The sequence below is a fragment of the Paenibacillus sp. Mc5Re-14 genome, from assembly GCF_001049835.1.
Classification (GTDB): Bacteria; Bacillota; Bacilli; order Paenibacillales; family Paenibacillaceae; genus Paenibacillus; species Paenibacillus polymyxa_C.
This window is the reverse complement of sequence record NZ_CVPD01000002.1, coordinates 120,001-177,671: the sequence shown is the minus strand read 5'-3', so window position 1 is coordinate 177,671 and position 57,671 is coordinate 120,001. Positions and strand designations below refer to the sequence as shown.

Sequence of the window (57,671 nt, the reverse complement as noted above, 5' to 3'; positions counted from 1 at the left end):
TTGTGCTTTTGTATATTACGCTGTTCGCTAGTGAGGGATTACTATCGCCTATTATTCTTCCAGGGCTGGCTTTTGCAGGCGGACTAACGGCAGCTTTCTTGATTTTTATGTTTGCTTTCAGGCGGGAAAGAGACATTTCGCCTACAGGCATAATTTTAACGGGTGTTGCTATGGGGAGTGGCTACAGCGCATTGTCGCTGATACTGACGCTCCGACTAGACAAGCAACAGTATGATTTTGCTCTGCGTTGGCAGGCTGGAGACCTGTGGGGGGACGACTGGAGCTATATAATGGTGTTGCTCCCCTGGGTGCTGATTATCTGCCTTTACGTTTTTTACAGGTCTAACACACTCAATACGCTCAATTTGGGAAATCAGACAGCATCGGGGCTCGGCGTAGCCATTAAAAGAGAATTTATCGGCTTGACGATCGCAGCAGTGGCTCTGGCTTCTGGTAGCGTGGCACTTGGTGGAAATTTCTTTTTTGTGGGAATGGTTAGTCCCCATCTGGCTCGCAGGCTGGTAGGTCCCAATCATAAGCTACTATTACCTACCACTGCATTGGTTGGTGCACTGGTCATATTAATTGCTGACACACTTACACGGACAATCAGTTTTGGTGCTGATATTCCAACCGGAATCATAATTACTATCCTGGTTACCCCTTATTTCCTCTATTTGTTGTCAAAGGCCAATTAAATGTAGATCAATGAAAGACCCTAACCCATGTCCATGGAAAATATGGCTGGGTTAGCGTCTTGTAATTAAACCTAATCTTTGGCATAATTTAAACCCAAGCGATAAGCTTGGTCCAGCAGTATTTCATAATGACCGGAATTTGAACCCAGTGTCTCATCTAAGAATTCAACCTTGGAATTGGAAACACCGCAATAATCTGCAATACCCACATTCAGCAAATGAGTAATCATTTCATCATAGTTGCGCTTTTTCAGCTGTTCTTTCGAAACGCCGGCCAAGCCAATCCATAAGATATGCTGATGATGAAGGTTATTCGAACCGTACGCAAACCCATTGTTCCATACACGATCAATATAACCCTTCAGCATAGCTGGCAAATGCCACCACCAAAGTGGAAAAATAAATGCCAACGCGTCATGCTCCTTCATCCGCTTTATTTCCATTTCTACTTCAGGGGAAAAGGACTGTTCCTCAACGGACCAATCCGGTTCATCTACTCCTTTTAAAACAGGATCAAAACCGATCCCATGCAAATCCAATATCTCATAATCGTGGCCTGCATCGGCAAGACCTTGTACGAAACGACCGGCAACCTTAAAGGTCAAGGAATCTTTTCTCGGATGTGAAACAACGACGAGTACTTTCATGTTTTCACTACCTTTCTTAATAGGCTAACTTCTAGGCATGCTCAATGCTTGCTGCTATTATAAACAGTAGGAAAATAATCTGGAAGTACGCACTTTTACGTTCTATAGGATGATACAGGTGCCATAGGAACATGGAAGTGCCCTAGGTAGATTACCTAAACTGACCTGGGTCACGAATTGAAGTGATGGGTTGTTCTGAGCAAACGTAGCCTTCTAAAGGAGGATTAAGGAATGAATGAACCGACCAAAAATAGGGTTCAAAAGAAGTATCAAGTTGGAGTGGAAGCAGCTTTAGAGGTAATGGGAGGAAAATGGAAGCCTTTAATTATCTACCATCTGATGACAGGACGGAAACGATCGTCTGAGTTTCGTAGGTTAATGCCCGGTATTACTCAAAAAATGCTGACCACTCAGCTCAGAAGTCTGGAAAAGGATGGGGTTGTTACACGAAAGGTTTTTAATGAAATCCCACCTAAAGTGGAGTATGAGTTAACGCACTACGGCTGGGGATTAAAACCCGCGCTAGATCATTTATGCTATTGGGGAGAGGATCACCTGGATAAGATCCATGGAGACAAATTCAAGGTTTTAGAAGAATTCCAAGGCTGCGACTGATATTAAGCCCTCACAAAGTATTCAATCAGATAGCTTGTGAGGGCTTAACTGTCCGTAAGACAATATAAAAGGCTAACTGTCGGTCATTCCGTTGTCATAACTTAATTGCCATTCAATTCCGAACCTATCCTTGAGGCTGCCGTAACATTTGCTCCAGAATGTTTCTTGAAGTTCCATGTTTACGGTCCCGCCTTCTTTTAACTTATGAAAGTACGATCGAATTTTCTCTTCGTCCTTATTGACGATGGCGAGGCTGATGTTGTTTCCCGCAACAAAAGGCATACCAGGAAAAACGTCTGAAAACATCACATTACTACCATCAATTTGAAGCCGCGTATGCATGACCAAATTTTTGGCTTCTTCTGGTAGAGGATAATCGGGGTTGGGCGGTGCTTCACCGAACGTCATGATCTTTGGTTTCTCAGTCCCAAATGCCTCTGCGTAAAATTCTGCTGCCTCGCGACAGTTTCCATTAAAGTTAAGATAAACATCAACTGACATGTGTTTCACTCCTTTAAGGATCATTATTTTTCCATACTATACAATCTCATTTCATTATTTACCTGCAAACAAACAAAAATACAATAAGATCCATTTTACAAAAGTATTTGCGGCTTAACATGTTCAATTTTTAAAACAAATGGGCATTATGATCAAAGTAATGGTATGATAGCTTAGTTAAATCTGAACGACTAGTCATGGAGTGATTATATGGGTGGAAAAAGTAAGGGTGGCGGAACCGGCAGAGGTACGGGAAGTAAAGGCTGGACACGCTGGAACAAAACGGCGAAGCCTGTAAAGAGAAAAAGCGCTGCTACCGGTGCACCAGGAAATACAGCGGCAGGAGCTGCAAAAGGCGGCGCTGCCAAGCCAATTGGTAACAGAGGCGGCAGAAGTAAGTAGGCCGAGCATGTATAGGGTTGTTTTTAAAAGGCTAACATCTGATTACGTACGCATAATCAGATGTTTTTTTAGTGGATTAAAGACGTACCGCCTGTATTGATCCATATTTCTCATACTACAACGTAAAATAGGTGAATCATGCGAATTAACAAGTACATTAGTGAGACAGGATTCTGCTCACGTCGGGAAACGAACAGGCTGATTGCAGCAGGGCGAATTACAATTAATGGCAGCGTATGTGAAGCGGGCGCGGAAGTAGAGCCACTGGATATCGTGTTGATTGATGGGAAGCCTATTCCGATTAATCATAGTGAACCCGTATATTTGGCATTAAATAAGCCTATCGGCATTGTATGTACGGCAGCGGAGCAAGTGGAGGGCAATATTATTCGTTATGTCAATTATCCTTCACGTATTTTTGCCATTGGCAGGCTGGATAAGGCGTCAGAAGGGCTCATTTTATTAACGAACGATGGAAGCATTGTTAATCAAATGATGCGTTCCGAGCATGGTCATGAGAAGGAATATGTGGTGACTGTAGACAAACCTGTTACAGATGAATTTACACAGACCATGTCTCGTGGCGTTGAAATATTGAACGTCATTACCAAACCGTGCAAGGTTGATCGTATAAGCGAATACGAGTTCCGTATTATTTTGACACAGGGTCTAAACCTGCAAATTCGTAGAATGTGCAAGGCTTTGGGCTACAGGGTGCTTAAGCTGGAGCGTGTTCGAATTATGAATATTACATTGGATCATCTGGAGCGTGGACAATGGAGACATCTTGAGAAGGAGGAACTGGAGCTACTTCTCGCTAAATTGCAATAATGAGTACAACAAAAGTTTATTTGAAGGCAATATGTTCATACGGCCTACGCAACTTAGTGATACTTTTTACGTAATTTCAACGAGCCGCCTAACTTACCCACCAGCCATAGCACAATAGGAAACACAATACCGAAAATCATGGCGTAAAAAGGCCATACTGAAAAAAACTTGTTTATAAATTGCATGTTTGGCCAAATAGAATGAACCATTGCTATTGCGATTAGGATCAAAGGAACTAAGAGAGAGTTAGCGTTTCGAAGGCGAAAAGCATCTGCAAGCCCTTGTGCTGAAACATATAAAAGCAGTGCGAGTCGGAAAAAAATAGTGACAAACCAGAACACTGCAACGAAAATTTCAAACCGTTGAAGAAACTCTCCGCTACTGATTGTTCGGTTAATAAAAAAAGTAGGAAATGTCAAATTAGATACAACACCTTCACTCATCACGGCGATTATTTGTAGAACCATGAGAAAATACATGCCGCCGCTAATCAAAGCAGATGTTATCACTGTCTTTCTCCACTTTTTTGGATCAGGGATGTACTGTGCAAAAAAAAGATACAGAAATGCCTCAAGATAGGGAAAGGCAAACAAATTGAACGAAGCGAGAACGATAGGGTTCAAACCATACTCAAAAATAGGGAGCACATTATCTATTTTGCTCTCAGGAAGAAGGGTAATCCTGACTAAAAGATACAGAACAAGAAGGAAAAAAAACAGGATTTCCGCACAACGGCCAATTACAGCTGGGCCTGATCGAACGGCGAAATAAATGACTATAAGCATGATGAAATATATGGCGTCGGGGGAGTTTCAGGCATAATAGCTATCGTGATAAAGTCGCCTAGATTTCGAAGCGTCATGATGAACACAAGAAAGGGAAAGAAAAAAATGAAAACGATACTGATCGTTCCGCCCAAGGGACCGAAGAGGCAACGGAGATGCTCTACGAAAGATTTCCCCTGTATTTGCCTAGCGATGGAGGTATATAAAGGTATCAATAACAGATGAAACCCTAAGGAGACTGGGATGGAGAGCCAGGCATCTTGTTTAGCGGCAGCGGTAATTGCCGCTGGGAGTACCAGATATGCGCTTCCTATTTGATATAATGCAAACCACATAATAGCTTGCCGAACGGTCAAGTTGGAATTCACCCTAATACCTCCTTAAGATAACATTTCTGTAAGTAACCGACTTATCGGTTGAAATAGGATTTGAATGCCCGTTAGTGGAGTCGGCAGTTTAATGCTGACGATCCGTAGGATAATCAATATAACGCCTATAATCAACAATATTGAGCTGAATACAATTTCACGTACATATTGTTTCTCTTTAAATTTTTTAAACTCATACAACGATGTTAAAATGGAAGTTACGAGAATCACATAAAGCATATGCATTCACTCCTGATTGTGTATTCCCATATCAATTGGACTAGTAATGTCTCCGAACCGAACTAAACGATAATTGAGCTGAATATCCACTTTAAGTGTTTGGAATTTTTGTGGCCAATCCTCTTTCCATCTATGCCATTCACGCGGGAATTTGCGGTGAAAAGCTTCTCCAAACCCGAATATATCGGAACCGATTTGTTGTGCGTGCGAAATGCCTTTCTTCAAAGACTGTTGCAGATGCTCTTTAGCTGATTCTTGAAGATCTCTAAATGTCTCTTCATTCTTAGGGTTGGCATTGCACGAGATTGTTCCGATATTGGATTCTGTATCCACAATAAGAGAAATACGCGGCTCATGGTCTATTATTTCTGGATGTATTTTTACTTTGGAACGGATTACTTCAACAACAAATTTTCCTTTGGAATTCGGACAATCGATGGAAGCTACGGTACTGGAAACACGGTTGGATATATAGGTAAATGCTTTACTTTGTGAATCATCCATCCAATCGATAAGTCGATCGCCCTTGAAAACACCAATTCCAGTGAAAAAATATTTAACATGTTGAGGCGACTTTGTCACATTATCAATAGTCAGACCTTTTTCTACGTTTGTCAGTCGAATACCGGTGAGAACTGGTTCAATGCCATCCTCCGTAAATTTCTGCAAAAGATCTTTTACATTGACCGCGGAAGTTGGAGCCCATGCTTTTTCAGAAATCTTTAATGCTTTATACATATCCATTGCAGGCAAAACCTCGGTTGGAGCTACAAAAGTAACGGCTTCCTTTGCCGAGTTTTCTCTGACAACGGCCAAATAGAAATCAGGCCGAACTTCATGATCACGGAATAGAAAGTCCAGCGGCTCCTTGATTCCTTTTTTTGCGGTTTTCTCATCAAAAATGACAAACTTTAAGTGAGACATATACATTTTGCGGGACGATTCCGTTGTTAATTTTCGAATAGCCTCAAATATGGTATCGGCGCGTTTGGAAAAAACGATCGTTGGCGTCCGTTCCGTGGGGGAATTCTGAGACATTTTCGATGGGTCAACCACCTGTAAACTGACTTCATATTGGTCATCAACAGCATCAATGCCCAGAGCCATCACGACGGAAATTGCGCTCAATTCCTTACTATTCCAACAACCCGTAAGAAACACCATTAGCCAGATGCACATAAACAGTAATAAAATGGTGGATCGATACGAATTCATGATGGTCTACTCCTTTAGTTTTTGCGATGTTTTTTTGTCCTATATGGAAAACGCAATATTGCGTCCCTCTGCTCCGACGATTTGTAATTGGCAAAGGGGCTCAAATACGGTACACCGAATGAATGAAGCCCATTCAGATGTACAAAGAGCATAAGAATACCAACAGTCAACCCGTACACACCAAACATAGCGGCTATGCCTATGAAGGCGAAACGTAATATCCGGATTGGAATGGCAAAGGTGTACGAGGGAATGACAAAGCTGGAAATGGCCGTTATTGCAACAACAATGACCATAACAGCCGAAACGATGTTTGCTTCTACAGCTGCCTGACCGATCACGATGGACCCGACAATAGAAACGGCTTGACCAACCGTCCGTGGCATACGAAGACCTGCCTCCCTCAGAATTTCAAAAACCACTTCCATGATCATCGCCTCAACAAATGCGGGAAACGGTACTCCTTCACGTTGCGCGGATAAGCTTAATAATAAAACGGTTGGAATCATATCCTGATGGAATGTCGTTAATGCGACATAAATGGCCGGAGCCAACATACAGATTGCCAGGCAGATGTACCTTAATATTCGAATGATACTGCTGTAAACAAAGGATTGATAATAATCTTCTGCCGATTGAAGGAAATCTGCAAACACCGCAGGTGCAAGAATGGCGAAGGGAGATCCATCCACAAATATCGCTATTTTCCCCTCCATAATTCCTGCTGCAATAGAGTCTGGGCGATCTGAATTGTAAAAGAGCGGAAATATCGTGAGTTGTTTATCATGGAGACATTCTTTCCAAATATTCGCTTTCAAGCACGCCTTCTACATGCATGTTCTTTAACTTGGATATCATGTCCTGCACCTTTTTTGGGTCAGCGACCCCATGTAAATACATGACGGATATATCGGTCCTAGTTTTTTCACCAACTTTCATGGTAGTTAGACGTACTCTTGTATCCTTCACCCTTCGGCGAACCATAGTCGTATTCGTACGTAAAGTTTCTGTAAACGCTTCTTGCGGACCACTGGCTGCGTCTTCGAGTCCGAAATGCTGCGTTCTTCCCATCCAGGCAAAGAAATGACCAATCCTTCATCCATATCGTCTAGGAGGAGGAGAAGACCACCTGAGAGGATCTGTTCCAAGGCATCTTCAAAGTTTTGAGTAAAGCTTGCTTCACCAATGTCCAAAATTGCGTTTTTCAATAACGGTAAAGTGATCTCGTCAGAGGAGACACGATCATGCAACGGACGGATCACATTGTCCTGTACCTTTTGCATGTCAGTCATTCCGTCCAAATAAAAAAGAGCGGCGTGTTTATGACCAGCTGTGATTTCACGAACAACAAAATCCGAACTATTACCCATGAAGTCACAAATGAGCTCGATATTCCGGCATAATTGTCTTGAAAATTTGGTATGTAACTTCATTGCTACCCTCCTCAGATTCGTAGTATTAACAATAATCCGAAATAATACCACAATAATCCATGATTAATTATTCAAACAGGCTACAGATGACTATCCTTTTTTGGAATAGTTTACTTGTGTAGTATAATATTTTTGACGGATATTCTTTACTGTCAATTCATTTAAACATCCAAATAGAGAGGTATTTGATCATGCTATTCATTACAAAAAAATTGATCGACAAGCTAGCAGAACCTCATAGAGAATCTGACATGCTCATCTGCTATTCAACTCCACAGAGCTTTTCGGCTTATACAAGTCGAGCCATATTACTCTTAAATAATGATAGGATTATTATCCTTTTCCTCAATCTATTTTCCACAAAAGTAGTACAAAAAGTTGAATATGAAATAGCTGATTTACAAGAACAAAAATATCATTCTGGACACCTGTCTTCTGCAATATGGTCATTTAAAATCAAAGGCCAGCACAGTAGGTTCAGGATAATCAAAAAAATTCTTACGCTTGGCTCTATGCAAAGAGATTTTCTAAATTTCTTGCAACAAAATATCTTAAACTAGCGACCGATTAGATCGGTAATTCCTGTCTGTCTAAGGCAGAGACACTGGAAGTACTTAATGAGGATAAGTGATGAAGGTAATATTCGGTGTTTTTTTGTTATATATCATTGAAGGGAGGAATTCTACATGAATGAACTACTTATAAAAAGCGATGGAATAGAAATCTGTAGTGAGAGTTTCGGCGAGCGAGTTCACCCAGCAATATTATTGATTATGGGCGCTCAATCCTCACTGATCTGGTGGGAGGAAGAATTTTGCCGGCGTTTAGCTGATACAGGTCGGTTTGTCGTTCGTTATGATAACCGAGATGTCGGACGTTCTACAACTTATGAACCGGGTCAACCAGACTATACTTTTGAAGACATGGCAGATGATGCGATTCGAGTTTTGGATGCTTATAAGATTGAACAAGCGCATATCGTAGGGATGTCTATGGGCGGAATGCTGACTCAGATGATAGCTCTACGACATCCAGACAGAGTATTAACGGTGACTCTTTTAGCCACGTCCAATTTTGCTTTCGATCTTCCACCGATGGAGGAAAAGGTTATGGACTATTTCTCGAATATGGAAGCAATAGATTGGACGAACGAACAATCGGTGGTTGATTTTGTGGTAGGTAGATCAAGAATTCTAGTAGGTTCAAAGCATTCCTTCGATGAGAATAAGGTGTATCAACTGGCAAAAGAAGAATGGAAAAGAAGCAATAATATGGCTAGTATGAATAATCACGCAATGCTGTCAGGTGGAGAATCCTATTTGGCCAGGACAGGGGAAATAAACGTTCCTACACTGGTTATACACGGTACTGAAGATCCGATTATCCCTTATGAACATGGAATACATCTTGCTAACGAAATTCCGCGTGCGTTTTTACTGGCATTGGAAGGTGCCGGACATGAGATTCACTATGACGACTGGGATTTGATTATCGATTCAATTTCAAAACACACTTCGATGCCAAATTAGTCTAATCAGCGAACAATTAGATCAGATAAATTAGAGTAGAAAATGCAACTTTTCAAAGTTGTCATTAGAAACGTAGAGCTCTATCCTACGGGATAGGGTTTTTTAATGGTTTCTAGTGAAATATTCGCTAAAAAATCATTAGTGACATTACAATGGGATATTCTATTTTCAGGGAACAAAATGCATCTACGATTCTGAAATTTACACAAAATCTTATTTAAAAGGGAGAAGAAGATGAATATATGAGTATCTTGGAGGATTTATACTATGGAAAATGGTACCTAAGCCAACGGACCAAGCCTAAAAACCCTGAGCTTGAGCTAGTCCATCAGAAAATATCTGCTTCTATTGAGAGTGAGATTGTCGGAACAGGACTACGAATTAATTGAAGAACTATCCGATTTATATGATGTTTTGGTTTCTATATTATCTGTCTCAGTTTATATTTCAGGGTACAAAGCAGGGCTTTGACGATAATTGAAATAATTGATGGGATAAACTATCGAAACTAGGAGATCGAGCTTTCAATGTATCGGCTTATTTTTATAAGGTGAATCATATAACTTAAGTAAGATGTATTTTAGGAGTGGACAGTATAAGAGAAGCATTTATAAATATAAGTCAGAGGTCATAGGGATTCAGTCTTATAATTTGATTCTTTCTGGAGCTTCATGGATTACATGACGTACGGTATACCCAAAGGAATGTATCAAGGGTATATGGAACGAGCAGCCAAACAAAACGATTCATGGAATGACATGCTCAATTTCGGTACATTTGGAGTAACGGGCATGATTCAGGGTGCATTCAATCCTACCAATGCATGGTCAAAGGAACATATGGCAAATTTGTTTGGTACAGCAGGATTGATGATAGGTTCTACGTCGACCAAAGCGCTAATCAAGCCCAAAAATATTTTGGAGGGTTCTGTTAAGTATGAATCAACTCTTAGTAAAGTCAATATTTTAAAAGAAAGCGAACAGCGCTCTTCTAATATAAAATCAAACGATTTTAATTATGCTGAAACTGGTGCTCGTAATATTCCTCCAGAGCAATTTTTTAGAGAAGAAGCTATTGCAGAGGAGTTATATGGAAAATTTAGGAACTTAGGAAATCAAGACGTAGAAGCCATTGCTAAAAATACTGGTTTTTCAGAAAGAATTCAGAGAATTAAAGACCATGTTTTTAACAATACCCACACTAAGGATCATGGAGTCGGGAAATTTGACCCTGACTTTGAATTATCACAAGCTTGGGAGAGGTTAGTAGATGGGAAATACGTGGATTCTGATGTACAATTACTACATCATGAGCTTTTTGAATCGAGGTTTGAAGGCATATTCCATACGAATTATAGAACAGCACATGATAAAACTATAGAATCTGGAAGACCATGGAATTGGGGAAAGATCTATGAGGAGAGAGAATAATGGCCGTATATATAATCATGCTAAAAGAATATGAAGATGAAGAAAGAGTTGTATATAATTATGGACCAAGTGAAGAGGCAATGGGGAAAATAGAATATGACAAAAAAATGGGGTCATAAATCAAATTGCTCCGATAGTTTCAGATAACTATGCAGATGAATTTTTCTTTAAGAGAGCGGGACGAAGGTTGGCAAAGATGATTATTAAAGAGAAGAGAATGGAAACTTCGTAGAAAAAACGACTATTGAATCGTAAGTGAATTATATAAACTATCTTTACAAGAATCGTAGAAACAAATGGCGATGCCATTTAAGCTTTTTAAAGTAGCTCTCACATTAGGAGTTACTTTTTTTATTACAAGAGGTGCAGTACGAGGCTTGAGAAATACGTGTAAGACAGAGGGCTTTCTTTATAGATGAGAAAGTTTGCTAGTGAAATCGAAGGTATTGAAAATGAAATCACAGTTCTTAGTGAAAGCAAACAACAGTCATGGATCGGATTAACAAAAAGATTATTTCTATTAATGAGAAAATTCATACAGATAAACGGAGAGCACCTTAACTGGGAAAGCATATACAAATTTATTTATTTTAGATATATGTATATTTGACTTAACACCACTACCTATTTTGATACATGATTCAGTATTATTCAAAAATGTTGAAAATAGTGTGGTTGACAATATTATTGAATTATATGATGAGCAACGAAAACAAACATTCATTTCAATTGATGAATTAAATAAATATTCAAGTACTACACAAGAAATTTTGTTTACACATTCTGTAATCCAACTTTCAAAGGATAAACTTTTATTTGATAAAGATTGGAGGGCGTGATAGTAATATTTAGCTATGAAATCTATTTAAAGTAGATGTTTAGTATGCTAATAACAACTCAAATCATTTGTGTAACTAGCATAACTACGCCCTTCATCACTATTACCATAAAGTTCTTGTTAAATACATATTGTTAGGAGGATCGGTTAATGTGAGAGATGGATTCAGCATAAATACAAAAAATACATTATCTAAAAGAGTAGGTGGTTGTTGTTGCAACGTTTAAAATGAAAAAAATAATGGATGTTAGTTTGGCTTTTGAGTCAAAAGATGAAGGAACAATCATAGTAGGAACAAACAAAGAATTGGATCATTTAACCTACCCAGAGATAAAAAAAATCATAGGAAATAAAATTCTTATTAAAAATACAGATCAAAATGAGACGGTATTAAACGTTAGCTCTATTCAAATTTCAACTTCAATGGCTGAAAGGAAAAATATTGGCATATGTATTGGTAAGTTAGTATCTCCTGATCTTGTTCAAGTGGGGGCAAGTATTTATAGTTTGGAAGATTAATAGAGAAATTAACACTATGCATGTTTTGGTCAATACTTTCGTAAAAAGGCGGTCTCCCCTTTTGGGGAAACCATACATTATACATAATTGATTTAAATATTTATGCAATATCAGCATTAACAATACTCTGAATTTTTTTATGTGAAATACTTTTAGTGTTTATCCATCTTTGTTATATGAACTTCTTCGTTTCATTAAATGCTAACTCCCTGTGGCCTGCTTGGCAGTGTTGCTCACCCTCCGTTTCTTTAGTAAATACTGTTAAACTGTAACTTTATAATTCTTGGGTAAGACCTAATATCTGATCATGTATATCTACATTACTTAATCCTCCGTGATAACAAACCACCGATGCAATGTCGAGATCTAAGTACTTTTTCAATGAGAGACAAGCTGCATTCATATCCGGTGTGGTCGGAGCATGAATTCCTCTGAGAATCCCGTTTTCACTGTACATCGAATCCCCGGCAATGAGAATCTTACTTTGCTTTAAATAAAGGCTGATATGACCAGGGGTATGTCCAGGAGTATGGATGACTCGAATTGTTCCGCAAAACGGCAGCTCCTGACCGTCTATTAAGGTAGCATCCACTTGGCCCTTTGGAGGATTCTCAAGGTGACTATCTTTGAAAAGAGGGATCTCCCCCTGAATATATGGCTTATCCAGCTCATGTGCATATGCTTTAATATTGTTGCCACACTCCTGCAAAATCTCAGGAAGACAACCTATATGATCCACATCCTGATGTGTCAAAATCACAGCTTTTAGTTTGTCGAACGATACGCCTACCTTTTCCATAGCCACGCGTAAATCTTCCATTTGTCCAGGGAATCCTGTATCTATTAAAACAGCCATTTCTTGATCCCATAAAAGAATGGGGTGAATCCTATGCCCACGAAAATCTAGCTGAAGCATTTCTACTCCCTGTGAAATTTCCATAATATCGGGCCTCCGTAAAACGAAATTACCACCCATGAAAATAGGTTCAAGGGGCGAATCCAACTCTGTGGCGTTGCCGTTCCTTAATGTCAATAGATACGGTGCGAATAGATGTAATAGGAATAACAAATGTCTGATATTGCGTAAGGTATTTTACGAACTTGTCGTCAATCTGATCCAATATTCCGTCGCATACATTTGTCCCATCTATAAAATGAATAGTTACTTCCTTACCTTGTAAGCTTGCTAACATGATATCACCTCGTTTGTTTTCTTGAAGTTTCTTGCCGGATCATTGAAATCTTGAACATACTCTACAAAGAAGTTATCACTTGATCAATAACACCATATTCGAGTGCCTCCTGTGCGGACATGTAAAAATCCCGGTCCATATCTTTTTCGACTTTTTCAAAAGATTGCCCGGTCCGTTCAGCTGTGATACGGGTTGCCTTTTCACGAGTCCATAAAATTCGTTTTGCGCTGATCGCAATATCGCTGGCCTGGCCTTGTGCGCCGCCGTGCGGCTGATGGATCATAATTTCACTGTTCGGCAGTGCAGAACGTTTTCCTTTGGCACCAGCCAGCAAGAGGATCGCGCCAAACGAAGCAGCAAATCCCGTACATATCGTATGCACCTCGGGTTTGATGTACTGCATCGTATCATAAATGGCAAATCCTGCGGAAGTAGAGCCACCTGGGCTGTTGATATACATGTAAATATCTTTTTCCGGATCTTCTGCCGCCAGGAACAACAATTGAGCAATAATACTGTTAGCCAATTGATCATCGATGGTTGCCCCTACAAACACAATACGATCCTTTAACAATCTGGAATAGATATCGTACGATCTTTCACCTTGAGCAGTTTGCTCCACAACATAAGGAACATAAACACTCATTTTTCATACCCCCATTTTCTTGGTTCAGTTGATTTCTTCTTGTAAACGAACCCAGACCGTAAAAAGATACGGAGTTTTAATGGGAAAAATGATTTGCATATATGGTGTAACTTCTATAACCCCTTGTTCGTTTACAATGAAGGTAGCAAATGGCTTTGCTTTAGCAGAGGGCAGAAGATGACCGTAGAGGAGAAGGCCTATGAACATAGAAGATTCTGTACAGATGACAGACAATACACTAGACATCCAGAACTTTGATGAATTACAGGCGGTCCTGAAAAGTTACTGTCTGTCGCTTACGAAATCAAATTGGGATGCGGAAGAATTGGCGCAGGACACTTGGGTAAAAGCATTAGGAAAGTTAAATAAATTCGAGCATACAAATCCCAAGGCACTGTTGATGCGGATTGCTAAAAACACCTGGATTGATGATATACGGAGAAAAGCAGTCTACACTCGAATATTGAATAGGGAACAAGCGAAGGTAACTGTACCGGATCATGGATCTTTTGAAATCGAGATCGCGTTGCAATCCTTAATGAATCATTTATCTGCGCTTCAGAGAACTGTTTTTTTTGCTGCGAGATGTGTTTGGATATTCGATTCGTGAGACATCCGACATGCTTGAAACAACGGAGGGAGCGGTAAAAGTTGCACTTCATCGGGCACGAAAATCGCTAGGAGCAGTTCAGGAGGAACTCTTAAAAGGCGAATTATCCTTACCAGAAAGTGAAAAATCGAAAACTTTTCTAAGGGCATTGACGGCTGCATATCAGATGGGAGATATTGCAACTTTGGTTATGCTTTCCTACCAGGATGTACTAGAACCAGAAGTTATGATCAGTATCGTCAATAATAAGTTGCTCTGGAGTCACGTCTCAGCAAAACAAGCGAATTTCGATACCATAAGTATGATGGCGGCGTAGTTTTTCTTACCATCGTAGTATCATAGGATAGAATCACAAAGAATATTTTGATAAGGAAGACAACAACAAGCTGTTTTAAGCGAGGATAAAGTAATGATAAAGCAAAAATTGAAAATCGAGGGCATCCCGGCAATTTTGTGGGGTGGTGAATCAGATAAGATATTTATAGCTATCCACGGTAATATGTCAAACAAGGCAGATGATGTGATCATTATATTTGCAGAAGAAGCAACGGCACAAGGGTATCAAGTCATTAGTTTTGATTTGCCTGAACATGGTGACCGCAAAGAAGAAACCTACGTCTGTAAAGTTCAAAATTGTGTTCATGATCTTGACATCATCATGCGTTACACACAAAAGCAATGGCATGAAATTAGTATTTTCGCTTATAGCATGGGTGCGTATTTTAGTTTACTTGCTTATCATCATCTCCCACTAAAACAATGTCTGTTTCTTTCTCCAGTGCTAGATATGGAGAGAATAATCAAAAATATGATGACATGGTTCAGTGTAAGTGAGGATAGATTAAAAGTTGAAAAAGAAATATCTACACCCATTGGGCAAACACTTTATTGGGATTATTACTGCTATGTTAAATCGCATCCAATTGATACATGGAATAAGCCAACTGCCATACTTTATGGCTCTGAAGATGACTTGTGTGAATATGACGTCATATCTACGTTTGCAAGCCGATTTCATTGCCAGCTAAAAGTGATGGAACGTGGAAAACATTATTTTCACACCAAAGAGCAACTACAGTTTTATAGACAGTGGTTGAAAGAACATGTAACCGCAAAATAAGCATATGGGAAGCAAGGAGTTGATCTCACTGCTTCCCATTTAACGTATCTTCCAGCGCCGTATTTATCTTCAAAAGGTTACAAATAAGTAGCTGGTAAGTGAGTGTTTGAGATTGAAAAAAAGTTGAACCATGTGAAAGAGAATGATTTAGTATTATTGATAACGATGCAAGAAGCCATCAACTAATTTGGCATTTGTCATCTGAATTACAGACTGATCTTCCAGTTCCTCGGCCATATCATCATCTGTCATGGACACGAAAAAAATAATATCTTCTTTGGATTGACCGAATTGAGTAAAAAATACATCGTCGGTTTCTTTAACTACCTTGGCCATAATTTTTATCATTTCATCTTTATAGTCCAACACATTGTCGGTTGCATACAGAAATTTGCTAATATGATTGAGGTGTGCTGTATCGCCATATTGATATTCGCTTAATCCCCATCTGTAATAAATTTCATCTTCCTTGCTGTTGCACAGGTCTTGGGCTTTCATGTTTGTGATATGTCTAACAAGTGATTCCTCCGTATTAACAGCTAGAAACAAGGTGACAAAATCGCTGTCTGTGCCAAACGCGCAAGCGTAAACTTTTTCATCCTTCACTTCTTCCAGTATGCTTTTGAGATCTTCCAAAAATCCTGCTCTAAATCTTTCCTCAAATTCACTCAGAAAATTGCTCATGTGGTTCATATACTCCTTTATGAGTTTTATGCTTGATTATACTTTACTATTATTAGCACGACTCGTGTAGCCTACCACAATTATAGGAACTTGGATTGGTACGAAGCAAATAAGCCTAGAACCTTTTCAGAACTTCTTTCATAGTTGGTTTAGAAATTTTGGTGTAGCATTTTGGATTGAGCTATTGGTTGCTCAGCCAATAGCAAGATTTACAATGAAAAAAATACATGCAAGATAGGCTAGCCAAGAGAGAGTGTAAATCCGTGACATGATACCAAAGTCATAATAAAAAACCGCATAACAATGTGGTTTCTCGTAAATCGGTAAAGATACAGACCATGTAAAAAAGCGCTGGTTCCAGTCTGGGACCAGCGCCTTTTCGCGTTTCTCATTATGAACTTTCGTCAGGCCAAGCAGGCCGGGTCGGCGACTTATTTCCTAAAATGACGCATTGCCGACTGTTCGTCTTTATTCTTACTGGGCCGTTAAAATCAGTGGACCGTCCTGCGTAACTGCAATCGTATGCTCATATTGCGCCGACAACTTGCCGTCGGCCGTTCTCGCCGTCCACTGATCGTCGTCGATCGTGATACGGAACGTACCTTCGTTGATCATCGGTTCAATCGTAAACACCATGCCTTCCTTTAACCGAGTGCCTTTGCCAGCTACGCCGATATGCTCGTAGCTCGGTTCCTCGTGCAGGCTCCGCCCGATCCCGTGCGCGAGCAGATCGCGTACGACCGAAAAACCGTTTGCTTCCGCATGCTGTTGAATCGCCGACGTTATGTCGCCGAGCCGTCCTCCGGGGAGTGCTCGGGCGATCCCCAGATCCAAGCATTCCTTTGTCACCCTCATTAATTTTTGCGCCTCCGGTCGGATATTGCCCACCGCATAGCACCAGCACGAATCGCCGAACCATCCGCCGTATTCCACGACGATATCGAGCTTCAGCAAGTCGCCGTCCATAAGCACCTGGTTCGAAGGAATGCCGTGGGCCACCACATCGTTGACAGAAATGCAGGTTTCGGCAGGGAAACCGTTGTATCCTTTTGTAAACTGCTTGCCGCCCAGCTTGGTGATATGTCTGGCAACAAAGTCATTGATTTCCCGGGTGGTGATCCCAGGCTCGATCAGTTTAACCACCTCGCGGTAGCAGTCCGCAACGATTTGGCTCGCCGGTTTCATCTCTTCGATTTCCCTGGGTGATTTTAAAATGATCATCTTTGTCTATTCGCTCCTTATTAATTCTATAATTTTAAAAACCGGACGATATCTCTGGCCTCCTCGTGCAGCTTTCCGCGGCGAAGCGAAAGCGAGGCGCAGCCGACCAAGGCGGCCAGTAGCATTTCCGTGCGCTGTAGCCGATACGGCGGCTCCGCCGCGTTTCCGCCGGAAGCGGCAGTCCCGTCCGCCGCACGATCGGTTTCCAGCAGCGCGGCAAGCGGCGCGAGCACTTCCTGGCGAAAGGCGGCCGAGAGCGGGGCCGAGCGCCCTTCAGGCAGCGAGGCAAAGCCCTCACCGGCCAACTTATGCAGCAGGTACAGGGCGTGGTCCTCCGCCCAAAGCTGCAGCAGCCGGACGCTGGCGGCGGCGACGGGGCCAAGCTCTGCGGCAGCGGCCGTTTCGTGGCTTCCGCTTTGGGAATCCGCGGCAGCCGAGTTCCCGGTGTCCGCCGCCGCAGCCAAGCCGAAATGCCCGCCTGCCGGCGTCTTCTCCGAAGCCGAAGCGGGCGGGGCTTCCTGTTGAGCCTCAAGCGGGGTCTCCAGCCATCCCCCGGCCCGCTCCAATGCGTCCCATAGCAGATCGTGGAGCAAATCGCCCTTATTGCTGTAATAATGGTATACCGTGCCATAGCCGAGTCCTGCCTGCACGGCGACATCGCGGATTTCCAGTAAAGGCCCTTTATTCAAAAACACATCGGCAGCGGCTTTCCGGATTTGCGCCAGACGCCGCAGCCGGATCTCTTCGTTTTGTTCCTTTGTTCGTGGAGACATCTTGTCCGTTCACCTCTTTTATTTTTGACCTACTCTTATGTCAATATAAAACATTAGCTTGCGAATAACAAGAGTGAGCAAACAAACATCCCGGCAACACCTCGTAAACGAATGAAGATCAGGTGAGCAGAGTTATGCTATACTTGCGAAGTAAAAGGGGGTGCCTACTGATGGAGAATCTATTGGGATTGTCTGTGACTTCTTACACTCATGCAAAGCCAATTATTAGGAAAGCGTTACTTTGTATGGGGCGAAACAATTTTTTAACGCTAAATAAGCTTTTTTAATATTTTTGGCTTTGCACCTTATTTTAAAGAATCAAAATAAGGAGCGAGCAAAATTGAGATATACGAATGCTACAAAAGTTTTACCTCAAAAACTAATTACGGAAATTCAAAAATATGTTCAAGGAGAGACTCTGTACATTCCTAAACCAAAAACGGAGTATATGAATTGGGGCAGTTTGAGTGGCGGGAGAAGGTTGCTTGAACAGCGAAATACCGAAATCAGAAATGCTTTTCAAAATCGCAGCAGTATCGAGCAATTAGCTAAGGAGTTTTTCCTTTCTACCGAAACCATTAAGAAAATTGTGTATTCACATAAAAAGTAGGGGATACACTGGTGAATTCGATCGATATTCAATTAAGTGAACATAAATAATACCTAATTTACAAAGTGGCGTGGTACTATACTCGCGTCAATGAATTTAATTTTGGCCTCATCTAGATTCCCAAATACTTTTTTGCATTTCAATTTCTATTTCAAAGGCTGTACTTCATTTTTACATTTATTATTTTTATGTCAAAAATGATTCTAACTCGTTGTTTTCATTTATAGAGCTTATTTTAATCTTTAAAATATGAATATAAACGACAGCAACAACGGATTTGGAACGGTGCCGATTCTGAATAAAATGAAGGGAAACATGTGTTGATTCATTATCGTTGAAACAAGAAAGTGGGGAAGATTTATGGGGGAGCAAAAAAGTAGAAGCATACATCTGATTGATCCAGAAATTATCAGTGCAGTTGATTTAATACCAACAACCGACCTTACCAAATCTACACTAATGGAATCACGTAAAAACCAATCTCAAATGATGCAACAATTAGATGTAACGCAGATGTTCCCTGTTACATTGGAAAAAAGGGTTGTGCCAAGTTATTTTAATGGTCAAGATATTCAAATAGAAATCATTAAGCCCAAACAATCAAAGCATAATAAGATGCCTCTATATTATTCGATACATGGAGGCGGGATGGTCTTAGGAAGTCCAGTCGTGGATCGTCCTGCTAATGCAGCTCTTGCTGCAGAACATGGCTTCTGTTGTGTATCTGTGTACTATCGCCTAGCGCCAGAGCATGTACAGCCAAGTCAGTTACAGGATTGTTATTCGGGCCTAAAATGGTGTATTGAACATGCGGAAGAGTTAGGGATAGATACTGAGAAAGTTGCCGTCGGGGGCAGTAGCGCTGGTGGCGGTTTGGCGGCTGGCTTAGCTTTGTACATTCGTGATCAGAAGGAATTCGAAATCCATCATCTAAGATTAATGAGGCCAATGCTAGATGACCGCACAAGTATCGCACCGGAGCATCCATACGCAGGAGAGTTTATTTGGACAAAACAAAGCAATTATTTTGGCTGGAAATCTGTATTGGGGGTTGAACCGGGTTCCGAGGAGGTAAGTGAATATTATGTGCCGGCCCGTGCCAAGTCTTTGGCCGGGTTGCCACCGACTTATATAAATATAGGTACCATTGATTTATTCATTGATGAAGCCTTATTTTTTGCTAAACAACTGGTATTTGATGGTGTCTTAGTGGAATTACATGTCTATCCCGGGTACCATCATATGTCTCCCGCTTTTCCAAATGCGCATTTTTCAAAAGAAGGGGCTATAACAAGTGAATACGCCTTACTGAAAGCTCTGAAGATATTTGATATAAATTCTAATGAGTATAATACTAAACGCTAATAAGGTACGATTGCAGTAAACAAAGCACTGTTGGAGAATATCCATCAGTGCTTTTTCATACCTACTTATGACCTGAACAAATAATTTATTGATAGATTCGGTTGAGAGTCATTATATTTTTTCTACTCTTCCGACTTTTACCACCCATTTAGGGTAAAATAATACCAAGCATAAAATCCAACTATGGAAGTGGTGATGCCCCATGTCAACGAGCAGCAAACCGAATAGATTAGCCAAGGAAAAATCACCGTACCTATTACAACATGCTTACAATCCGGTAAACTGGTTCCCTTGGTCAGATGAGGCTTTTGAAATTGCTAAGAGTGATAACAAGCCAATTTTCTTGTCGATTGGCTATTCGACTTGTCATTGGTGTCATGTGATGGAGAGAGAATCTTTTGAGGATCAAGAGGTAGCTGAGGTATTAAATCAGGATTACGTATCCATTAAAGTGGATCGAGAGGAACGTCCGGACGTAGATCATATTTATATGTCCATCTGTGAGACGATGACGGGGCATGGGGGCTGGCCGCTGACGATTATGATGACGCCGGATCAGAAGCCTTTTTTTGCGGGTACGTATTTGCCCAAGGAGCAGAAGTTAGGGCGTGTCGGACTTTTGGAGTTGCTGGATAAGGTGGGAATCCGATGGAAAGAACAGCCGGATGAGCTGATGGAGCTGAGTGAGCAGGTACTTACCGAGCATGAACGACAGGACTTGCTTGCTGGTTATCGCGGAGAACTGGATGATCAGTGCTTGAATAAAGCTTTTCATGAATACAGTCACACCTTCGATCATGAATATGGTGGCTTCGGAGAAGCACCGAAGTTTCCTTCTCCACATAACTTGTCTTTTCTGCTGCGATATGCACAACATACGGGGAACCAGCAGGCACTGGAAATGGTAGAGAAGACGCTGGATGCGATGTCACGGGGCGGAATCTACGACCATGTAGGCATGGGATTCTCAAGGTACTCAGTGGACGAGAAATGGTTGGTGCCACATTTTGAAAAAATGCTGTATGATAACGCTTTGTTGGCCATCACGTATACAGAAGCTTGGCAGGTGACAGGCAAAAGACTGTACCGACAGATCACTGAACAAATTTTTACATATATCGCAAGAGACATGACGGATGCAGGAGGTGCCTTTTATTCGGCAGAGGACGCGGATTCTGAAGGAGAAGAGGGTAGATTTTACGTCTGGAGCGACTCTGAGATAAAGGCTGTACTGGGCGATGAGGATGCCTCTTTTTTCAACGACTTGTACGGAATCACACCTTACGGTAATTTTGAAGGTCACAACATTCCAAACCTGATTGATATCAATTTAGAAGCCTACGGGAACAAGCATGACTTGACCGAGCCAGAACTGGAGCAGCGGGTCAGTGAGCTAAAGGCCAAGCTGTTTACTGCCAGGGAGCAGCGGGTTCATCCTCAGAAGGATGACAAGATTTTGATCTCGTGGAACGGGTTGATGATTGCTGCTTTGGCCAAGGCAGGGCAAGCTTTTGGAGATACCAGATATACAGAGCAAGCTCGAAAGGCAGAGACGTTCTTGTGGAACCATTTGAGACGGGAAGACGGACGCCTATTGGCACGGTATCGGGATGGTCAGGCAGCTTACCTCGGCTACGTAGATGATTATGCTTTTTATGTGTGGGGTTTGATTGAGTTGTACCAGGCGACCTTCGATGTACAATATCTGCAGCGGGCACTGACGCTTAATCAGAATATGATTGATCTGTTTTGGGATGAAGAACGGGACGGGTTATTCTTTACCGGATCAGATAGCGAACAATTGATATCCAGACCCAAAGAAATTTATGATGGTGCGATTCCGTCGGGTAACAGCATTGCGGCCCATAATTTTGTGCGACTTGCGCGGCTAACGGGGGAAACTCGATTGGAAGACTATGCTGCCAAGCAGTTTAAGGCTTTTGGCGGGATGGTTGCTCATTACCCCTCAGGCCACTCAGCGCTGCTCAGCGCGTTGTTGTATGCGACGGGAAAGACGAGTGAGATTGTCATTGTAGGTCAAAGGAATGATCCGCAGACTGCCCAGTTCGTTCAGGAGGTTCAAGCTGGTTTTAGGCCAAATATGGTTGTTATTTTTAAGGATAAAGGACAGCCGGAGATTGCAGAAATAGCTCCTTATATCCATGATTACGATCTTGTGGATGGCAAACCAGCCGTATATGTGTGTGAACATTTTGCCTGTCAGGCACCTGTCACCCATATCGACGACCTTAAGGCTATGCTGGATAGAATAGAATAAAGCGAATTTAATCCCCTTGCGGGTGGAGCATATGGTGATTTTCGATCAATGACCTTATGTGTGCCACCTTCAAGGGGATATTTTATGTAAAGAGGTAGGTATAGTGTAGTGAAACTAACATTTTCTTAACATCTACATTACATTTTTTTTAATAATTTTTAGGTATATTATATCAAAGAACCGGTTCCGTTTAGCCTTGTGGTGTTCGAAAATAAGTACATATACCTATTCAACTAGCGTGTTTATATCTTTTTATATCCAAGCATTTCAGCAGGAGATGTGAAAAAACGTGAAAGGGAATCTGTCGGGTGACTGCCATCATAGACAAGACGAAGCGGCTCACCATAGGTTACGAAATTCAGGCGATGAAATGGAGATGCTAAGTAATGAAGAAGTTTTCAGGGGAAAAATGGAAGATAATAAGGGTACTCAGCAAAAATTTTAAAACAAAGCTAATGGTGGCCTTTATTGCCTTTCTGATCATACCATCCATGATTGTGGGGGCTCTTTCGTTTGAGAGCGCTAGTCAGCAGATTCGAAACCAGATCGAAGAAAGTGCCGAGCAGGCTATAATTCGTACTAATTTTATTATTGATAGTACTATTGAACCCAAGCTACATGATGCAGAATATTTTGCAGAAAGACTAAAAGGCAATCGGGTAGAGACCGAGGAACAAGCGGCTAAACTGAAAGAGTTGTTTAAGCAATATGCTGCACTTCACCCAGAAGCAGAATCCATCTATTATGGTACGAAAGACGCTAAACTTACAACCTATCCACCAAAGCAATTACCAGATAATTATGATCCACGTATTAGACCTTGGTATGATGAAGCGATAAAGGGAAATACAAAGACAGCGATTAGTTCACCTTATCTTTCGGCAGACTCAAAGCAGATGACGGTTACGGTGTCGAGAGCAACGACAGATGGATCCGGTGTTATTGGTATTGACCTGAAAATTAGTGGTATTAAAGAGACATTGAACAATATTAAAGTAGGTCATGAAGGTTATGCCATATTGCTGGATAGCAACCATACTTACATTGTTCATCCAACGAAGGTAGCAGGCGCCAAAATTACAGATATTGAATCACGCATGTTTCAGAGCGACACAGGTGAATACGAATATGAATATGAAGGTCAGCCCAAGTATATGAATTATGCGACCAATAAGCTGACAGGCTGGAAGATAGGCGGAACGCTATATTTATCTGAAGTTGATGAAGCAGCTCAGCCGATTTTGTTCAGCACTTTGCTTACTATTGTCGGTTGTCTTGTGATTGGTGTTATTATTGTTTATTTCCTAATCCGTTCCATCATCAAACCGATTTTAAAGCTTAAAGAACAGGCGGTAAATGTGAGCGCAGGAGATCTGACACAGGACATTCAAGTCATGAGCAAGGATGAGATTGGAGAATTAGGAGCAGCTTTTCAGAATATGCAGCACAACTTGCGATCCGTTATTCAGAACGTAGGAAACAGTGCGGATCACGTCGCTCTTTCTTCGAATGAGCTGACGATAAGTGCGGAACAAACCAGCGCTGCAAGTGAGCAGGTATCCCAGGCTGTGCAAGAAATTGCTAGCGGTGCGGAGAAGCAGACTACGGGGCTGGAAAATAATTCGGTTGCACTGGATGAAATAGCACAAGGAATCACCCGAATTGCTGAACGCTCGACTTCAGTAGCGGAATTGGCCAGACGTTCTGCCTTGCAAGCTGAGGAAGGACGAAAATCTGTGGAGCAGACAGGCGAGCAGATGAATTCCATTCACCAGTCAGTAGAGCGTTCCAACCGGATGATTCAGACCTTGCAAGCCCGCTCTCATGAAATTGGAGAAATTACGAAGGTCATTGGCGATATCTCCAATCAGACGAACCTGTTGGCCTTGAATGCAGCTATTGAGGCTGCCAGAGCAGGTGATCATGGTAAAGGCTTTGCCATCGTTGCGGATGAGGTGCGCAAGCTGGCAGAACAGTCTCAGAGTTCTGCCACCCAGATTGCCAACTTGATTGGCGAAATTCAGCATGAAACCGAAACTACGGTGGAAACGATGGATAGGGTCACGACTGAGGTGAAGGACGGACTACAGATTTCCAAAGAGACCATTGTGAAGCTGAATCATGCGATGGAAGGCATTCGGGAGACTACGCCTCAGATAGATGATGTTGCCTCGATTGCCCAGCAAATATCAGCTAGTGTACAAGAGATTGCAGCAACAGCCAGTGAGCTAGCGACGATTGCAACCGGTAATGCCGCCACATCTGAAGAAGTTGCCGCCTCCTCACAAGAGCAATTGGCTTCTATGGAGGAAATTTCGGCTTCTGCTCAGTTGCTTTCCAATATGGCTGCTGATTTGAAGGTGATGGTCAGTCGTTTCAAATATTAAATACGAGCTTGAACCTTATGGAATCTATAGTACAATGAATGCTCGGGACAGTTCTTTAAGCCTTATGGCATAAGGAATCTGTCCTGAGTTTTTTTTATATTTCCGATACAGCTTCTGGCAACATATGAGAGATTACAAGGAGGACGAACACTTGGTTCGAGATTTATTGCTATATACGATCGTGATATTATTGTTAGTTTTGATTTTTCAGCGTCAGCTCATTCGTCAGGCGATCACATATGGACTGGCAGGAATTCTGTTCTTTTATTTTGGCATAAGTGATAGAACACTGCTGACCTGTGTGTTGGAAATAGGGATTGGTCTATTGTTCATGACTCTGTTTGGGCAGGCCCTAACCCCCACCAATTATACATATGGACAGCGATTGTTGGACAAAAATCATGATCTGCTAACTTTACTTCGAGTTCAACCTGGCTTTACCTTCAGGCTGGAGAAAAGGGGTGATGAATTTTATTATATGCTGCTTGATGGTGAATTGCTGGAGCGTATGGATCTGAATCTGCAAGTCAATTTCAATAAATGGGAGCATGTGAAGCGTATTGGGGATATTTTGGAGCTTTCCTCTGAAACACTGGAGCAGCTTACCGAATACTACAAACAGGCTTGGTTCGGGGATCGGACCGTATTTGAATTGGAGTTTTGGGAATATTCAGCTTTAATTACCTTGCATCCTGTCAGGGTCGACGGGTTCACCAGATATGTCATCGGTCATGTATTGGATATTACGGAGTATAAAGCTTCCGAGCAGAAAAGAAAGGAGATGAGTGAATCTAACCATGCAAAAAGCATTTTTCTAGCTCATATGAGCCACGAAATTCGAACGCCGCTGAATGGCATCATCGGGCTCTCAAAGCTGTTGAGTAAGACTCAACTGACTGACGTTCAAAAAGATTACCTCCACAAGCTGCTCGCCTCCTCGCGTACTCTTTTAGACATGCTCAATAATGTATTGGATTTTTCCAAGATAGAGGCTTGTAAGCTGGAACTGGAAAGGGTCGAATTTGAGTTGGAAAACATGCTTCGGCATCTCGCAGATACTATTGGGACTTTGCTGGAACATAAAGAAATAGAGGTCGTTTTTATAACAGACCCGGAATTGCCGAAAAGCTTCAAGGGAGACCCGCTTCGAATGGAGCAAGTACTTTTAAATCTTATGACCAACGCCATTAAATTCACAGATCAAGGGCATGTTTTGTTACAGGTAAAAATGGTAGGCCAGCAGGACGGACGAGTGAGTGTCACTTTTATGGTAGAAGATACGGGCATAGGCATTTCCAAGACGGGAATGGACAAGCTATTTGTCCCTTTTACCCAAGTGAGCACATCAACCCATAGATATGGGGGTTCCGGGCTGGGTTTGGCTATTAGCAAGCAATTGGCTGAAGCTATGGGTGGTAGCATAGAAGTGAAGAGCTGTTTAGGAGAGTATAGTCAATTTTACTTTAATGTGGAGTTGGATATCGGGGATTTAAATGCAAGAAATACGCAGTTAGAAAAACCAATCAACGGCAAAGCCTTAATCATTGCACAGCATAAACTGGTGAGCCACAGCCTAAACGAATTACTGCAAGATTTGGGACTACAAACACTCACCGTTTCATCATTTCAGGAATATGCAGATGCATTTCAAAAGGGTGAACATTTTGATTTTGTTATGATTGATATGGGGATGGAAGGCTTTAGAGAACTTGAATCATGGAGGCATTGGTTTCATATACTGGATAAGCAAATGACTCAGGTCATTGGGCTTACAACCGTGTTCCAGTTGGAAGAAGTAGCCGCTGAAGCTACAGAACATGGGGTGGATGCCTTTTTGTCTAAGCCAGTAACTCGGAACGCTCTTCTGGAGGTGCTCCGCTTTAGCCACGAGCAGGAAAAGTCAGTGTCGGTAGATCATCATAGTCTGGAAGTTGTTGCAACCATGAATTTGCAATATGAAGTAGGGGTCTCAACACAAAAGTATCAAATCCTCATAGCGGAGGATAACGAGATTAGCCAAGTAGTGATAACCGAGTTTTTGGCAGAACGCGGTTTTGAGGTAACGATAGTCACAAATGGAAGAGAAGTAATAGAGTTACTGGAGCGATGTTCCTGGGATATGGTGCTGCTTGATCTACATATGCCGGAAATGGATGGTTTTGAGACGGCCAGACATATTCGAAGAAACAGGGCTTTTAACAGACTCCCCGTTATCGCTTTTACCGCGGATGCTGTGCAGACTCAACAGGAAATTTGTCTTCGTGCAGGCATTAATGACGTACTACTCAAGCCTGTACATAAATTGACCGCAACAAGAATATTAAATAGCTGGATCCATTTAGCGTGGCTGCAAGAATTACATGGCATTCACGCGGAGAAGGCGATAGCCAGTATGGATGGCAAGGTGTATATTTTTCAATTTGCCCTACATAAATGGATACAGGAATACCAGTATCTTGATAAGAGAGTTGTGAGAAAAATGGATAATGGTCAGTTATCCTCTGCTCTTCGATTAATTCACTCGCTGAAGGGAGGAACGGGGAATCTGTGTGCGACTGAGCTGCTGGCAAAGGTGATAAAGTTGGAGAAAGCATTGAAGCGCAGCAATGAAACCTCAGGGGGAGAACTGTATCCAGACTGGAGAGAGCAACTGAGTATAGTTCAAAAGGAGATTAATCAAATTAAATCATCCATTCCCTGGATCTAACTGTGTTATTGCATAAATTTGTAGCCGATTCCCCAGATGGTCTTAATCAATTGTGGTTTCTTGGGGTCTTTTTCGATTTTTCTGCGTAAATGGTTAATATGTACGTCCACTGCCCTCTCATTAATAAAGGAGTCTGTGCCACGGAGAGCCTGAATCAAGGCATATCTACTAAATACAATTCCTCGGTTCGAATAAAAAAGCTTCATCAGCTCAAATTCCGAATAGGTCATCTCTACCATCTGGCCATTAACGATAACCATTCTTCTCGCCAGATCCAAAGAAATGCCGTTTTCAGGTTCAGCTTCAGGTGAAATTTTTCTTCCTTGCAAGCGTGTGATTTTAATCCGACGGAAAAGAGCCTCGATCCTTGCTTTGAGCTCCTGCATACTAAAAGGCTTGCAAATATAATCATCTGCTCCCAACGTAAGTGTACGAATGCGCTCTGAAATGTTGTTTTCTGTCGAAATCACGATGATTGGCACGTCCGTATGCTTGCGTATCAGCGGGCAGGGATTCACGCCATCCAAATCTGGAAGCAACAGATCTAGCAGAATAATATCGGGCTGTTCTTTATCGAGTAGGGCAATTCCCTCAGTTGCTAGTTCCACTCGAGTAACGTTGTAGCCTTCCCCTGTTAAATATAAGGAGAGAGTGTCACCCAGCATATTATCATCTTCAATAATCAAAACATTAGACATGATATGTTTCCTTATCTATTTTTAAATTTTAGCAAGTTCTTTTGATAGAGTAAACTCCTTTGGACAGTCTGTCAAAAACTCAGTTTTACTCTGGAAACCCAGTAGCCAGACAGTTTTGATATATATCTATTTGATATGAAAATGTACTTTTTTTGAGATTTATCACTATAATACGACATTTTTCATATCTATTTAACAATATACTGCAAGAACATAACCTTAAATTACAAAAAATTAACAAAAGATCTCAGAAACATGCATTGACTTTAAAGAAAATTATGGTATTTTATTACATAGGAGTTGACATCCTCTGACAGACCCCTTAGAAAAACCCACTATATTAATCTTCCATTTATCTGCTCTTAATATGCATCTCTGTATTCTTTTGTACTCTATATGTTCTTGTGATCGTACTCATGATTTTGTGGTGTGGATATCCCATTGTGAGTTCAGACTGTCTACTCATTTTAGATTACATATTTACACTCTTTTGCATTTTTTTGCTTTCCATGCTTGTGTTTTTCAAAAATCAGGTCAGCGGGAGGACGAATTATTATGAACACATTCGAAACACTGGAGTCCAATGTAAGATCCTATTGCAGAAGTTTTCCAGTTGTTTTCAACAAAGCGAAAAATGATGTTTTGTACACGGAGGCAGGAGAGGGATATATTGACTTTTTTGCCGGGGCAGGGGCTCTAAATTACGGGCATAATAATGACTTTATGAAAAACCGGTTACTAGATTATTTAACCTCCGATCGGATCATGCATGGTCTGGATATGTACACCACGGCCAAGCAAGAGTTTATGGAGTCTTTTTCCGAGCGTATTCTCCAGCCTAAGGGCTTGAATTATAAGCTTCAATTTTGCGGACCAACGGGAACCAATGCGGTAGAAGCAGCACTGAAACTTGCGCGTAAGGTGAAAAAAAGAAATGGCGTTTTTGCTTTTATGGGCGGTTTCCACGGTATGTCGCTGGGTAGTTTATCTATTACCAGCAACAATTCCATGCGAGAGAGCGCAGGAGTCCCACTGAATAATGTTACCTTTATACCTTATAACAGCACGTTTAACGGAATGGATACGATTTTGTACATGGAACAGCTTTTAACAGACACTCATTCTGGTGTGGAAAAGCCTGCTGCGATTATTTTGGAAACGGTACAGGCTGAGGGTGGTATTAATATCGCAGATAACGAATGGCTGCGTGAGTTGCGACAGCTGTGCGATGATCACGATATTTTGCTCATTGTTGATGATATTCAGGTCGGTTGCGGCCGAGTTGGTTCGTTCTTCTCGTTTGAGCGAGCAGGAATTGTTCCTGATATGGTTGTCTTGTCCAAGTCGATCAGTGGATACGGTCTGCCAATGTCTTTGTTGCTGCTTAAGCCAGAACTGGACATTTGGAGTCCAGGTGAACATAACGGCACTTTCCGTGGGAATCAGCTAGCGTTTGTCGGAGCCAAGGCAGCGCTGGAGTTCAGAGACACGGTAGGGCTAGAAGCACAAGTGAAGGAAAAAGAGGCTTTTGTTCAGCAGTACTTGCGTGAACATATCCAAAAGATTGATCCACTCATTGAAATTCGCGGCTTGGGACTGATCTGGGGAATTGATGTGACCCATCTGGGAGAAGCCTTCGCCAAGGAGGTAGCAACTCTCTGCTTTAGTAAGGGACTTATTATTGAGCGAGCTGGGCGTAACGATACGGTGCTCAAAATTATGCCTGCATTAACGATAAGTATGGAGAACTTGAGCAAGGGCTGCAACATTATTAAAGAAAGCATGGCACAGGTAACCAGTAACTTGGTTACGCTGTAAATGTAATTCCATTAGCAAAACCCCTTGGTTGGAGCTGCCGTCTGCTGTAAGGTAAGCAGGTGTGTGCCACCTTCCAAGGGGTTTTTTGTGAAAATTAAGAAATAACCGCCTGCGCGTATTTTAGTGCAGATTGCTCCAACTGCTCATCTGTCAAAGTTGCGGCACCATACTGCACGAAATAAGGGAGCAATTTAACACCAATCATATGGCCTGTAGCTTCAAAAGGTCTCAACAGTTCTTCGATCGTGAATCTGTTTCGTCCGCCATGTTGATAGTTTTCCTCCACGCTGGCAGCGGACAAGGCGATCAACAACTCTTTGCCCTGTAGCTTGCCACCTTCGCTTCCATAAGCCCACCCGTAAGTTAAAACCTTATCCAGCCATTTTTTCAGCAGGGGAGGACTGCTATACCAGTAAAAGGGGAATTGCAGAACGATACGATCATGCTGCTCTAGCAGTTTCTGCTCATGGGCAACGTTGATTTGCTCATCCGGATATACTTCATACAGGTTGTGAACGGTCACACTGGATTGCTTCTTGAGTTCTTGCATCCATCTTTTGTTAATACGAGATTCCGCAAGATCAGGATGAACAACAATAACGAGTGTTGACATGTAAAACCATCTCCTCAAAGCTTATTTTTCGTAAGTAAATAACCATTACGCATGTAACGATTTTAGATTCAACCCACAAAATTGTCAACTCTTCTCAATTTTGAGTTCTACATACAAAAAACTCCGACAATCTATGCCGGAGTTGCATTAAATGCATTTTTTACATTAAGCGATATGGTCAAGAGCAACAATTTTATTTTTACCGGAGCGCTTGGCTTGATACAGATAGTCGTCTGTCTCCTGAAAAAATACATCTTTGTCTTTGTTCATATCCTCGGTATAGCTTTTTAATCCAATGCTTACGGTTACAGAAACGATTTGCATTTTCTCCTGAAAGGTCATTTTCTCCACTTCACGCCGAATGTTCTCCACAATCTGATAAGCTTCCTCAAAAGTATGCTCGAACATTAAAATAGCAAACTCCTCGCCGCCATAGCGGGCCGGAATGTCATTTGCTGTAATTTGCTCTGTGATGATTTGCGAGATGCCTTCCAAAATTTTGTCTCCAAACTGATGTCCGTAAGTGTCATTGATCTTCTTGAAATTATCAATATCCACTAACGCCAGATGGATGATCGCTCCTTGTTCGGCATATTCGAGTGCTTTTTCATAAAAGTTTTGAAAAGACAAATGATTATAAAGCTTCGTCAAACCATCGGTCATAGACATTTTGCTGATAATCGCGTTGCTGATCATTAATTCCTGCTGGGCGCGCTTTGTCTTGTATAAATCCACTAACAAATCGCGGCCGCTGGCCTGAATAATAAGGGCAAGAAAAGTAGACATAATTAAAAATGTTGGAATCGCCACGATATCAAAGTCTGACAAATAGCTGCGGAATGATCCATCTATTGCTAGCAATAGAAAAAAGACGATCACTTGCAGTGCAAAAGAAAACCATATTAAGCGACGATTGAAAAACAGAATCGAAGAAAAAATGGGCAACAAGCACAACGCTGGAATAATCCGGATATCATAGTTTAGGCGAATAATCATCCAACAAATGACGGTGCTTGCCATAAATAGAATCGCGAAAGAATACCTACTAAATTTAAAATGTGCCAGCTCTGCAAGTAAGTTGGATCCACTCATGATTAGTGTGGGAACAATAAGGACCCCAACGTAAAATTCATAAGGCGAAGCGGGATAATCAAGGAATAAGTAGCTGCCCAGCTGGACGATAAAATGTACGGTTATAATCATCCAGTAAAGTAATAACATTTTGCGCACCCAGCGGGCTTGCTTTGTTCTGTAATCCATGGTTTGAGTAAGCCGTTTTGTCTTGTTCATGATGTCACCACACTTAATGTATCTATAGCCATTCTCGTATTATAAGATACTATGTGGTGAAGTTGAAGCTAATTTTTTTGAAGGGCATGAACTCGTTTAGCCCAGCAACACTTTCACCTGGTGAATAGTTCCATCTCCTGCAACCGGCAGAATATTATTCGTTAGAACAGTGCCATCTACGGTAACTGTAGCTACACCTTTGGAGACGTGTTGCGGATTCGTGATATGAATCACATAGGTGTCACCACGGAAGACGCGGGTGACTGTGAATTCTCCCCAAGATTTGGGGATGCACGGATCAATACGCAGACCGTCCCATTCTGGCTGAATACCGAGAATGGATTGAGTAATAGCTATAAAATTCCATGCCGCAGTACCTGTTAGCCAGGAATTTTTGGCTTCACCTTCACGAACTGCATCCTTACCCGCGATCATTTGAGCATACACATACGGCTCGGTACGATGAATGTCGCTGATGCCCTCTAGATAAGCGGGAGCAATTTTGCTATACAGCTCGAAAGCGCGATCCCCGCGTCCTATGACAGCTTCTGCCATCATAATCCAGGGGTTATTGTGACAGAAAATACCTGCATTTTCCTTATAGCCAGGAGGGTAAGAAGAGATTTCACCTAGATTCATATAGTAGCGGGAATAAGGCGGATGTTGTAGTACAATGCCGTAGGGAGTTTCCAGTCGATCACGTGTAGAGTCGAGAGCTTTATGAGCGAGACCTTCTTTAACGCCAATTCCTGCCATTACACAGAAGCCCTGAGGTTCTATGAAAATTTGCCCTTCTTCACAATCCTTGCTCCCTATTTTGTTACCATAATGGTCGTACGCACGTAAGAACCATTCCCCGTCAAACCCATGCTCCAATGTGGCTGTTCGCATACGATCCACATGTGCTTGAGCTGTGGCTGCTTCTTCATTCAAACCTCTGCGCTTGCAAAGCTCAATAAAATCCGGTCCAGTATATACGAATAGTCCGGCGATAAACACAGATTCGGCTATTCGGCCCTCCAAAATCTGTGTCGTCTGATAGGACTCATCTGGTGTAGCGGAAAAACAGTTGAGATTTAGACAGTCGTTCCAGTCAGCCCGGCCAATGAGCGGAAGACCATGGGGACCTAAATTGTCTACAACATGGTAAAAAGAACGCTTCAAGTGTTCAAACAGCGAAGCGGCACGATCTACATTCCCGTCAAAGGGAACTTGTTCATCCAGAATGCCAAAGTCTCCGGTTTCTTTAATATACGCTGAGGTACCGACGATAAGCCACAGCGGATCATCGTTAAAGCCACCGCCAACCTCGTGATTTCCTTTTTTGGTCAACGGTTGGTACTGATGATATGCCCCGCCGTTTTCAAACTGAGTAGAAGCAATGTCGATAATCCGCTCCCTTGCCCGCTCCGGTATTTGGTGGACGAAGCCGAGCAAGTCTTGATTTGAATCCCGAAAACCCATACCACGTCCAATACCGGATTCAAAATACGAGGCCGAACGTGACAAATTGAATGTAACCATACATTGATATGGGTTCCATATGTTCACCATTCGGTTCAGTTTGTCGTCATGACTTTGAAGGGTATACTTGGACAACAGATCGTTCCAATAACTTCGTAGCTCACTCAATGCTCGTTCCACATCGGTTTCATCCACAAACTGCGCGATCATGGCATGAGCCCGTTTTTTGTTAATAATACCAGGAGACTCCCATTTCTCTTCCTCTGGGTTTTCCACATAACCTAGTACAAAGTTACAGCTTGTTTCTTCGCCAGGCTCCAGTGTGATCTCAATGCAATGCGATCCGATAGGGGACCAGCCGCTGGCTATCGAGTTAGACGCTTGCCCTGCGGTGATGGTTTGGGGCTGATCCAGTCCATTGTAGAGACCCAAAAAAGCTTCACGGTCTGTATCATAGCCCGCCAGCGGACGATTCGCAGAGAAAAAAGCATAGTGATTGCGGCGTTCGCGGTATTCCGTCTTGTGATAAATGACAGAATCCTGTATTTCAACTTCGCCTGTGTTCAAGTTACGCTGAAAATTGGTCATATCGTCATAGGCGTTCCACAGGCAAAATTCAACGAATGAAAAGAGTTTTATCTTTTTAGTTTGTAACGATGTGTTCTGAAGCTTGACCTGGTGGACCTCGCCGTCAAAGGAAAGGGGCACAAAAGCTAGTTGCGTAGCCCGAATACCTCTTCGTTCACCCATAATTGAGGTATAGCCAAGCCCATGACGGCATTCATACTGCTCCAACTCTCTTTTAACCGGCATCCAGCCCGGAGTCCAATAATCTCCATCATCATAAATATAAAAATAGCGACCGCCATTATCGACAGGAATATTGTTGTACCGATAACGTGTTAAACGACGTAAGCGAGCGTCTCGGTAAAATGCATAGCCGCCGCCTGTATTGGAGATCAGTCCAAAAAATCGTTCATTACCTAAATAATTTATCCAGGGATATGGGGTTTGAGGGGTGTGGATAACATATTCTTGGTTGGCATCATCGAAGAAACCATACTTCATGGCGCAGGACTCCTCTCAAATTGGAAAATAAAAGACCCAACACATGATTATATTCAAACATTCAGCAGTTCTTCCTGAAAGAAGACATTTCCTGCCTTAAACAAAATGTGCTTGAATTCGTCAACCTTCTTTTTCGAATTTGCAAAATATTTGAAATGGGTAAATATACCTTTTTGTGCTAAACTAAAAAAGGTAGGATTTAGCAAGACAGGAGGTTGCAAGTATGGCACCTATCACATTATTTTTCATCCCGTATGCAGGTGGATCGGCATCAGTCAGCTTCAAGTGGAAAAAGCTGCTGATCCCACCAATTAAACTTGTCCCTTTGGAATTGGCGGGCAGAGGTATTCGTTCTGGTAAACCGCTAAAGGATAGCATTGAGGAGATGAGCGAGGATCTGCTGCACCAAATCAGCCAAGAGTTAGTTCCTGGCGATCCTTATGCCATATACGGTCACAGCATGGGAACAATGATTGCGTTCGAGCTGTATTATAAGCTGGTGGCCGGAAGATATGGGAAGCCGGCTCATCTATTTGTTTCGGGTGGACGAGCACCGCATGTCCCGAGAAATGTCCCGTGGTTACATGATCTGCCCGCAGATCAATTTAGAACACATTTGCGACGGTACGGTCAGCTTTCGGAAGCCATTTTTGACAATCAGGAATTGTATGACTATTTTATGCCAGTATTAAGAGCAGATTTCAAAGCTGTCGAGATGTATAAGTATATGGATAAAGATACGCCTTTACATTGCCCTATCACCGCCCTGACAGGACTGACCGACAACACGGTGACCCTACAAGATGCGGAGGCGTGGGCACAGCATACGGATCAGCAATTTCGTGTGTTTACCTTTGAAGGAGGACACTTTTTTATTGATGAAGTAGAACGAATTACAAACATTATCAATGAGTCTTTGGAGCTGAGTACAGTGACTAGTAGAATACAAAATTAAAAAAGAGGTGATTTTTAGTGACAGTAGGTGTATTGGCACATTTGTTTGGCAAGTTGCCTTATCGTGAGTTGGCTGCAAAGGTAGGTGAAGCGGGCTTTACTCATGTTCAGCTTGCTCCATGGAGAGCGATCAGCGATGTCGATTTTAATAAACCTGGCAAGTTCAATCCAGGATTAGCATCGTCTATCGCAGAGGAATTTCGTAAGCATGGGATATCCATATCAGTGCTCGGTTGTTATTTGCATTTTTTTGTACAGGATGAGGATTTGTTACGTGAGAATGTAGAGCGTTTCAAAGAGCTGATCCGATATGCGGGTCTGTTAGGAGCACCAATGGTCGCAGCTGAAGTTGGACGCAATGAGGACGGGACCCCTTATTCGGAACGGGACTGGAGAGTTGTAAAAGAAGTTGTACGAGAATTAGCAGATGAGGCGGAAAAATGGGGGGTATTCGTAGGATTGGAAGCTGCTAACGATCACTTGGTCGGAACAGCAGCAGAGCTTGCTACCTTCTTGGAAGAAGTGCCCTCTTCACACATTGGCGTTGTGATTGATCCGGGTAATTTGCTAAAAACGGAAAATTTGGCCCGACAGGATGAGATCATCCGCGAAGCTTTTCAGCTGCTGGGACCTCGGATTATCGCAGCGCATGCCAAAGACCGGCGTCTGTCATCATCAGGTGAGATCGAGACCGTACCGCCGGGTTTTGGTGACATGAACTATGGTCTATATATGGAACTGCTGGAGCAGTACAAGCCAGGGGTCCATATTATTATGGAAGCTGCTCAGGAGCATGAGATGGCTCAATCCAAACGCTATATCGAAGGTCATCGGATTGCGGCTCAGAAAGCACAGCAAGTGCAAACGAAATCATAGACACTTTCATATTCATCAATAATTCGGTCATGATTCAGGAGACTTGGAAGCGCCTACTTTTCCAAGTCTTTGTTCATTTGTTTAGCCTTGCATTACCGCCACCATCACCATCACCCAGCTTGCCAAAAAAGCCAGCCCGCCAATCGGGGTGATGGCTCCAAGCTTTTTCACACCCGACACACTAAGAATATACAGACTGCCGGAAAACAGGAGAATGCCCACCAGCATAACCCAACCAGCGGTTACAATAAGAGAAGAATGGACCAGGTTGCCTGCAAGAACTCCCAGCAGCAACAAACCCAAACCGTGAGCAATTTGATATTGAATTCCTGTCTGGAATATGCTCATCATGTCTGCAGAAAGTCTTTTTTTCAACGCATGCGCCCCGAATGCTCCCAGAGCTACAGCTAAAAACATCACAATACAGCCAAGCAACAGCAACACTTTCATGATTTAACGCCTCCTTGTGAAATAGTACCGATTCCTATCGATTTCGTCAATTTTCCTTGTGCAACTCTAAACATATAGAATTTTTCGACTCTCATTTGGCAACTAGTGTGGTATATTCTTGCCAGGGCCAATGTGAAGCATTTGGAGCTATGGACAGCGTGTCCTCCACCTTTGTAACGGGAAAGTGAGGTGATGGCGCTGTCTTTTTATGCTGTCGTTTTTCGGAACCAAATTTTGAGTAAAGCCAAAATTGATAATGGAGAGGATGAATGCAAAAGTGATCAGTAGAAAATCTGTGTTCAGAAAATCTGTCTCTATGGTCATGTCAGCCATTTTGGTACTTCCGTTAAGCTTGGGCTTATTTCAGGCCGAACCCGACCGTGCATCAGCCGCAACCCCTGAATCGACACGCTTTCTGCAAATGTATAAACAGCTAAAGGACCCGGCTAGCGGTTACTTTTCAAAAGAAGGTATCCCTTATCATTCCGTTGAAACACTCATGAGCGAGGCTCCTGACTATGGACACTTAACGACCTCGGAAGCATACAGCTACTGGATGTGGCTGGAAGTTCTCTATGGTCATTATACCGGGGATTGGGGTCATTTGGAATCAGCATGGGACAACATGGAGAAATATATCATTCCTGTTAATGAGGGTGACGGTAAGGAAGAGCAGCCTACAATGAGTAACTATAACCCGAACAGCCCTGCCACTTATGCCGCAGAATATCCGCAGCCGGATCAGTACCCAAGCCGTCTGAGTGGTCAGTATGGTGCTGGCAAGGACCCGCTAGACTCTGAGCTGAAGGCAACCTATGGCAACAATCAGACCTACCTGATGCATTGGCTGCTGGATGTAGACAATTGGTACGGTTTTGGCAATCTGCTGAATCCGTCGCATACGGCGACCTATGTGAACACCTTCCAGCGTGGGGAACAGGAATCGGTCTGGGAGGCCGTACCGCATCCATCGCAGGATAATCACAAGTTTGGCAAGCCTAATGAAGGTTTCATGAGCCTGTTCACCAAGGAAAATAATGCTCCTGCACAGCAATGGCGCTACACGAATGCCACGGATGCGGACGCACGGGCGGTTCAAGCCATGTACTGGGCGAAAGAACTGGGTTACGACAACCAGGTATATTTGGACAAAGCGAAAAAGATGGGAGACTTCTTGCGTTACGGCATGTACGATAAATACTTCCAGAAAGTAGGAAGCGCTTCCAATGGAAGTCCGATTGCTGGCACGGGCAAGGATGCCAGTCTTTATCTAATGGCATGGTATACGGCTTGGGGCGGCGGGCTGGGCCAAAGCGGCAACTGGGCTTGGCGGATTGGTGCCAGCCATGCACATCAGGGCTACCAGAATGTCGTTGCTGCATATGCGTTATCCGATAAGGATAGCGGATTGATACCAAATTCACCTACGGCAGGACAGGACTGGGCGACCTCGCTCAAGCGCCAATTGGAATTTTATACTTGGCTGCAATCTGATGAGGGGGCCATTGCAGGTGGAGCAACGAATAGCTGGGATGGCGCCTACAAGGCGTATCCCTCTGGTACGAGCACTTTTTATGGCATGGCTTATACAGGGGCTCCTGTATACCAAGATCCACCGTCCAACAACTGGTTTGGAATGCAGGCTTGGCCTGTCGAGCGGATTGCGGAGCTGTACTATATTTTAGCCAAGAAAGGTGACACTTCGTCTGAGCAGTTTAAAATGGCTAAACAAGTGACGGAAAACTGGATCGAATGGTCCAAGAGCTATGTATTTGCTGACGAACGGCCTGTAACAGACGCGCAGGGATACTATTTGGATGCACAAGGCAAGCGTATTCTGGGTGGCAAAAATCCGAAGGTAGCCACTACAGCAGCTAAAGGTGAGTTCTGGCTGCCGAGCAATCTGGAATGGAGTGGCAAGCCTGAGACTTGGAGCGGATTTGCCAATCATAAAGGGAATGCCAATCTTCATGTAGTAACAAAAAATCCAGGACAGGATGCAGGAGTGTTGGGCAGTTATGTGAAAGCGCTGACCTTCTTTGCTGCCGGAACAAAAGCTGAAAAAGGAGACTACACCGAGTTAGGCAAGGAAGCCAAAGATCTGTCCAAAGCCTTGCTTGATGCAGCATGGGGCTATAACGACGGCATAGGAATTACAACGAAGGAAGCACGTGAGGATTATTATCGTTATTTTACTAAAGAAGTATATATCCCGAGCGGATGGAGTGGCAAGACTGGGCAAGGAAACACGATCCCAGGCACAGACGCTACACCGTCTGATCCGGCCAAGGGTGGCAATGGTACGTATTCCAGCTATAGCGACATCCGTCCTAACATCACCAAAGATCCGCAATGGTCCTATCTTAAAGACAAATACACGACTTCATGGAACAAACAGACCCAAAAATGGGATAAAGGTGCACCAGAATTTACGTATCACCGTTTCTGGTCCCAAGTAGATATGGCAACTGCTTATGCAGAGTATGACCGTCTCATTAATGGTAGTGGACCAGCCGAACCTACAGCTCCTAAAGCTCCGTCAAATGTGAAGGCAAGTGCAGGGGATGCACAAGTTACACTAACTTGGAGCAAAGCGACAGGTGCTGATAGCTACACGGTTAAGCGCTCCACAACCAGTGGTGGCCCGTATACCACGGTAGCAACGGTAACTGACGCCACTTACAAGGATACAAGGGTGGTGAATGAAACCATTTATTATTATGTAACAACTGCAACAAACTCCTTAGGAACCAGCCCGGATTCTGCTGAGGTCAGCGCCAAGCCAACAGCAGCGCCGATTCCGGCAAAGGGAGATGTAATTGCCCAATACCGTGTGGGCGACACCAACCCGGGAGATAACCAGATTCGACCACTCTTCCGTGTCGTAAATAAGGGGAAAGAGGCTCTGGATCTGAAAAACGTTAAGCTGAGATACTACTATACCGTAGATGGCGATAAGGCGCAGGAGTTCCACTGTGATTATGCGCAATTAGGCAGTAGCAACATTCAGGGACGTTTTGTGAAACTGGATAAGGCCGTTAATGGGGCAGACTACTATCTGGAAATTTCCTTTGGAGCCGGTGCGGGAAGCCTGGCAGCTGGAGAAAATACGGGAGATATCCAGATTCGTATGAACAAGTCAGATTGGAGCAACTATAACGAAAGCGATGATTTTTCCTATGATGCAACCAAGACCTCTTATACAGATTGGGAGAAAGCACCTCTGTATATAAACGATAAACGTGTCTGGGGTCTGGAGCCTTGATTGTGAACTAAATGTTGAGCACGGTGGGCGGAACGTGAGTATGCTTGAATTCACTTCCGTCCGTTTTTTTGTGATCGGATTCGTGGTACACTATGATCGTTACATCATTACATATCTGACCGAGGTGACCTGAGACATGAATGACAATTTGGCACAGGCTCTGAACGAGCAAATGAACTTTGAATTTTACTCTGCTCACGTATATCTGGCGATGGCTGCTTATTGCTCCAGTGAAAGTCTGGATGGGTTTGCAAACTTCTTCCTGGTACAAGCGGAGGAGGAACGGTTTCATGCCATGAAACTGTATAGATACATTAATGACCGTCGAGGACGCGCCACATTGGCAGCATTACCGGAGCCCAAAAATAGCTATGATTCCATGCTGGATGTATTTGAACATGGCTACAAGCATGAGCAGCAAAACACACAAAAATTTTATCATTTGGCTGACTTGGCCCTCGATGCACGTGAGCATGCGACGATCCATTTCCTGAAATGGTTTATTGATGAGCAAGTCGAAGAGGAAGCTCTGTTCGATAGTGTTATCCAGAAGCTTAAGCGCATTGAAAGAGACAGCAATGCCTTTTATATGCTGGACAGCGAGTTTGCCAAACGCAGCTTTGTTGCCCCTGCGGAATAACACAGCATACAGGTTGCGCATGAAATTCCCAGAGACAGGAGACAGCATTCTTTGGGTCTACAAAGTAATGGAGCCCGGTTTTCGGGCTTTTTTGCTTTCATTTTAATTACGGACTTTCCAACCCTCAAGGGATATTGTTATTTTAAATGGAGTTATAGAAAAATTTAATTTGTCGCTGAATGGTTAGCATGCTACAGTTATGTTAACTTTTATATCTGATTAAAAAGATAGGATTAGTTGTAAAGTCGTTTGCGTACATTATTACAGCACTACAGGGAGGCGGGGGACTATGAGCGAGATCTATCGTCTGGCACGACAAGAGGACGCAGAAAGATTGCAGTATGTAACGTATGAGGCATATGAAACAATTCGGCAGTTAGAGCTTAAATGGCCTGCCGCTCAGGCAGACGTTGCTCTCATTCAAGAGAACATTAAAAATAATGATTGCTATGTGCTGGAAGTCGATGGTGTCATCCAGGCTACCGTTAGTCATCTAAAAAATAGAGCCCTTAATTTTATAACTGATCTTCCGTTTGTGATGTGGTTTGCCGTAGATCCGGCTGCCCAGGGCAAAGGATATGGTAAAAAACTGCTGAACTGGGTAGAACAAACGGTTATTCGTGATAAGGTCGGAGCTCCTGCAGTGACATTAGCGACTGCGGAAAAACATCCTTATTTATTATCCATGTATGAGCGTTGGGGATATGAACGTATTCATGCTTTTGACCATGGAACAGGGGACGGGACGATGCATTTACTGCGTAAAGTAGTGAATCCTGAATTATTCTCCACCTACATCCATGAAAAGAATGAAGCCGAGACTGCTCATCGAAATTAGACCCGATCACTGGGGAAGCCTAGAGTTCGCAGCAGAAATTCCAAAATGTCGTCAGGCAGACTGTGCTTGCAGAGGAGCTTGCCTTTAATGTGTATGGTGTGGAAGAGCGATAACAGATCATGACCTTCTCTCAAGAAAGCAACCGAAGCGGCGGTGTTTTCGAGTCATTGCGACTGAGAGAGGGTTATTTGAGCTGTGGACAAATTGACAGAGATACATAAAAAGAGTAACGTAATTGTATATTTATTTAATCCATATAAAATTAATCGGATTAATCGAATCTAAAGTTGTAGAAATCTGGCCATATTAAGGAGGAACTTATTTGAGCAACTCGCAATCTGGCACGACCAAACGCCGTATAATAGCTGAGGATTTATATCGATTTCACTGGGTTAGTGATCCGGCTGTTCATCCCACGAGTGGCGAAATCGCTTACGTAGAGCAGTGTATTAATAAAGAACGGACAGACTATAACTCGGCAATTTGGCTGTTGCCGTTTGAAGGTGAAGCTCCGATACCCTTTACATACGGACCGAAAGATGAAACACCTGTCTGGTCACCGGACGGATCACAACTTGCTTTTCTCCGTTCGACAGACGGCAAGCGCCAGGTATGGATTATCCCAGCACGCGGGGGAGAAGCCCGACGACTTACGCACATAGAGAACAATGTTCGTTCATTATCCTGGTCGCCGGATGGAGCCTACATATCGTTTGTAGCAAAAACTGCTGAGAACCAGTCAAGTTCTACATGCGATGTAGGTGAGCAGGAGACACATCTTGAGGGACGAGTGGTTAATCGAACAAAAGCTAAATCCGACGGCTATGGGCTGTGGGATGATACTCGTGATCACTTGTACGTAACTGATGTCACTTCAGGGCACACGGTTCAACTGACGTCCGGCGCTTATGATGTGGCGGAGCCCGTCTGGTCACCGAATGGCCAACTGATTTTATTTGTCGCTAGAATAGCGGAGCATTCCAAAGAGGATACGGATTTACGCAAGCAAAATGATTTGTTTACGATAGCTCCTGCGTCTTCTAATGGCAATGCGGCAGCACCGTTTAAGTTGACTCATTCCGAACTTCAAATCGAGAGTGCTGCTTTCTCTCCCGACGGCACAATGATTGCCTTTTACGGTCATGATCGCCATGCCAAAGGCGCTACTCAGACTCGGCTGTATACGGTTGCCTCCAGTGGTGGGACGGCAGTATGTGTTAGTGAGACGCTTGATGCTCACCTCGGTAATGCGGGTATGAGCGACATGCGTTCACATCTTCATGTAGGACCACCACGCTTCAGTGCGGACGGTCAATCCCTGTACACGCTGGTAACCATTGAAGGAAATGTGCACGTATATCAGTTTGCCCTTGATGGAACTTTTAAAATTTTAACCCAAGGAGAACGGGAAATTTATCAATTTGAGCTTACTTCAGATGAACAGCATATCATTGCCGCTTCCACTGACGTCGCTTTGCCAGGTGATTTGTTCCGAATTGCAATCCATTCAGGAAACGAAGAACGGCTGACACGAGTGAATGATTCTCTGCTTGATGAGATTGAGATCAGTGTGCCTGAGAGCTTCTGGACTGAGGTTGAGGATGGTCGACGCGTGCAGGGATGGGTGATGAAGCCAGCTGGTTTTAAGGAGGGAGGATCTTATCCTGCCATTTTGGAAATTCACGGCGGTCCCCATGCCATGTATTCCAATTCTTTTTTTCATGAGTTTCAGTTGCTGGCCGCTCAGGGGTATGCAGTCATCTATACGAATCCGGGAGGAAGCCGAGGGTACGGACAGTCTTTTACCAATGTTGTCCTTGGAGATTACGGCGGACGTGACTACACCGATCTACTGAGCGCCGTGGACGAGGCTATACGCCAATTCCCACTCATTGATCCGGAAAGACTGGGTGTCACAGGAGGCAGCTATGGTGGCTTTATGACAAACTGGATTGTCGGGCATACGGATCGTTTCCGAGCAGCTGTGACCCAGCGCTCCATATCTAATTGGCTGTCGATGTATGGGGTGAGTGATATCGGATACTCGTTTACTGAAGATGAAGTTGGCGGAAATCCATGGGATGATTTCGAACTTTTGTGGAGGCAGTCCCCGCTGGCTTATGTGCAGCAAATCAATACACCGCTGCTCATATTGCATGGAGAGCAGGATCTACGTTGTCCTATTGAGCAGGGGGAGCAGCTGTTTACAGCATTACGTCGTTTGGGAAAACCTACTCAATTTGTCCGTTTCCCAGCTTCAAGTCACGAGCTTTCACGAAAAGGGCACCCACAGCTTCGCGTGGAACGACTGCAACGTATTACCGACTGGTTTGTCCAACACAAAATTTAAGTCTCATTCGATTTGTAGTGTTTATGGAAAAATGTCAGGTCCTAATCTTAGGACTTGGCATTTTTTAATGTGTCTTGCATCCATTCTCTTAACCTCATTTAATGCTGGTGCTGGGTCACGATTTACGGTTATCATAGACGAAGATATTATTCGTTCATCGCTTCTTGCTTACATTCATATTCAAAAGGAGATATACAATGGCTGAGCCCTTAAAAAATATGTACACGGAGGAATTCCTTCGTCTATTCGGTGAAAGAGTACAGGCTGCATACAGTCCATTCGACATTGAAGGATTTATCCATCAAGTTATGGACCAAAAATGGGATGAGCTAGAGCTAAAAGAACGAATACGGCGTATTTCGTTAACATTAGGAGCGTTTTTGCCTAGTAGTTATGAAGAAGCTCTTTTTATTTTATTTGCCATAGATGAGTACTGTAGCGGGTTTCCGTACTTGTTTTTCCCCGATTTCGTAGAGGTATATGGGCAGGGAGAAGAGCATTGGGACCTGTCCATGAATGCACTGGAGCGATTTACATCAAAATCCTCTGCGGAGTTTGCTGTGAGGCCCTTCCTTCTGCGTGAACCAGAACGGATGATGCGGCAGATGACGACCTGGGCGGCACACCCCAGTGAACACGTCCGCCGTCTTGCCAGCGAAGGATGTCGTCCACGGCTGCCCTGGGGACAGGCGCTGCCTGTCTTCAAACGTGACCCTGCTCCGGTATTGGCCGTATTGGAACTACTGAAGGCCGATCCATCATTGTATGTACGTAAAAGTGTAGCCAACAACCTGAACGATATTGCCAAGGACCATCCCGATATTGTCATCGCAACGGCTCAACGGTGGAAGGGGGCACATCCTGACACCGACTGGATTGTGCGCCATGGCTGTCGATCCCTGATTCGCAAATCCATCCCTGAAGTGATGGCCATGTTCGGCTATGCGGATGATACGGATGGGGTGCCGCTAGTTGCAGCTGCCTCTCTCACCACAGACCCTATCGTGTTAAAGATCGGTGATCACTGTGAGTTAAGCTATGTGCTTCAGCTTCGAGAAGGTGAATCCGTACGAGTCCGCATCGAGTATGGCATCGACTTTGTTAAGGCGAGAGGACAGGTCTCACGTAAACTGTTTTTGCTTTCTGACAAAACCGTCTCTGGAGGAACCCGTTTAACGGGTACACGAACACACCGGTTTGCAGACCTGACAACTCGTCGCCATTATGCGGGAGCGCACCGAATTGTCCTGCTCGTAAACGGGCAGGAAGTGGCTTCTACAGTGATAGACATTGAGATGTAGATTACAATAATAGTAAAGAAAAGAGTCTGTATGCAGGCTCTTTTTTGTCGTTTGCTTTACAAATTTTATTTTTTTTCCAAATAAATTAATTCTGGTATTAGAACCTGGTACTAAGACGTGTTATACTACTTAAAGGAAGTTGCTCTTATCTTATGTATAAAGGGGAAGGTATAACTTGACTGATCAGCAACAATGGCTTGCGCCTGAATATTACAATATGACTTCGGAAATGGAACACCATGAGGCTGGTAAGACAGCACTCAAGTGGTTAAGTGAGACAGGAGAATACGAAGAAATCACATACGGAGAGCTGTTGAAAAAAGCAAACCGGCTGGCTGGAGGACTTGCAAGTCTGGGATTTAACAAAGGGGACAGAGTTCTGGTCGTAGTACCACGGCGTATTATTGCATATGTCATTTACCTGGCATGCTTGAAGCTGGGGCTTGCTGTCATTCCATCTTCAGAAATGCTGCGGGCCAAGGATATTGCATATCGGCTTCGCCATTCGGAAGCGCGCGCAGTCATTGCCTGGACCGACGTAACAAGTGAAGTAGACAAAATCAGCGATGATTTGCCTGCTTTGGATTATCGCATTGTAGTCCCTGGGGACCGCACAGTAGGTGCGCAAGGCTGGCTCGTGCTGGATGAGCTGATGGAGGGACAGGAAGATATTTTTGAAGCTGTGAAGACACACCGTGATGACATGGCCATTCTGGCCTATACTTCGGGCACCACAGGCAATCCTAAAGGTGTTGTACACAGCCATGGCTGGGGATATGCCCATCTGCGGATAACATCACCATGGTTGGATATTCGAGCTTCAGACATCGTATGGGCTACTGCCGCACCTGGCTGGCAAAAATGGATTTGGAGTCCGTTTTTATCAGTACTGGGAAATGGAGCGACCGGATTCGTATATAATGGTCCGTTTCGTCCGGGGCGCTATTTGCAGTTGCTGCAGCAATATGGAGTTCAAGTGTTGTGCTGTACACCGACGGAATATCGGATTATGGCAAAAACGGCTGGTTTGGATCAATATGATCTATCCCGATTGCGAAGTGCTGTTTCTGCGGGAGAACCGCTCAATCAGGAGGTTATTAACAAGTTTCAGGAGCAATTCAACATTACGATTCGCGACGGTTACGGTCAAACAGAAAGTACATTAATTATTGGTAATCTAAGAGACGTACCTCTGCGCACAGGTTCGATGGGCAAATCCATTGCACCGGGACTTGTTGAGGTCGTAGACGAGGATGGTATTCCGCTGGCTCCAGGGCAAGTGGGCGATATTGCAGTGCGTGCTGATCTGCCGGCATTGTTTCATACGTACTATCATGATCCAGAGCGCAAATTAGCGAGTGTACATGGAGATTATTTTGTAACGGGCGACCGGGCTCGAAAGGATGAGGATGGATATTTCTGGTTTGAAGGACGCGGTGATGATATCATTATCAGTTCTGGCTATACCATTGGTCCTTTTGAAGTAGAAGAAGCGTTGATAAAGCATGATTCTGTGCAGGAATGTGCAGCGGTAGCCAGCCCGGATGAAGTCCGTGGACATGTCGTAAAAGCCTACATTGTACTCAAAGCCGGAATAGAAGGATCACCAGAGCTAGTGAAGGAACTGCAGCATCATGTGAAAACATGGACGGCACCATACAAATATCCACGAAAAATAGAGTTTATTGAAGAACTTCCTAAAACCAGCTCAGGCAAAATACGAAGAGTGGAGCTGCGTGAACTGGAGAAACAATCCGTACTGTAGTGATGAAATCATTTAATATAATCAAAATGGAACAGGAGCGTGGAAAAATGAATCCATTTGAATCATTGTTGGAGCAATATGCAGAACTGGTCGTAAGAGTAGGAGTCAACATTCAGCCTGGACAGGCGATGTTGGTAACTGCACCACTGGAAACTGTCGAGTTTACACGCCTGATTGTCAGCAAAGCCTATGAAGCAGGCGCTAAATATGTACAGGTAGAGTTTGAGGACGATTCCATTACACGCAGTCGTTTTGAGCATGGCGACGAAGCCAGCTTTGATTACTACCCTGCTTGGAAGGCAGAAATGATGGAGAAATTCGCCGAAGAGGGTGGAGCCACATTAACGATTAAAGTGCCGAACCCGGATTTATATCAAGGTATTGATCCGCAAAAAGTTTCTCGTGCGACAAAAGCGGCAGCTACGGCGAGAGAAGGCTTTTCCAAATATACCCGCAATCACAAAATTAGCTGGTGTTTGATTAAAGCTCCGACGAAAGCCTGGGCCGATAAAGTGTTTGCGGATGTAGCAGAAGAAGACCGCATTCGTGTTATGTGGGATACGATTTTCCAAATGAATCGTGTAGACGGCTCTGATCCCATTCAGAATTGGCAAAATCATTTGAAAAATCTTGAACAGGTACAAGATAAGCTGAACCATAAAAAATATAAAAGCCTGCACTATCGTGCGCCCGGAACAGATTTGAGAATTGAGTTGGCTGACGGACATATTTGGCGCAGTGGTGGTGGTGAAAACGGGCGCGGAGATTATTTTGTCGCGAATATGCCGACAGAAGAAGTATTCACGATGCCTAAGCGTACTGGTGTCGATGGTCACATTACAAGTACCATGCCGCTTAATTTAAATGGGCAGCTGGTAGATCGCATTACATTTACCTTTAAGGACGGTAAAGTCACCGAATATACAGCAGAATCCGGTGAGCAGCATCTCACTCATTTGCTCGCTACAGATGAAGGAGCCAGCTACCTGGGGGAAGTTGCCTTGGTGCCGCATGATTCACCGATTTCTAATCTCAACCGCATCTTTTATAATACAGGTATCGACGAAAATGCTTCCTGCCACCTGGCTTTAGGCAGTGCGTATCCATTTAACATCGAAAATGGGACACAAATGAACCGGGAGGAACTACTCCAGAACGGTGCCAATGTCAGCCTGACTCATGTTGACTTCATGATCGGCTCAGCTGAGCTGGATATTGACGGTGAACTGCAAGACGGAAGCAAAGAGGCTGTGTTCCGCAAAGGAAATTGGGCTATTTAGTTTTGCCTTTTCTTAATCTCTATTCAATCAACCCGCAAACGATCTGATTCGTTTGCGGTTTTTTTTAGCCTAATTTTCATATCTTTACTTGTTTTGTAAAATGTAAAGTGCTAGGATAAGTTCAAACAATAATTTAAACAACGTTTTAAATATAGTTTGAATTTTTGTTTGTTTTGCTTAAGCGGCCCGTTTCATTTGCCCGTTTGGATTAAACTAAATAGGAGGAGGAAAAACATGAGTCACCCAGACAAAAAACAACAGACCAAAGAAAAAATTCTACAGTCTACGCTGAAATTTATTCAAAAGGAAGGTTTCGAGGCGGTTACAATCAGAAAAATTGCTGATCTGTCTAGCACTAATATTTCTTTAGTTAATTATTATTTTGGCTCCAAAGAAAATTTGCTCAGTGAAGCTATTGAAGTGATCCTAAACAGCTTTCAGCACACATTTTCCGTTTTGGACAATACAGCGATGCCTCCGCAAGATAGACTGAAACAATTTTTACTTAACTATTTACAGGTCATTCGCCAATATCCAGAGCTACTGTCGCGAATTATTGTGATGGGCAGCACACCCTTTACATCTCAACAGGAATACGGAAGATTTTTAAACATGATGGGGTTTCCAAAGGTCCAGAACACGATCAAGGAGCTGACAGGTGAGCAACAGCCGGAGCGGTTGTTAGCAATGATGCTGCAAATATTCGGAGCTATTTTTCTGCCTGCACTGATGAGTCCGATTCTTGAGTCTGGAGCAGTTGTGGAAATGCCCACAATAGAGGAACAATTAAACCTGCTATTTGAAAGATATTTCGATCAAAAATAAATCTCAGGGGTGAATACCATGGAATTTTTGAGAAAATATTGGCAAGATGCAGGAGCCATCATTGGAGTGGCTGTATGTATTGTTTTGTTTTTGAATCCCGACATGTTTTCTGATATATCAGGAATATTATGGTTGAGCTTTGTGAATATATTGTTTCACCAATTTGAGGAATACCGCTGGCCTGGATATTTTGCGGGTTTATTTAACAATATTTTGTTTAAAAGTGAAGCCCCAGATCGTTACCCCTTGAACCCTAATTCAGCGATGATCATTAATGTGGCCATTGCCTATGTATTTTATCTGCTCCCCGTATGGTTCCCCCACGTAATCTGGCTCGGACTCGCACCAGTTTTGATGGGATTCTTCCAGGTCGTCTGGCACGGTATTGTTGTCAATCTCAAAGCAAAAACGGTATATAACCCTGGTTTGTGTACGGCACTTCTCCTGCATGTCCCTATAGGAATCTGGTATATTCATGAAATCGTAAAGAGAGACATCCCAACGGCAATAGACTGGATTGCAGGCACAATCTACTTTGTTTTTGCTGTATACATCTTCATTATCAAAGGGAATATATGGTTTAAGAAGAGTGACTCTCCTTACGCCTTTTCTAAACAACAGCTAGGAATTTATGATCGCAGGTAGGATATGTTAGAAAATCACAAATGTGCTTGTTTACAAGTTGGATACAAGTAGAGGTATTCTCGAAACGAGGTTCGGTTACACTTGGTTTGTACCCAAGAACAAGGAAAGAGTGATCTTATAATGAAACCTACACATCAATCTCGTAATCGTAAAAAGTTAGCTTGCAAGCTGGTCACCACCAGCGCTTTATTGGCTATAGGTTTTGCTGTAATGACAGGATGCGGCAATAGCGGAGAAGCAAACTCAACTGCTCCCTCTACAACGAAATCAGCCACACCATCTGCCAGTAATTCAACAGATCAGAACACAGACATCCATACCAACGAGCAAGATACTCACACTAACAAGACGAGTACAGATCTCAGCAAGCCTAGTGTGGATGCGGGAAGTTCCAAGGGAAGTTCCAAAAATACTGGAAAAGAGTTTGATCAAGGTTCAACCTCGACACAGCATAAACCTGCTAGTAGTACAGCCTCACCTGACAGTAAATACAGCTCTGCAGCTGCTATATTGAGTGCAGCCAAGCAGGGGACGTTACCCAATCTGCCTAAAGGTCTTGGTTTGGGAACTAGCAGCGATCTTTTGTTTGAGCTTTGGGGGAAATCCGATTCTGGTTCTACAGGCCCTATGAGAAGTTACGCTAAATATCATACAGATCTCGTACTGGATGGAAATGATAAAGTTACAGAAATTACTTCTTCCGATTCAAAATATAAGAAGTTGCTTATCAAACAAGTTATTGACGAACTGGGCCAGCCCACAGAAACAGTTGACACCTCTAGAGACATATCCGGCACAGCAGAAGCTAATTATAAAATCAACAACACATCAGGTCTTAGTTATTATTTAGTATTTTCCTATCAAACCAAAACGCAAAAGGTCAGTTATGTTCGATTATATTTTAACTCGATGACGCCATAATTAGATTTAGATGTATAAAAAAGAGAGTCGTTTCCATTACGATCATGGAGGCGACTTTTTCGGTTCATTGCATTTTTAGAGGATGACATTTATAATGTTAAGTGATTGATTAATCACTAATCAGAAAATTTGTGATAAATAAAAGGATGAGAAAATATGGCTAAAGCAACATCAACATCAATAAATCGCCAAAAGGAAATCATATCTGCTGCTATTGAAGTCTTTGCGGAGATGGGCTACTATCGAGCTACAACAGCCAAAGTTGCGGAACGGGCTAATATTTCTCAGCCCTATGTTTTTCGCTTTTTCGCTACTAAAGAAGCCTTGCTTATTGAAGCCCTAAAGGTATCATTTGCACGTATCATAGACTCTTTTCACCGGGTCATTCAATCGGTTTCGTCGGAACAGTTAGAGCAAGAACTGATTGCAGCCTATTCGCAAATTATGACGGAATATCGAAATGAAATACTTTTGCAAATGCAGGCACAGACAATCCGTGAGGATGTGGTTATAACCGTGATGCAGCAGGGGTTACGTGAGATCCATACGACAGTTTATGACGCTTTCTGCCAGGCTGGTATTGAACAAGCCTTGGAAAGAACAATGCTTTTTCTCGCCAGAGGAATGCTATGTAATATTTCAATGTCGCTGGATCTGCCAGAACTGATGAAAACAGACGATTAATTGGTATGTATGCAGTAGAGTCGCGCTTTTGCGCGGCTTTTTTGTGTGCTTTTAATTGTACAAGACATGAATTGTTAGTTTGAATGAAAATGACTAGCTAAGTTGACAAGAGAAGTGAGCCTCGCTATTCTTATACCTATAGGGGTATATGTATTAAGAAATTAAAACTAAACTAAACTAAACTAAACCCCACAAAAAAAAGGCGGAGGTACCACTATGTCATCAACTAGTCATATCGAAGCAGATCAGATTCTTGATTGCAAAGGGCTTGCTTGTCCTATGCCAATTGTAAAAACAAAAAAAGCTATGGATGAGCTTCTCGCCGGGCAGATTATGGAGGTTCAAGTGACTGACAAAGGTTCGTTAGCAGATTTTCAGAGCTGGGCCCAAGGCACCGGACATCAGTATTTGGGCACTTTTCAAGAAGGAGTTGTCATGCGACATTATCTACGCAAAGCAAATCCGACTGATGTGAAGGAGGAGCAAACATTTCCTTCCACGATAAGTCATAAAGAGCTGCAAGCAAAATGGTCTGCAAAGGAGAATTTCATTTTGCTGGATGTTCGTGAACCCGCCGAATTTGCTCTTCAACACATCCCAGGATCTAAGCACATCCCCCTCGGAGAACTGGAGAACAGACTCGCTGAGCTAAATCTGGAAGATGAAATCGCAGTGATCTGCCAAGCTGGAGCACGCAGTGAAAGGGCTTGCCGGTTATTGGCAGACAAAGGCGCTAAAAACGTCAAATCTGTGCTTTCAGGCATGTCCGGCTGGGCAGGAGAAATGATGGGGTACGATTCTATATGAGTACAGCAGCAAGAACTTATGCAGAGAATCAAAAGCAGGCTCAGCCCAAAACAACGATTATTTTATTCAGCGGTGAGCTGGATAAAGCGCTTGCTGCATTCATTATTGCGAATGGAGCGGCAGCATATGATCATGAAGTAACTATTTTCTTTACATTTTGGGGACTAAATATACTGCGTAAGGATGAACTCATGCGCACCCATAAGGGAATGCTCGAAAAAGCCTTTGGCTGGATCATGCCTCGTGGACCGAGAAAGTTAGCACTCTCCAAAATGAATTTTGTCGGATTGGGACCACAGATGATCAAGCATGTCATGAAAAAGCATAATGCGCTCTCTCTTCCAGAGCTTATAGAGTTAGCACAAGAGCAGGGGATCAAGCTCGTCGCTTGCACCATGACCATGGATTTGTTAGGACTTCAACAAGAAGAGCTAATAGATAGTGTGGAATATGCTGGAGTAGCTGCCTACTTGGGAGATGCATCGCAAGGACAGGTGAATCTATTTATTTAGGGTATCCTATTTACTTTTTTGGTTTATAATATACCTATACATGTATATGGTAAGTCAAAAAAGGAGTGCATTGCTTATGGATTACAATTACAGTGATGAACTGAAAACGCGCTTGAGAAGGATTGAGGGCCAGGTACGTGGAGTACTTCGTTTAATGGATGAGGGCAAGTCGTGCAAGGATGTAGTCAGCCAGCTATCAGCTGTACGCAATGCATCAGATAAAGCAATCGCCCAGATTGTAGCAGAAAATCTGCAACGCTGCATATTGGAAGAGCAGGAAGCTGGAGGAGATACGGATAAGCTGGTTAAAGAAGCAATTCAGCTGCTGGTGAAAAGTAGATAATTTATAGTGAATACACGAAAGACTAAGATTAAATAATAGCCGAATTAAAAAGGTTCGCTGCCCTAGTTGGTAGCGGGCTTTTTTTCGGACAACTTTAGGAATGGAATAAGCCTCTGTTTATACAGAAGTATAGGAGTGTAAATAACCCATAAGAAAAATAACTTCTTCCGGAGGGCATAGGTATGGACGTATTTGTCACGATTGGTGTCAAATTGATCATCAGCTTTTTTGGCCTATGGCTTATTACTTTTATTACAGGTCGGAAAACACTCAGTCAGTTAACACCGCTCGATTTTCTGACATCATTGGTATTGAGCGAAATTGTAGGGAATACGTTATATGACGATAAGGTGACCATTTGGCATCTTTTGTTTGCTTTGGCACTATGGTGCGCGCTGGCCTACTTTTTCGAAAAAGCGACGACCCATTTTGTGAAATTTGGATACATGGCAGAAGGTCGAACAGTGCTGCTCGTGGATAAAGGGCAGGTTAATCAAGAATTGCTGGAGAAATATGATATAGAATTTACACAGCTACTCTCCATGCTACGCCAGCAAAATATTTTTTCTCTGCGTGAGGTCTTGTACGCTACGTTAGAGACGAACGGCTCATTGTCAGTCATGCGCAAACCCGAATATGAGCCACCCGCTGCTCAGGATATGGGAATAGATGCACAGCCTGATCTTTTTTCTGTTACTGTCATTGATAAGGGAAGGTTGCTAAATGAATCTATGCGCGGGAAAACAATTGATGTAGAGCTGATAAAAGCGAAGGCGCGAGAGCAGGGATATGACAGCATCAATGAGATTGCCTATGCAGAGCTTAGCGAGGATGGAACGCTCCATGTAGTGCCGATGAAAGAGAATAAAAATCAAAAAAGTGGTGGATCTATTTAAATGAATGATCATCTCCTCATGAAGAGGACTGTTTATTTGTCTTTTTTCTTTTTTTAATAACAATAAAGATAAATAGTAACAAAGGTAGGAAAATTTGAAAAATAGGAAACCAAGAATTAAGAACAAATTTTCGACCGATTACCATGTGATGAATATAGTTGGGCGACAAAAAAGAAAGTCCATAAATAAGTGCTGCAAGGGGAAGAATCCATTTTTTAAATCCGACTCCGGTTATTTTTTCAAGTCCTATTACAGCACCATAAAAAAATAAAGACATTTTGATGACCAAGCCAAGAAAAAGAAGCAAGGTGAAAAGGGCATCCATTCGTTCGAACAGATCTGCTAATTCAATCAACTGAACGGCTTCCAAAAGAGGAAGTGTGCTATTGGCGGCGATCTTGGGTCCGAGAACAAAAATATCCAATTGATTAACAAATGTTAGAGCAAGTGCGGTCATTATATAGGCAAAGGAAACGGGTTTTGTGAGATTCCGGCCTTTATGTACAAGCGGATAAAATACAAGAAATAACAAAGTTTGTCCGAATGGAAAGGAGATAAGCTCAGGAATAGCGGCTTTAAATATCGGTTTCCATCCTTCCTCTAAAACCGGAAGGGAATTTTCCAAGTGAAAGAGACCAGTTGCCGGAATTAATATACTAATTATGGCGTATCCAAGTACAAAAAAAGGGAAAAGGAACAAGCAAAATAAGAACAATGCTTTGCAGCCGTAACGAACCGTGTTGGATACAACCACGATTGTGATCAAGATGATGATCCACAAAGGGGTTTGGCGGAGCAGAGTCATTACGGTCACCTCGCCTAAATCGCGTATGTTCCGAGAAGCTTCATATGTAAAATACATCACAAAAAGTAAATTGATGAGTGTACCGACATATTTCCCTGTGTAACGGCGAAACAACATGAACAAATCTAACTCAGGATCTTGATGGTGAATAGCAAGATGGAGCATTAGCAGAAGAAGTCCTGCTAATGCTCCTATCAACATGACTAACCAAGCATCTTGCTTTGCTTCAGCCCCCATTAAAAACAAAGTTGTACTTCCAACTTCAAATAAAGACATACAAATGATCAGCTCGGATACTCGGATTGTATTTTGACGCATTGCTTCACCTCTCCCTGTTTATTTCATTTCAACAGTTCGTTAAAAGATTTTTCGAATAATCCTGGACGTGCAAGTTTCATTTTTACACCTATTTTTATATCCATGTTTGCGAACTCTTCAGGCCATGTCTCTTTTATTTTTTTCCAGTCTTTTGGGTACTTGTGATGAATTTTATTTCCAACACCAATAAGGTCGATATTCTTTTGCTGTAAGGCTTTCCAGCCTTCCTGAATTTGCAGTTTGATCGTTTCTGCTGCTTGCATCTGCAATTGACCTACACTTTGCATATCTTTCATTTCTCTTTGAGAAGAGGCTGACAGAAGATCCCCGGTAGCTTTAACGTCAACGTTGAGGTAATAATGATTTAAATTCTTGATTGGCGTAACCTTAACCTTGGCTTTCCGGATGAGGAAAGCGGACGTAACATTCCCATCCACATAGTTTACAGTAGTGTTTTTAATCTGGTTGTTTAACCATGAAACCCCTATACTTTCCTTTTCATTTAGGAAGCCGACTCTCTTGTCTTTCTGAAAAATGCTTAAGCCCGATAACTTGAGTTTATTTTTGGCGGAGGTTTCCTTGAAAACATCAACAGATTCTAGTTTCTCCGGCTCGGAACCCTCAAGAGATATTTCTGGAACTCCGGCTGCACTATCGGAGCTAATTTTCGAAATAAATTCATACATGGATATTGCAGGGTAAATTGATCCTAATTTGCTATCTCTTTCTATAATCTTTTCTAAAGCTTGACCAGGAATTTTCTCTGGTGGTACAAGCTTTTTTAAAAAATTACGAGCCTCTCCGTTGGCAATGAATACTTTTACAGTTTCTCGTGAATCAAGGTTGCGGAGGTAAATATCAATAATCTCTTCAATGCCTTGTTCTGCTGCTTTTTTTCCAATAACGAGTATATTATTTTGGGCAAAATATAGTTTGCGTGGGTATTCCAGGCTACTCTTCGTAACGGTCTCTCTCAATGTTTTTCCATGTGTAGAAAAGGTATGTACAGCGCTTTGCGATGCCCCCGAGGAAGTACCACCTGAGCCAGTCGTCATGGCTGATGGAATGATGATTTGATAAGTATTGATCCAGTCGCCCTTATGTCCATCAATTCCAGTTGCTGTTGTGATGGCTAATTCGTTCAATTCTGTTCGATCTACGCACCCTGTAAGTAATAACCCTGCAATAAACAGAACATAACTAACTCTTAATTGCCGCACCATTGATCTCTCCTATTTTTGGGTATCAGGCTTATGACCACCTTCAGTATCATCCGAACTAGCAGGGTATTGGTGAGCTGCCTGTCTTGTCTGGTTATGGCCTGACTTTTCGCTAGGTCTGGTTTTCATAGCCCACCACGGAACTCTGATGATAAGGTCCTTCATATTAGTTTTAAAGGTGGGGCTATAGGGAACAAAATAATCAACTCCGAATGACTTGAGAGATACAAGGTGAATTAGAAGGGGGATAATTCCTATCAGAATACCAAATAAGCCTAGAGCCCCCGCCAGTAGCATAAGTGCAAAACGCAACAACCTGACCGCTGAAGCCATAGCAAAATACGGGATGACAAAGTTCGATATAGCTGTGAAGGCAACAACGATCACCATTGCACCTGAGACCAGTCCGGCTTGCACCGCCGCCTGTCCGATAACCAGAGCTCCTACAATAGAAACGGCTGGTCCGATGACCCGTGGCATTCGCACACCTGCTTCACGAATCACTTCAAACATTAATTCCATCATTAAAGCTTCCAATAATGCAGGAAAAGGAGTTCCTTCCCGTTGAGCCATTAGCGTAATCAACAGCGTGGTGGGGATCATTTCCTGTTGGAAAGTCGTCAAGGCTATAAATAGAGAGGGAAGCAACAATGAGACTAGAAAAGATACTACACGAAGAGCCCTTAAAAAAGTTGAAATGTCATATCTCTGGTAGTAGTCTTCCGCCGTTTGAAAGAAATTAAAGAAGGTTACAGGTGCAATCAGAGCGAATGGCGTCCCATCAACAAGGACAGCTACTTGTCCGTCTAAAAGGCTACCAGCGACTGTATCCGGACGCTCTGAGTTTAGCATGGTGGGAAAGAGACTAAGTGGTTCATCCTGTATAAATTCTTCGATGTAGCCACTTTCAAGTATGCTGTCTGTATCAATGGATTGAAGCCGTTTTGTAATTTCCTGTATGACTTCTGGCTTAGCGACATTTTCAATGTAAGCTAACATGACTTTGGTTTGTGTATATCGCCCAATAACGTGACTTTCAAATTTAAGGTCAGGTGTCCGCAATTTTCTTCTGATCAGTGTAATGTTGGTTGAGATATCCTCCGTAAATCCTTCTTTAGGACCCCGTACTACGGTCTGAGTACTGGGTTCCTGAATAGCCCGTCTTACTCCGCCTGCGATGGAAACTACCAATGCATAGTTGTTTCCGTCGATGACAATGACAGCATTCCCGGAGAGGATGGCTTGATATACTTCATTTTGCGAATGTATCATTTGAATATTTCCAGACGGAATTGTGTTTTTTAACAAAGAAGCTGCAGTATTTTCCTTAAACATAAAAGTATCTGCGGAGCCCATCTCTGTAATCAAGCTCTCCATTAA

Annotated in this window: 54 protein-coding genes and 4 pseudogenes (2 of these 58 only partly in view); 36 read left to right on the top strand and 22 right to left on the bottom strand. The window is 42.9% G+C overall.

Annotation, left to right across the window (positions count from 1 at the left end):
• Positions 1-698: the 3' portion of a FecCD family ABC transporter permease gene (locus BN1546_RS25725; RefSeq protein WP_090739256.1), read on the top strand. The gene continues 310 nt to the left of window position 1, outside the view; 698 of the gene's 1,008 nt are visible here — the last part of the coding sequence; the start codon falls outside the window, past its left edge; the stop codon is at positions 696-698.
• A gap of 71 nt (positions 699-769) precedes the next feature.
• Here the strand turns inward: BN1546_RS25725 and BN1546_RS25720 are convergent, their stop codons facing one another.
• The gene (locus BN1546_RS25720; protein ID WP_090739255.1) at positions 770-1,345 is read right to left on the bottom strand and encodes an NAD(P)H oxidoreductase; all 576 of its coding nucleotides are present in this window, start codon (positions 1,343-1,345) and stop codon (positions 770-772) included.
• Between the two features lie 231 nt (positions 1,346-1,576).
• Between BN1546_RS25720 and BN1546_RS25715 the strand changes: the two genes are divergently transcribed.
• Entirely contained in the window at positions 1,577-1,960 is a 384-nt protein-coding gene (locus tag BN1546_RS25715; protein ID WP_090739254.1) for a winged helix-turn-helix transcriptional regulator, read from the top strand.
• 72 nt (positions 1,961-2,032) lie between these two features.
• Here the strand turns inward: BN1546_RS25715 and BN1546_RS25710 are convergent, their stop codons facing one another.
• Complete coding sequence (locus BN1546_RS25710) at positions 2,033-2,461, bottom strand: VOC family protein (RefSeq protein WP_013371055.1); 429 nt, start codon at positions 2,459-2,461, stop codon at positions 2,033-2,035.
• A 210-nt stretch (positions 2,462-2,671) separates the two neighbouring features.
• Between BN1546_RS25710 and BN1546_RS25705 the strand changes: the two genes are divergently transcribed.
• Positions 2,672-2,863 (top strand): DUF3934 family protein, encoded by a 192-nt coding sequence (locus tag BN1546_RS25705; protein WP_013371057.1) that lies wholly within the window; start codon positions 2,672-2,674, stop codon positions 2,861-2,863.
• 138 nt (positions 2,864-3,001) lie between these two features.
• Positions 3,002-3,694: a pseudouridine synthase gene (locus BN1546_RS25700; protein ID WP_013371058.1), complete on the top strand. Its 693-nt coding sequence runs from the start codon at positions 3,002-3,004 to the stop codon at positions 3,692-3,694.
• A gap of 53 nt (positions 3,695-3,747) precedes the next feature.
• Here BN1546_RS25700 and BN1546_RS25695 read toward each other — a convergent pair whose 3' ends face one another.
• From BN1546_RS25695 to BN1546_RS28290, 6 genes and pseudogenes are all read right to left on the bottom strand, one after another.
• Complete coding sequence (locus BN1546_RS25695; protein ID WP_255305620.1) at positions 3,748-4,479, bottom strand: GerAB/ArcD/ProY family transporter; 732 nt, start codon at positions 4,477-4,479, stop codon at positions 3,748-3,750.
• Positions 4,470-4,814: a GerAB/ArcD/ProY family transporter gene (locus BN1546_RS28300; protein ID WP_255305635.1), complete on the bottom strand. Its 345-nt coding sequence runs from the start codon at positions 4,812-4,814 to the stop codon at positions 4,470-4,472. Before BN1546_RS28300 ends, BN1546_RS25695 begins: the two co-directional genes overlap by 10 nt.
• 45 nt (positions 4,815-4,859) lie before the next feature.
• Complete coding sequence (locus BN1546_RS25690; protein ID WP_013371060.1) at positions 4,860-5,087, bottom strand: hypothetical protein; 228 nt, start codon at positions 5,085-5,087, stop codon at positions 4,860-4,862.
• A 6-nt stretch (positions 5,088-5,093) separates the two neighbouring features.
• The gene (locus BN1546_RS25685) at positions 5,094-6,302 is read right to left on the bottom strand and encodes a Ger(x)C family spore germination protein (RefSeq protein WP_013371061.1); all 1,209 of its coding nucleotides are present in this window, start codon (positions 6,300-6,302) and stop codon (positions 5,094-5,096) included.
• A 14-nt stretch (positions 6,303-6,316) separates the two neighbouring features.
• Complete coding sequence (locus tag BN1546_RS28295; protein WP_255305619.1) at positions 6,317-7,120, bottom strand: spore germination protein; 804 nt, start codon at positions 7,118-7,120, stop codon at positions 6,317-6,319.
• A pseudogene (locus BN1546_RS28290) lies at positions 7,086-7,672 on the bottom strand (spore germination protein). The gene BN1546_RS28295 and the pseudogene BN1546_RS28290 overlap by 35 nt, the downstream one beginning before the upstream one ends.
• 749 nt (positions 7,673-8,421) lie before the next feature.
• Between BN1546_RS28290 and BN1546_RS25670 the strand changes: the two are divergent.
• The 6 genes and pseudogenes from BN1546_RS25670 to BN1546_RS25640 all read left to right on the top strand — a co-directional run bounded on the left by BN1546_RS25670 (position 8,422) and on the right by BN1546_RS25640 (position 12,051).
• The gene (locus BN1546_RS25670; protein ID WP_090739253.1) at positions 8,422-9,264 is read left to right on the top strand and encodes an alpha/beta fold macrolide esterase; all 843 of its coding nucleotides are present in this window, start codon (positions 8,422-8,424) and stop codon (positions 9,262-9,264) included.
• A 242-nt stretch (positions 9,265-9,506) separates the two neighbouring features.
• A complete protein-coding gene (locus tag BN1546_RS28285) occupies positions 9,507-9,653 on the top strand; it encodes a DUF6809 family protein (RefSeq protein WP_255305618.1) in 147 nt (48 codons plus the stop codon).
• A gap of 261 nt (positions 9,654-9,914) precedes the next feature.
• A pseudogene (locus tag BN1546_RS25660) lies at positions 9,915-10,694 on the top strand (WXG100 family type VII secretion target); the annotation flags it as partial.
• Positions 10,694-10,949, top strand: a pseudogene (locus BN1546_RS28615) (hypothetical protein). The pseudogenes BN1546_RS25660 and BN1546_RS28615, both read left to right, overlap by 1 nt.
• Positions 10,950-11,257: 308 nt before the next feature.
• Positions 11,258-11,533, top strand: a pseudogene (locus tag BN1546_RS28610) (DUF2326 domain-containing protein); the annotation flags it as partial.
• A gap of 203 nt (positions 11,534-11,736) precedes the next feature.
• Entirely contained in the window at positions 11,737-12,051 is a 315-nt protein-coding gene (locus BN1546_RS25640; RefSeq protein WP_231124608.1) for a hypothetical protein, read from the top strand.
• A 274-nt stretch (positions 12,052-12,325) separates the two neighbouring features.
• On the opposite strand, the gene BN1546_RS25635 is transcribed toward BN1546_RS25640, so the two are convergent.
• From BN1546_RS25635 to clpP, 3 genes are all read right to left on the bottom strand, one after another.
• Complete coding sequence (locus BN1546_RS25635; RefSeq protein ID WP_058831313.1) at positions 12,326-12,991, bottom strand: MBL fold metallo-hydrolase; 666 nt, start codon at positions 12,989-12,991, stop codon at positions 12,326-12,328.
• A gap of 46 nt (positions 12,992-13,037) precedes the next feature.
• Positions 13,038-13,244, bottom strand: coding sequence for a hypothetical protein (locus BN1546_RS25630; RefSeq protein WP_043885946.1), 207 nt, complete (start codon positions 13,242-13,244; stop codon positions 13,038-13,040).
• Between the two features lie 61 nt (positions 13,245-13,305).
• Positions 13,306-13,890: an ATP-dependent Clp endopeptidase proteolytic subunit ClpP gene (gene clpP, locus BN1546_RS25625; RefSeq protein ID WP_013371085.1), complete on the bottom strand. Its 585-nt coding sequence runs from the start codon at positions 13,888-13,890 to the stop codon at positions 13,306-13,308.
• A 199-nt stretch (positions 13,891-14,089) separates the two neighbouring features.
• Between clpP and BN1546_RS28280 the strand changes: the two genes are divergently transcribed.
• From BN1546_RS28280 to BN1546_RS25615, 3 genes are all read left to right on the top strand, one after another.
• Positions 14,090-14,500 carry an RNA polymerase sigma factor gene (locus BN1546_RS28280; RefSeq protein WP_255305616.1) on the top strand — a complete coding sequence of 137 codons (411 nt, stop codon included), beginning with the start codon at positions 14,090-14,092 and terminating at the stop codon, positions 14,498-14,500.
• Between the two features lie 10 nt (positions 14,501-14,510).
• The gene (locus BN1546_RS28275) at positions 14,511-14,816 is read left to right on the top strand and encodes a hypothetical protein (protein ID WP_255305615.1); all 306 of its coding nucleotides are present in this window, start codon (positions 14,511-14,513) and stop codon (positions 14,814-14,816) included.
• Between the two features lie 93 nt (positions 14,817-14,909).
• The gene (locus BN1546_RS25615; protein ID WP_090739252.1) at positions 14,910-15,620 is read left to right on the top strand and encodes an alpha/beta hydrolase; all 711 of its coding nucleotides are present in this window, start codon (positions 14,910-14,912) and stop codon (positions 15,618-15,620) included.
• Between the two features lie 153 nt (positions 15,621-15,773).
• On the opposite strand, the gene BN1546_RS25610 is transcribed toward BN1546_RS25615, so the two are convergent.
• The 3 genes from BN1546_RS25610 to BN1546_RS25600 all read right to left on the bottom strand — a co-directional run bounded on the left by BN1546_RS25610 (position 15,774) and on the right by BN1546_RS25600 (position 18,298).
• The gene (locus BN1546_RS25610; protein ID WP_090739251.1) at positions 15,774-16,304 is read right to left on the bottom strand and encodes a DUF4303 domain-containing protein; all 531 of its coding nucleotides are present in this window, start codon (positions 16,302-16,304) and stop codon (positions 15,774-15,776) included.
• 474 nt (positions 16,305-16,778) lie between these two features.
• On the bottom strand, positions 16,779-17,525 hold the full coding sequence (gene map / locus BN1546_RS25605) for a type I methionyl aminopeptidase (RefSeq protein WP_013371089.1): 747 nt from the start codon (positions 17,523-17,525) through the stop codon (positions 16,779-16,781).
• 26 nt (positions 17,526-17,551) lie between these two features.
• Complete coding sequence (locus tag BN1546_RS25600; protein WP_090739250.1) at positions 17,552-18,298, bottom strand: TetR/AcrR family transcriptional regulator; 747 nt, start codon at positions 18,296-18,298, stop codon at positions 17,552-17,554.
• Positions 18,299-18,638: 340 nt separating this feature from the next.
• Here BN1546_RS25600 and BN1546_RS25595 point away from each other — a divergent pair, with 340 nt between their 5' ends.
• The 5 genes from BN1546_RS25595 (at position 18,639) to BN1546_RS25575 (ending at position 27,645) form a co-directional block, all read left to right on the top strand.
• Complete coding sequence (locus BN1546_RS25595; protein ID WP_013371091.1) at positions 18,639-18,908, top strand: CD3324 family protein; 270 nt, start codon at positions 18,639-18,641, stop codon at positions 18,906-18,908.
• A 360-nt stretch (positions 18,909-19,268) separates the two neighbouring features.
• Complete coding sequence (locus BN1546_RS25590; RefSeq protein ID WP_090739249.1) at positions 19,269-20,273, top strand: alpha/beta hydrolase fold domain-containing protein; 1,005 nt, start codon at positions 19,269-19,271, stop codon at positions 20,271-20,273.
• A 202-nt stretch (positions 20,274-20,475) separates the two neighbouring features.
• The gene (locus BN1546_RS25585; protein ID WP_090739248.1) at positions 20,476-22,551 is read left to right on the top strand and encodes a thioredoxin domain-containing protein; all 2,076 of its coding nucleotides are present in this window, start codon (positions 20,476-20,478) and stop codon (positions 22,549-22,551) included.
• 386 nt (positions 22,552-22,937) lie between these two features.
• A complete protein-coding gene (locus BN1546_RS25580) occupies positions 22,938-24,938 on the top strand; it encodes a methyl-accepting chemotaxis protein (RefSeq protein ID WP_090739247.1) in 2,001 nt (666 codons plus the stop codon).
• Positions 24,939-25,089: 151 nt separating this feature from the next.
• On the top strand, positions 25,090-27,645 hold the full coding sequence (locus BN1546_RS25575) for a hybrid sensor histidine kinase/response regulator (protein ID WP_090739246.1): 2,556 nt from the start codon (positions 25,090-25,092) through the stop codon (positions 27,643-27,645).
• Between the two features lie 5 nt (positions 27,646-27,650).
• Here BN1546_RS25575 and BN1546_RS25570 read toward each other — a convergent pair whose 3' ends face one another.
• Positions 27,651-28,343: a response regulator transcription factor gene (locus BN1546_RS25570; RefSeq protein WP_064963758.1), complete on the bottom strand. Its 693-nt coding sequence runs from the start codon at positions 28,341-28,343 to the stop codon at positions 27,651-27,653.
• A 555-nt stretch (positions 28,344-28,898) separates the two neighbouring features.
• On the opposite strand from BN1546_RS25570, the gene ectB reads away from it, so the two are divergent.
• The gene (gene ectB, locus BN1546_RS25565) at positions 28,899-30,161 is read left to right on the top strand and encodes a diaminobutyrate--2-oxoglutarate transaminase (protein ID WP_090739245.1); all 1,263 of its coding nucleotides are present in this window, start codon (positions 28,899-28,901) and stop codon (positions 30,159-30,161) included.
• 94 nt (positions 30,162-30,255) lie between these two features.
• On the opposite strand, the gene BN1546_RS25560 is transcribed toward ectB, so the two are convergent.
• The 3 genes from BN1546_RS25560 to BN1546_RS25550 form a co-directional block, all read right to left on the bottom strand.
• Positions 30,256-30,774 (bottom strand): NAD(P)H-dependent oxidoreductase, encoded by a 519-nt coding sequence (locus BN1546_RS25560; protein ID WP_090739244.1) that lies wholly within the window; start codon positions 30,772-30,774, stop codon positions 30,256-30,258.
• 165 nt (positions 30,775-30,939) lie between these two features.
• On the bottom strand, positions 30,940-32,064 hold the full coding sequence (locus BN1546_RS25555) for a GGDEF domain-containing protein (protein WP_090739243.1): 1,125 nt from the start codon (positions 32,062-32,064) through the stop codon (positions 30,940-30,942).
• A 96-nt stretch (positions 32,065-32,160) separates the two neighbouring features.
• Positions 32,161-34,596 (bottom strand): glycoside hydrolase family 94 protein, encoded by a 2,436-nt coding sequence (locus BN1546_RS25550; RefSeq protein WP_090739242.1) that lies wholly within the window; start codon positions 34,594-34,596, stop codon positions 32,161-32,163.
• Between the two features lie 223 nt (positions 34,597-34,819).
• Here BN1546_RS25550 and BN1546_RS25545 point away from each other — a divergent pair, with 223 nt between their 5' ends.
• Positions 34,820-35,551, top strand: a complete 732-nt coding sequence (locus BN1546_RS25545) for a thioesterase II family protein (protein WP_090739241.1) — start codon at positions 34,820-34,822, stop codon at positions 35,549-35,551.
• 17 nt (positions 35,552-35,568) lie between these two features.
• Positions 35,569-36,426 (top strand): sugar phosphate isomerase/epimerase family protein, encoded by an 858-nt coding sequence (locus tag BN1546_RS25540; protein WP_090739240.1) that lies wholly within the window; start codon positions 35,569-35,571, stop codon positions 36,424-36,426.
• A gap of 81 nt (positions 36,427-36,507) precedes the next feature.
• Here BN1546_RS25540 and BN1546_RS25535 read toward each other — a convergent pair whose 3' ends face one another.
• A complete protein-coding gene (locus BN1546_RS25535) occupies positions 36,508-36,876 on the bottom strand; it encodes a DUF423 domain-containing protein (RefSeq protein WP_090739239.1) in 369 nt (122 codons plus the stop codon).
• 316 nt (positions 36,877-37,192) lie between these two features.
• Between BN1546_RS25535 and BN1546_RS25530 the strand changes: the two genes are divergently transcribed.
• The 15 genes from BN1546_RS25530 (at position 37,193) to BN1546_RS25460 (ending at position 53,948) form a co-directional block, all read left to right on the top strand.
• Positions 37,193-40,141, top strand: a complete 2,949-nt coding sequence (locus BN1546_RS25530; RefSeq protein ID WP_176702376.1) for a glycoside hydrolase family 48 protein — start codon at positions 37,193-37,195, stop codon at positions 40,139-40,141.
• 136 nt (positions 40,142-40,277) lie between these two features.
• A complete protein-coding gene (locus BN1546_RS25525) occupies positions 40,278-40,781 on the top strand; it encodes a ferritin (protein ID WP_013371107.1) in 504 nt (167 codons plus the stop codon).
• Between the two features lie 289 nt (positions 40,782-41,070).
• Positions 41,071-41,619 carry a GNAT family N-acetyltransferase gene (locus BN1546_RS25520; protein WP_025675225.1) on the top strand — a complete coding sequence of 183 codons (549 nt, stop codon included), beginning with the start codon at positions 41,071-41,073 and terminating at the stop codon, positions 41,617-41,619.
• 322 nt (positions 41,620-41,941) lie between these two features.
• Complete coding sequence (locus BN1546_RS25515; protein ID WP_064963765.1) at positions 41,942-43,969, top strand: S9 family peptidase; 2,028 nt, start codon at positions 41,942-41,944, stop codon at positions 43,967-43,969.
• Positions 43,970-44,166: 197 nt separating this feature from the next.
• Positions 44,167-45,270, top strand: coding sequence for a DNA alkylation repair protein (locus BN1546_RS25510; RefSeq protein WP_090739237.1), 1,104 nt, complete (start codon positions 44,167-44,169; stop codon positions 45,268-45,270).
• Positions 45,271-45,445: 175 nt separating this feature from the next.
• A complete protein-coding gene (locus BN1546_RS25505) occupies positions 45,446-47,035 on the top strand; it encodes an acyl-CoA synthetase (protein WP_090739236.1) in 1,590 nt (529 codons plus the stop codon).
• 47 nt (positions 47,036-47,082) lie between these two features.
• On the top strand, positions 47,083-48,315 hold the full coding sequence (locus tag BN1546_RS25500; protein ID WP_013371113.1) for an aminopeptidase: 1,233 nt from the start codon (positions 47,083-47,085) through the stop codon (positions 48,313-48,315).
• 234 nt (positions 48,316-48,549) lie between these two features.
• Positions 48,550-49,140 (top strand): TetR/AcrR family transcriptional regulator, encoded by a 591-nt coding sequence (locus BN1546_RS25495; RefSeq protein WP_090739235.1) that lies wholly within the window; start codon positions 48,550-48,552, stop codon positions 49,138-49,140.
• A gap of 18 nt (positions 49,141-49,158) precedes the next feature.
• Positions 49,159-49,785, top strand: a complete 627-nt coding sequence (locus tag BN1546_RS25490; RefSeq protein ID WP_090739234.1) for an HXXEE domain-containing protein — start codon at positions 49,159-49,161, stop codon at positions 49,783-49,785.
• A 120-nt stretch (positions 49,786-49,905) separates the two neighbouring features.
• Positions 49,906-50,706, top strand: coding sequence for a DUF4309 domain-containing protein (locus BN1546_RS25485; protein ID WP_014599748.1), 801 nt, complete (start codon positions 49,906-49,908; stop codon positions 50,704-50,706).
• A 156-nt stretch (positions 50,707-50,862) separates the two neighbouring features.
• Positions 50,863-51,390, top strand: a complete 528-nt coding sequence (locus BN1546_RS25480; protein ID WP_090739233.1) for a TetR/AcrR family transcriptional regulator — start codon at positions 50,863-50,865, stop codon at positions 51,388-51,390.
• Positions 51,391-51,606: 216 nt separating this feature from the next.
• Entirely contained in the window at positions 51,607-52,197 is a 591-nt protein-coding gene (locus BN1546_RS25475) for a sulfurtransferase TusA family protein (protein ID WP_090739232.1), read from the top strand.
• Entirely contained in the window at positions 52,194-52,709 is a 516-nt protein-coding gene (locus BN1546_RS25470) for a DsrE/DsrF/DrsH-like family protein (RefSeq protein WP_090739231.1), read from the top strand. The genes BN1546_RS25475 and BN1546_RS25470 overlap by 4 nt, the downstream gene beginning before the upstream one ends.
• A 76-nt stretch (positions 52,710-52,785) precedes the next feature.
• Positions 52,786-53,052, top strand: a complete 267-nt coding sequence (locus BN1546_RS25465) for a metal-sensitive transcriptional regulator (RefSeq protein ID WP_013310304.1) — start codon at positions 52,786-52,788, stop codon at positions 53,050-53,052.
• Between the two features lie 182 nt (positions 53,053-53,234).
• Positions 53,235-53,948 carry a YetF domain-containing protein gene (locus tag BN1546_RS25460; RefSeq protein ID WP_090739230.1) on the top strand — a complete coding sequence of 238 codons (714 nt, stop codon included), beginning with the start codon at positions 53,235-53,237 and terminating at the stop codon, positions 53,946-53,948.
• Between the two features lie 16 nt (positions 53,949-53,964).
• Here BN1546_RS25460 and BN1546_RS25455 read toward each other — a convergent pair whose 3' ends face one another.
• The 3 genes in view from BN1546_RS25455 to BN1546_RS25445 are tightly spaced (at most 23 nt apart) and all read right to left on the bottom strand, a layout consistent with a single transcriptional unit that may run on beyond the window.
• Positions 53,965-55,071 carry a GerAB/ArcD/ProY family transporter gene (locus BN1546_RS25455; protein ID WP_090739229.1) on the bottom strand — a complete coding sequence of 369 codons (1,107 nt, stop codon included), beginning with the start codon at positions 55,069-55,071 and terminating at the stop codon, positions 53,965-53,967.
• Positions 55,072-55,094: 23 nt separating this feature from the next.
• The gene (locus BN1546_RS25450) at positions 55,095-56,294 is read right to left on the bottom strand and encodes a Ger(x)C family spore germination protein (protein ID WP_090739228.1); all 1,200 of its coding nucleotides are present in this window, start codon (positions 56,292-56,294) and stop codon (positions 55,095-55,097) included.
• A 9-nt stretch (positions 56,295-56,303) separates the two neighbouring features.
• Positions 56,304-57,671: the 3' portion of a spore germination protein gene (locus BN1546_RS25445; RefSeq protein ID WP_090739227.1), read on the bottom strand. Its footprint extends 252 nt past the window's final position; only the last 1,368 of its 1,620 coding nucleotides appear in the window; its start codon lies off the right edge, out of view; the stop codon is at positions 56,304-56,306.

Bases quoted from the DNA above. Each gene is read 5' to 3' on its own strand.
- BN1546_RS25695 (WP_255305620.1), bottom strand. From the start codon at position 4,479: ATGCTTATAGTCATTTATTTCGCCGTTCGATCAGGCCCAGCTGTAATT.
- BN1546_RS25475 (WP_090739232.1), top strand. From the start codon at position 51,607: ATGTCATCAACTAGTCATATCGAAGCAGATCAGATTCTTGATTGCAAA.
- BN1546_RS25570 (WP_064963758.1), bottom strand. From the start codon at position 28,343: ATGTCTAATGTTTTGATTATTGAAGATGATAATATGCTGGGTGACACT.
- BN1546_RS25635 (WP_058831313.1), bottom strand. From the start codon at position 12,991: ATGGAAATTTCACAGGGAGTAGAAATGCTTCAGCTAGATTTTCGTGGG.
- BN1546_RS25470 (WP_090739231.1), top strand. From the start codon at position 52,194: ATGAGTACAGCAGCAAGAACTTATGCAGAGAATCAAAAGCAGGCTCAG.
- BN1546_RS25545 (WP_090739241.1), top strand. From the start codon at position 34,820: ATGGCACCTATCACATTATTTTTCATCCCGTATGCAGGTGGATCGGCA.
- BN1546_RS25525 (WP_013371107.1), top strand. From the start codon at position 40,278: ATGAATGACAATTTGGCACAGGCTCTGAACGAGCAAATGAACTTTGAA.
- BN1546_RS25720 (WP_090739255.1), bottom strand. From the start codon at position 1,345: ATGAAAGTACTCGTCGTTGTTTCACATCCGAGAAAAGATTCCTTGACC.
- BN1546_RS25535 (WP_090739239.1), bottom strand. From the start codon at position 36,876: ATGAAAGTGTTGCTGTTGCTTGGCTGTATTGTGATGTTTTTAGCTGTA.
- BN1546_RS25715 (WP_090739254.1), top strand. From the start codon at position 1,577: ATGAATGAACCGACCAAAAATAGGGTTCAAAAGAAGTATCAAGTTGGA.
- BN1546_RS28300 (WP_255305635.1), bottom strand. From the start codon at position 4,814: ATGTGGTTTGCATTATATCAAATAGGAAGCGCATATCTGGTACTCCCA.
- BN1546_RS25710 (WP_013371055.1), bottom strand. From the start codon at position 2,461: ATGTCAGTTGATGTTTATCTTAACTTTAATGGAAACTGTCGCGAGGCA.
- BN1546_RS25550 (WP_090739242.1), bottom strand. From the start codon at position 34,596: ATGAAGTATGGTTTCTTCGATGATGCCAACCAAGAATATGTTATCCAC.
- BN1546_RS25580 (WP_090739247.1), top strand. From the start codon at position 22,938: ATGAAGAAGTTTTCAGGGGAAAAATGGAAGATAATAAGGGTACTCAGC.
- BN1546_RS25485 (WP_014599748.1), top strand. From the start codon at position 49,906: ATGAAACCTACACATCAATCTCGTAATCGTAAAAAGTTAGCTTGCAAG.
- BN1546_RS28280 (WP_255305616.1), top strand. From the start codon at position 14,090: ATGAACATAGAAGATTCTGTACAGATGACAGACAATACACTAGACATC.
- BN1546_RS25630 (WP_043885946.1), bottom strand. From the start codon at position 13,244: ATGTTAGCAAGCTTACAAGGTAAGGAAGTAACTATTCATTTTATAGAT.
- BN1546_RS25480 (WP_090739233.1), top strand. From the start codon at position 50,863: ATGGCTAAAGCAACATCAACATCAATAAATCGCCAAAAGGAAATCATA.
- BN1546_RS25615 (WP_090739252.1), top strand. From the start codon at position 14,910: ATGATAAAGCAAAAATTGAAAATCGAGGGCATCCCGGCAATTTTGTGG.
- BN1546_RS25700 (WP_013371058.1), top strand. From the start codon at position 3,002: ATGCGAATTAACAAGTACATTAGTGAGACAGGATTCTGCTCACGTCGG.
- BN1546_RS25490 (WP_090739234.1), top strand. From the start codon at position 49,159: ATGGAATTTTTGAGAAAATATTGGCAAGATGCAGGAGCCATCATTGGA.
- BN1546_RS25590 (WP_090739249.1), top strand. From the start codon at position 19,269: ATGGGGGAGCAAAAAAGTAGAAGCATACATCTGATTGATCCAGAAATT.
- BN1546_RS25685 (WP_013371061.1), bottom strand. From the start codon at position 6,302: ATGAATTCGTATCGATCCACCATTTTATTACTGTTTATGTGCATCTGG.
- BN1546_RS25450 (WP_090739228.1), bottom strand. From the start codon at position 56,294: ATGGTGCGGCAATTAAGAGTTAGTTATGTTCTGTTTATTGCAGGGTTA.
- BN1546_RS25495 (WP_090739235.1), top strand. From the start codon at position 48,550: ATGAGTCACCCAGACAAAAAACAACAGACCAAAGAAAAAATTCTACAG.
- BN1546_RS25585 (WP_090739248.1), top strand. From the start codon at position 20,476: ATGTCAACGAGCAGCAAACCGAATAGATTAGCCAAGGAAAAATCACCG.
- BN1546_RS25455 (WP_090739229.1), bottom strand. From the start codon at position 55,071: ATGCGTCAAAATACAATCCGAGTATCCGAGCTGATCATTTGTATGTCT.
- map (WP_013371089.1), bottom strand. From the start codon at position 17,525: ATGATCATTTTAAAATCACCCAGGGAAATCGAAGAGATGAAACCGGCG.
- BN1546_RS25705 (WP_013371057.1), top strand. From the start codon at position 2,672: ATGGGTGGAAAAAGTAAGGGTGGCGGAACCGGCAGAGGTACGGGAAGT.
- BN1546_RS25520 (WP_025675225.1), top strand. From the start codon at position 41,071: ATGAGCGAGATCTATCGTCTGGCACGACAAGAGGACGCAGAAAGATTG.
- BN1546_RS25670 (WP_090739253.1), top strand. From the start codon at position 8,422: ATGAATGAACTACTTATAAAAAGCGATGGAATAGAAATCTGTAGTGAG.
- BN1546_RS25460 (WP_090739230.1), top strand. From the start codon at position 53,235: ATGGACGTATTTGTCACGATTGGTGTCAAATTGATCATCAGCTTTTTT.
- BN1546_RS25610 (WP_090739251.1), bottom strand. From the start codon at position 16,304: ATGAGCAATTTTCTGAGTGAATTTGAGGAAAGATTTAGAGCAGGATTT.
- ectB (WP_090739245.1), top strand. From the start codon at position 28,899: ATGAACACATTCGAAACACTGGAGTCCAATGTAAGATCCTATTGCAGA.
- BN1546_RS28275 (WP_255305615.1), top strand. From the start codon at position 14,511: ATGCTTGAAACAACGGAGGGAGCGGTAAAAGTTGCACTTCATCGGGCA.
- BN1546_RS25530 (WP_176702376.1), top strand. From the start codon at position 37,193: ATGGTCATGTCAGCCATTTTGGTACTTCCGTTAAGCTTGGGCTTATTT.
- BN1546_RS28285 (WP_255305618.1), top strand. From the start codon at position 9,507: ATGAGTATCTTGGAGGATTTATACTATGGAAAATGGTACCTAAGCCAA.
- BN1546_RS25510 (WP_090739237.1), top strand. From the start codon at position 44,167: ATGGCTGAGCCCTTAAAAAATATGTACACGGAGGAATTCCTTCGTCTA.
- clpP (WP_013371085.1), bottom strand. From the start codon at position 13,890: ATGAGTGTTTATGTTCCTTATGTTGTGGAGCAAACTGCTCAAGGTGAA.
- BN1546_RS25465 (WP_013310304.1), top strand. From the start codon at position 52,786: ATGGATTACAATTACAGTGATGAACTGAAAACGCGCTTGAGAAGGATT.
- BN1546_RS25560 (WP_090739244.1), bottom strand. From the start codon at position 30,774: ATGTCAACACTCGTTATTGTTGTTCATCCTGATCTTGCGGAATCTCGT.
- BN1546_RS25555 (WP_090739243.1), bottom strand. From the start codon at position 32,064: ATGAACAAGACAAAACGGCTTACTCAAACCATGGATTACAGAACAAAG.
- BN1546_RS25600 (WP_090739250.1), bottom strand. From the start codon at position 18,298: ATGTCTCCACGAACAAAGGAACAAAACGAAGAGATCCGGCTGCGGCGT.
- BN1546_RS25690 (WP_013371060.1), bottom strand. From the start codon at position 5,087: ATGCTTTATGTGATTCTCGTAACTTCCATTTTAACATCGTTGTATGAG.
- BN1546_RS25500 (WP_013371113.1), top strand. From the start codon at position 47,083: ATGAATCCATTTGAATCATTGTTGGAGCAATATGCAGAACTGGTCGTA.